We start from the raw sequence: 55699 nt of genomic DNA on the forward strand, positions 1-55699 counted from the left end.
CCCTTCCTCGTCGAGGGCCGTCGAATCCGGGGTGAGGCCCGGATCGCCGAGATGGGACTTGGAGACGATCACCATGGCGGAGAACACCAGCCAGTCCGGCACCGCCTCCTCGGCGCAATCCTTCGGCCAGTCGAGGCGCCCGCCGCCGAGACGCGCCCCGTCGAACCTCAGCTCATCCGGCCAGACCAGGGTGATGGGCATTTCCGGCGGCCCATGGGTGCCCACGGCATCGACGAGGGCGGCCATGCCGAGGAGAAACGCGCGCCGCGCCGAGGCAAGGGGCTCGCCCGGGGCCAGGATGACGGCGAGATCCAGGACATCCTCCCGCTCGACCACCACCAGGGTCCCGGCCGCGTCGCCGGCGCCTTCCTCGGCCAGGGCGCGGGCATGTGTGAAGGCATCGTCGGTCGCCGGCGCCCGAAGGCCGGTGAAGGCCGGCGGCAGCACGAGGGCGGCCGGATCGGTCGCTGAGAGGGAGGTCATGGCGCGCGGGGTGGCGTGAGCGGAAATGTTCGAGACCCTTCGCGGCGACACCCTTCGCGGGCGGTACGGAGCCCCCGGTGCGGTGAATTGGTCCGTTCGTAGTTTCGAACCGTTCGATTATATAACGGATGCGCGCGGCTCCGCGAAGGGGCCGCGCCCGCTCCCAATGCCTCAGGGTCAAACGTGTCCGATCGCATCGTGTTCGCCTGTTCCTGCGAGGGGACCATGCCCCTCGACGCAAGCGCCATCGCGCGTGGCTGCGGCGGAACCCTGAAGACCGCCGACCAGCTTTGCGGCCGCGAACTCGACCGTTTTCGCGAGGCCCTCGGCACGGGCGTGCCCATCACCGTGTCCTGCACGCTGCAAGCGCCCCTGTTCGACGAGGTCGCCGAGGAGATGGGCGCGGAGGACCGCGTCACCTATGCCAAGATCCGCGAGACCGCCGGCTGGTCCAGCGAGGCCGAAACGGCCGGCCCCAAGATGGCCGCTCTGCTCGCCGCCGCGGCCGAGCCCGTGCCCGATGCCGGCACCGTCTCCATCGAGAGCCACGGCGTCGCGCTGATCTATGGCCGGGACGCCGTCGCCATCGAAGCCGGGCGGCGGCTTTCGGACAGTCTCGACGTCACCGTCCTGCTGAGCCGGCCTGGCGCCGTCGAGCCGCCCCAGCGCAACAGCTTTCCCGTGCTCCAGGGTACGGTGGCGGGCGCCACCGGCCGGCTCGGGGCGTTCGAGCTGCGGATCGACGATTACGCCCTCCCCGCCCCCTCGTCGCGCACGCATCTCGTCTTCGGGCTGCCCCGCAACGGCGCCACCTCGACCTGCGACGTGGTCCTCGACCTCACCGGCGGGACGCCGCTGTTTCCCGCTCACGATCTGCGCAGCGGCTACCTGCGCGCCGACCCGCGCGATCCGGCGGCGGTGGAACGCGCCATCACGGCGGCGGCCGACCTCGTCGGGACCTTCGACAAGACGAAGTTCGTGAACTTCCACGCCGATCTCTGCGCGCATTCGCGCTCGCGCATCACCGGCTGCACCCGCTGCCTCGAGGTCTGCCCCACGGGCGCCATCGTGTCGGCGGGCGATACCGTCGCCATCGATCCGACCATCTGCGCCGGCTGCGGCAACTGCGCCGCCGTGTGCCCGACGGGGGCGGCGGCCTACGCCCTGCCGCCGGCCGATGCCCTGATGCGGCGCCTGCGCAGCCTGATGCTGGCCTACCGGGAATCCGGCGGCCAGGGCGCCACGATCCTGTTCCACGACGGCGATCACGGCGAGCCACTCATCGATGCGCTGGCCCGTCACGGCGACGGCCTGCCGGCCCATGTGCTGCCGGTGCGCCTCAACGAGATCACGCAGCTCGGCCCCGAGGCTATGGCGGCCCTGTTCGCCTATGGTGCCTCCGGCGTGCGCGTCCTCGCCCGGGCGCGGCCCCACCATGATCTCGACAGCCTCCACCGCACGGTGGCGCTCGCCGAGACCCTGGCGCACGCCCTCGGGTACGGTGGTGCGGCGCCCATCGTCGCGGTGATCGAGACCGACGATCCCGATGCCCTCGGGGCCGCCCTGGCGGAGGCCCTTCCCGGCGCCGCATCGTCCCGGCCGAGCCGGTTCATGCCCGTCGGCGGCAAGCGCGAGGTGCTGCGCTTCGCCTTCCGCGAGATGTACGAGGTGGCGCCCCGGCCCACGGCCTTCGTGCCGCTCGCGGCGGGGGCCCCCTTCGGCGGCCTCGATTTTCGCACGGACGATTGCACCCTCTGCCTCGCCTGCGTCGGCGCCTGCCCGACCCACGCCCTGTCGGACAGCGCCGAGCAGCCGCTGCTGGCCTTCGAGGAGAGCCTGTGCGTCCAGTGCGGCCTGTGCGCCGCCACCTGCCCGGAATCGGTCATCGACCTGAAGCCCGGCCTCGACTTCGAGGCCTGGACCGCGCCGCGCCGCGTCGTCAAGGAGGAGGAGCCGTTCTGCTGCATCGCGTGTGCGAAGCCCTTCGGCACCCGCAGCACCATCGAGCGGGTCGTCGAGAAGCTGCGCGAGCGCCACTGGATGTTCTCGGGGTCCGGCGGGCCCGAGCGGATCAACGCCCTGATGATGTGCGAGGATTGCCGCGTCGAAGCCGCCCTGAACCAGGGCTTCGATCCCCATGCCGGGCCGGAGCGGATGCGCACCCGCACGACGGAGGATTACCTTCGCGAGCGGACGGAGCGGGGCGAGGCGGTCTGAGCGGAGCCGATGGAGACCCTGCGCTGGCGCGCCATGGTTCCGGGCGATCTCCCCGCGGTCGTCGCCCTCGCCGATGCCCTGTTTTCGGACCATTACGAGGCGCCCGAGCGCTTCGCCGAACGGCTCCGGGCGAGCCCTTCCCTGTGTCGGGTGCTGGCGCGGGAAACGGGGGCGATCCGGGGTTATTGGATTGCCTACCCCTGGCCGCTCGGCCGCGTTCCGCCCCTGAACCGGCCCCTGCCGGAGCCCCTCGCGGATGCGGGAGCGCTCTATCTCCACGATCTCGGGCTGCATCCCGACGCCAGGGGCCACGGCCATGCCCGTCAGGCCGTCGCCGACCTCGCCGCTGGCGCGAACGCGGCTGCCATCGCCCTCGTCGCGGTGAACGGCTCGTCCGCTTTCTGGGCCGCGCAGGGGTTTTGTGAAGCGCCGTACGATTCCGTGGTGGCGGAAAAACTCGAGGGTTACGGCCCTGACGCCCGCTACATGATCCGGCGCCCCTGACGGGGCGCCTCACGGCAGGGCCGTCGCCTTCTCGAGGAAGCGCACGAGCGCCTCGCGGTCCTCGGCCGTGTTGATGGTCTGCTCGGGCATCCGCGTGCCCGGCGTGTAGCGGGCCGGACCGACCTCGAACAGGCGGGCGATGGTGGTCGCGTCCCAGACGAGGTCCATGGCTTTCAGCGCCTCGGAATAGCGGTAGCCGGGCTCGCTCGCGATGCGGCGTCCGATGATGCCGGCGAGATTCGGTCCGGCGCGCGGTCCGTCCTCCGGCTTGAGGGCGTGGCAGGCGACGCAGGCGCGGTAGACCTCCGCGCCGCGATCCCCGTGGAAGGCCGCCAGGGTGTCGGCGGGGCGCGGCAGGCTGAGCGCGCCGATGGGCTCGCCCGTGGCGGCGTTCCAGCGCCGGACCAGCCGGTCGCCGCCGCCGGTCACGAGTTCGTCGCCGCGCCAGGCCACGGACCAGACCGGCAGGCCCGGCCCAATGAGACGGCGGAGGATCGCACCCGTGCCGCGGTCGATGATCGCGACGGTGCCCCCCGCCGTGGCGGCGGCGAGGCGGGTCTCGTCGGGCGCGAGCGCGAGGGCGATCACCGGGTTCGGCCCGACCTCGATGGCGGCCCGTTCGCTGCCGTCCGGGCGCAGGAGGCGCACGATCGCGTCGCTACCCGCCACGGCGATCTCGCCGTCGCGGGTCACCGCGAGGGCGTTCAACGGCGTCGGCAGGGTGGTGACGCGGGGCGGCCCGCCTGCGACGGGCCAGATCCGCAGGGTGGCGTCGTAGCCCGCCGTGGCGATCCGGCCGTCGGGCAGGAAGGCAACGGCGTTGACGGGGCCCGCGTGTCCTTCGAGCGTCCGCGCCGGTCCACCGGCGAGGGGGCGGACCCGCACGGTCCCGTCCCAGGAGGCCGAGGCGAGGCTGAGTCCGTCCGGCGATACCGCCAGCCCGGCCACCGGTCCGGTATGCTCGGCGAAGATCCGCTCGGGCTCCGGCCGACCGATCCGCCACAGGGCGACGCGGCCATCCTCGGACGCCGTGGCGAATCCGCCATCGGGCAGGGTGGCGACGGCGTTCACCGCGCCCTCGTGGAAGCGCAGGACGCCGAGGGCGGTGCCGGTCGCGATCCCCCACACGATCACCGCTTGGTCGAACCCGCCCGAGATCGCGATGTCGCCGCCCGGCACCACCGCGAGCGCCCGCACCGGGCCGCCATGGCCGCGCATCTGCGCCAGGGCGGGCTGCGCCGTGAGCGAGATGGCCGGCAGGCCGAACAATCCGACGACGACTCCGATGACGAATCGTACGAAGCGCAGGCGTCGCATCGCTCTCCAGGTCCGGTCCCCCGGCCCGGCGCCGGTTCGGCCGGACCTTAGACGAGGCGCGCATGTCCTGTCCCGAGCCCTGCCCTGGGGCCCTGTGCCGCGCGCAGGCACGGCGGATGGGACGACCACCCGCGCTTGATCAACGCGGGCGGATGCCGCATGCGATGGCGCATGACGTTCCTCGCCCTGACGGAAGCCCGGATCGGCCGACGGCGCGCCTTCGCGAGAACGGCGTGACGCGGTTCGCTTCGGCCGCCCTGATGCCCCTGGCCGACGCGGTGCCGCGCCTGATCGCGGGCGTGGCGCCCGTGGCGGAGCGGGCCCTGCCCTCCCACGCGGCCCTCGGCTTCGCGGCCGCCCATGACGTGATCGCCGAACGCGGCTGGCCCGAACGCCCCACGGCCCTGCGCGACGGTTGGGCGGTGCAGGCCGATGCCGTCACCGGGGCCTCGGCCTATGCGCCGATCCCCTCGCTCGCTCCGCCGGTCTGGGTCGAAGCGGGAGAAATCCTTCCCGAAGGGGCCGATACGGTGCTGCCGCCCGAAGCCCTGGAGGGCCGGGCGATTGTCGCGGACGCACCCGTCGGCGACGGCGTGCGCCGATGGGGCGAGGATCTCGCGGCCGGCACCCGACTTCTCGCGGCCGGCACCCGCATCGCCCCGTGCCATCTCCTCACCCTGGGGGCGGCCGGCGACGGCTCCGTTGCGGTACGCATCCCGCGCCTCGCCCTCATTGCCGCCGCGACGCCTTTGGCCGACGCACTCTCGGCCCTGATCGCCCGCGAGGGCGTCGAACTGGGCGAGCGCATCGACGCGCCCAGGACCTGCGACGGCATCGCCGGTGCGATCCGCTCGGCGCGCGCCGACGCGGTGCTGGTCCTCGGCGGCACCGGTCCCGGGCGGACCGACCGCGCCGTCGCCGCCCTGGCGCTTGCCGGCGAAGTCCTGGCCCACGGCATCGCGCTCCGCCCGGGTGAGACCGCCGCCTTCGGCCGCGCCGGGGGGCGCCCCGTCCTGCTTCTGCCGGGCCGCCCGGAGGCCGCGCTCGCGGTGTTCCTCGCCCTCGGGCGCCCCTTGCTGGCGGCGTTGTCCGGCGTTCGCATGCCCGAGCCCGAGGCCGGGACGCTGCTGCGCAAGGTTGCCGCCACCATCGGGGTGAGCGACGTGGTGTTCGTGCGCCGCCGCGCCGATGGCCGAAGCATCGTTCCGCGAAGTGTCCCACGGTTCGCGGTCGAGAGTGATGCGTCGACACCCTGCTTGGAGCCCCTCGGCGGGGCGGACCTCGCCCTGTCGCACCTCGCCGAGGCGGACGGGGCCATCCTGGTGCCGCCGGAGCGGGAGGGCTTTCCTGAGGGCACCAGCGTCGGAATCCTGCCGCTGTGACGATGACGGAGCGCGATATTCCTTTCCGCGAACGCCTCGCGGCGGCGGCCCGGCAGGAGCAGTTCCTGACCGTGGTGAGCCGCGAGGAAGCGTCCGCGCGCTTCCGGGCGGCGGTGCCCCACACGGTTCTGCCGGCCGAGTCGGTCGCCCTGGCCGAGGCCCTGGGCCGTGTCCTGGCCGAGGATGTGGCCTCCCCCATCGACGTGCCGCCCTTCGACCGGGCCCTGGTGGACGGCTTCGCCGTACGGGCCACGGACACGCAGGGCTCGAGTTCCGCGAGCCCCCGGCGCCTGATCCTCAACCGCGAGATCCTTGCCTGCGGCGTCGCGCCAAGCCTCGCCGTGGCCGAGGGCACCGCCACCCCCATCGCCACCGGTGGCGTCATCCCGCGCGGCGCCGACGCCGTGGTGATGGTCGAACAGACCGGATTCCTCGACGAGGCCCTGGCCATCGATCTCGTCCAGGCGGCGCGGCCGGGCCAGTTCGTCGGCTATGCCGGTGGTGATATGGCCGCCGGTGAGACGGTCCTGCGCAAGGGCCTGCGGATCACCGCCCGCGAGGTGGGCATGCTGGCCGCCTGCGGCCTCGCCCGCGTTCCGGTGGTGCGCCGGCCCCGTGTGGCGGTCCTTTCGACCGGCGACGAACTCGTGGCCGTCGGCGCACCCCTTCCCCCCGGAGCGATCTACGATTCCAACGGGCCGATCGTCGTCGCCTCCATCACCGAGAACGGCGGCGCGGCCGTCCCCCTCGGTATCGTCCGGGACGACGCGGCGGCCCTGCGGACGGCCCTGCAAGCGGCCCTGGCGGAGACCGACATCGTCATCCTCTCGGGGGGCACCTCGAAGGGGGCGGGTGACGTCTCCCACCGCATCCTGAAGGATCTCGGGTCCCCCGGCATCCTCGTCCACGGCGTCGCCCTCAAGCCGGGCAAGCCCCTGTGCCTCGCCGTGGCGGAGGGCAAGCCCGTGATCGTGCTTCCGGGCTTCCCGACCTCGGCCATGTTCACGTTCCACGATTTCGTCGTTCCGCTCATCCGCGCCATGGCGGGCCTGCCGCCGCGGGAGGACGAGGCCGTCGCGGCCGTGCTGCCGCAGCGCGTGTCCTCCGAACTCGGGCGCACCGAGTTCGTGATGGCGTCGCTCGCCGAGACGTCCGACGGGATGGTCGCCTTGGCCCTGTCGAAGGGGTCGGGCTCCGTCACCGCCTTCTCGCAGGCCGACGGCTTCTTCTCCGTCCCCGCCGCCCGTTCGGGCCTCGAGGCCGGCGAGACCGTCTCCGTCACCCGGCTCGGGGCGGGCGTGCGGCCGCCCGACCTCACCCTGATCGGCAGCCACTGCGTCGGGCTCGACCGGGTGGTCGGCCTCCTCGCCGAGCGGGGTCTTCGTATCCGCACCCTCTGGGTCGGTTCCGCCGGGGGCCTCGCCGCCCTCCAGCGCGGCGAATGCGATCTTGCCGCCCTCCACCTCCTCGACCCCGAGACCGGGCTCTACAACAGCCCCTTGCTCGCCGAGGGGTTCCGCCTCGCGCCCGGGTGGGGACGCCTCCAGGGGGTGGTGTTCCGGCGTGGCGATCCGCTGTTCGAGGATCGTGAAGCCGGGGCGGCGGTGGCCGCCGCGCTCGCCACACCCGAGGCCGTGATGGTCAACCGCAATGTCGGCTCGGGCACCCGCGCGCTCGTCGACGGTCTCCTGAGGGGGAGCCGGCCCGCCGGGTTCTGGAACCAGCCGCGCTCGCACAACGCCGTGGCGGCGGCGGTGGCCCAGGGGCGGGCCGACTGGGGCGTCGCCATCTCCACCGTAGCCAGCGCCTACGGCCTCGGCTTCCTGCCGCTCACGGAGGAGCGCTACGACTTCGCCTACGCGGCGGACAAGCGCGCCACGCCGGCGCTCTCGGCCTTCCTCGACGTGCTCGCCGAGGAACGGACCCGCGCGGCGCTCCGCGATATCGGCTTCCGCGTCGGAGGGGCGCCATGACCGCGCCCCGGATCATCGGCCTCGCCGGCTGGAGCGGAGCGGGCAAGACCACCCTGCTGACGCGGCTGATTCCGGTTCTCGTCGCCCGTGGCCTGCGGGTGGCGACCCTCAAGCACGCCCATCACGAATTCGACGTGGACCAGCCGGGCAAGGATTCCCATCGTCACCGGCAGGCCGGAGCCAGCGAGGTCATCGTCTCGTCCGCCCGGCGCTGGGTCCAGATCCACGAGGTGGCGGACGAGGGCGAGGCCACGTTGGCCGATCTCCTGCGAAAGCTCTCGCCGTGCGATCTCGCCCTCGTCGAGGGCTTCAAGCGCGAGGCGCACGCCAAGCTCGAAGTTCACCGCGCCGCCAACGGCCGGCCGCCGCTCCATCCCGGCGACCCGCGCATCGTCGGCGTCGCGAGCGACACGGCCTTCCCGGAGGCGGGCGTGCCGGTGGTGGACCTCGACGGGATCGCGGCCATCGCCGACCTCGTCCTCGCCCGTGCCGAGCCCTTCGCTGCGACCCTGGACAGGCTCGGGAGGTGTCATGGCGCAGCTGAGTGACGATTGCTTCGCCTTCGGCGGAGCCCTGATGCGGATCGAGGATGCGGCGAGCCTCATCGCCGCCCGCCTTCCTGTCCTCGCCGGGACCGAGTGGGTGCCGCTCGCCCGGGCCGACGGGCGGGTTGCGGCCGAGGACGTGGTGGCCGGCCACGACGTTCCGCCTTTCGCGAACTCCGCCGTCGACGGCTACGCCGTGCGGTACGCCGATCTGGAGGCTAGTGGCGAGACCCGCCTGCCCGTACGGGGCCGGCTTCCGGCGGGCGCCGTGCCGGATGGCATCGATACCCCCGGCGGCGCCGTACGGATCTTCACCGGTGCCGCCCTGCCACCGGGCGCCGACACCGTGTTCATGCAGGAGGACGTGCGCCGCGAGGGCGACGCCGTCCTGCTGCCGCAGGGATTGAAGCGCGGGGCCAACGCGCGCGCGGCCGGCGAGGATGTCGCGGGCGGGGAGCGCATCATCGCCGTCGGCCGCCGGCTCGTGCCGCAGGACGTGGCGCTCGCCGCCGCCACCGGTCATGCGCGCCTGCGCGTCCGCACCCGCCTGCGGGTCGCCCTGTTCTCCACCGGGGATGAGCTGGCCGAGCCGGGCGCCCCCCTCGGGGCCGGCGCCATCCATGATTCCAACCGGGCGATGCTGGCCGCCCTCCTCGTCCGCCTCGGGGTCGAGGTGGACGATCTCGGCATCCTGCGCGACGAACCCGGGGCCTTGGCCGCACGCCTCGTGGACGCCGCCCGCGATCACGATCTCATCCTCACCTCGGGCGGCGTCTCGACGGGCGAGGAGGACCATGTCCGGACCGCCGTCGAGGCGGTCGGCCAACTCCTGTTCTGGCGCCTCGCCATCAAGCCCGGCCGCCCCGTCGCCATGGGCCTGGTGAACGGCACTCCGTTCGTCGGCCTGCCGGGCAATCCCGTCGCGGTCTACGTCACCCTGCTGTTCGTGGTGCGGCCCCTGCTCGCGCGCCTGAGCGGGGCGAGCGTCGTGCCGGTGGTTCCGCAGAGGGTCCGTGCCGCCTTCGCCTATCGCAAGAAGACGGGACGGCGGGAGTTCGTCCGCGTCATCCTGGCGCCCGGCCCCGATGGCGTGGTGGAAGCGCGGAACTTCCCCCGCGAGGGCGCCGGCCTCCTCACGTCGCTGACCGGGAGCGACGGCCTCGCCGAACTGCCGGACGAGGCCACCGGCGTCGCGGTCGGCGACACCCTGGCGTTCTATCCGCACGCCGCGCTCTGGTAGCCATGCTCCTTATCGACCGCCCTGGTCGAGCACATAGGAAGCGGACTGCCTATTGATCTTGTCCGGCCGGGCGTAGCATCGCAGCGGAACCCCCGCCGACGGCCCGCATGACTGAGACCCTGCACGAGACGTTCGCACGGCTGACCACCCTCGACCGCGACGTCGTCGCCATCGCGTGGCTGTCCCTGCGCGTCAGCCTGTCGGCCGTCGCCATCGGCCTGCTTCTAGGCATCCCCCTGGGCGCGTTCCTCGCCGTGGCGCGGTTCCGGGGACGGCCCGCGATCGTCGGTCTGCTCAATGCTTTCATGGGATTGCCGCCGGTCATCGTCGGGCTGGTGCTCTACCTCGTCCTGTCGCGCTCGGGCCCGTTCGGGCCGCTGGGCCTGCTGTTCACGCCCGGCGCCATGGTGGCGGCGCAGGCGATCCTGGCGACCCCCCTCGTGGCGGCCCTCACCCGGCAGGTGATCGCCGATGCCGACGATCATCTCGGCGAACAGCTGCGCTCCCTCGGGCTGTCGGCACCCCGCCGGGCGATGGTGCTGATCTACGACACCCGCTTCTCGCTGGTCACGGCGGCGCTGGCCGCGTTCGGGCGGGCGATCTCGGAGATCGGCGCCGTGCTGGTGGTGGGCGGCAACATCGACGGACACACCCGCACCATGACGACGGCGATCTCCCTCGAGACCCAGAAGGGCGACCTCAGCCTCGCCCTGGCGCTCGGGATCGTCCTCATCGCGCTCGTCATCACGGTGAATGCGGTGGCCGCCGTCCTGCGCGGCCATGCCGCCCGCGCCTACGGGTGAGCGGGATGGCGGGCATCACCCTCACGGACATTCGCCTGATTCTGAACGGGACCGCGATCCTGGATGGCCTGAGCCTCGCGATCCCGCCCGGCGGCATCACGGCCCTCGTCGGCCCCAACGGGGCGGGCAAGAGCGCGACCCTGCGGGTGATCGACGGCCTCCTCGTCCCGACGAGCGGCGGCCTACGGGTGCCGGGCGGCGCGCGGCGGGCCTTCGTGTTCCAGAAGCCGGCCCTCATCCGGGGGAGCGCCGCCGCCAACGTGGCGCTGGGCCTTGCCCCCCTGAAACGGCCCCGGGCCGAGCGCGTCGAGCGCACGCACGCGGCCCTCGCCCGGGTCGGCCTCGCACACCGGGCCGGCGACCCGGCCACGCGCTTCTCCGGCGGCGAGCAGCAGCGCCTCGCCCTCGCCCGCGCCTGGGCGGCCCGGCCCGATCTCCTGCTCCTCGACGAACCGACGGCGAACCTCGATCCCGGTGCGACCGAGCTCGTGGAAGCGCTCATCGCCGAGATGGCGGCGGAGGGCACCAAGGTGGTGCTCGTCTCCCACAACCTCGCGCAGGTCGCCCGGCTCGCCGCCGACGTGATCGTCCTCGCCCGGGGCCGCGCCGTCGAGCACGGTCCGACCCGCCCCACCCTCATGTCCCCGCGCACGCCCGAGGCGCGCGCCTATTTCGATGGAGAACTGCCTTGGTCGTCCCTCGCCGCGGCTTCCTGACCCTCGGTCTTCTCGCACTCGTGGGGGCTTCCCCCTTGAGTGCCGAGCCGGCCTCCATCGTCGTGGCCTCCACCACCTCGACGGAGCAGTCGGGCCTATTCAAGCACATCCTCCCCGCCTTCGCGGCGAAGGCCGGCATCGCCGTGAAGGTGGTGGCCCTCGGCACCGGCCAGGCCCTGGACGCGGCGCGCCGGGGGGACGCGGACGTGGTCCTCGTCCACGACCGGCCGGCCGAGGATGCCTTCGTCGCTCAAGGCTTCGCCAAGGCACGCTTCGACGTGATGTACAACGACTTCGTGCTGGTCGGCCCGAAGGGCGACCCGGCCGGCGCCAAGGGGAACGACATCACCGCAGCCCTTCGGAAGGTCGCGGCGACCAAGGCGCCGTTCGTGTCGCGCGGCGACCGCTCCGGCACCCACAGCGCCGAGCTGCGGGCCTGGAAGGAGGCCGGAATCGATCTGCCCGCCGTCAAGGGCGAGTGGTACCGCGATGTCGGCCAGGGCATGGGGCCGGCCCTGAACACGGCCTCCGCCCTCGACGCCTATATCCTGGCCGATCGGGGCACTTGGCTCGCGTTCAAGAACCGGGGTGACCTCGCGATCCTGGTCGAGGGCGACAAGCGCCTGTTCAATCCCTACGGCGTGATGCTGGTCGACCCGGACAAGCACCCCACCGTGAAGGTGAAGGAGGGGCAGGCCTTCATCGACTGGCTCGTCTCGCCGGAGGGGCAGGCCTCCATCGCGGCCTACAGGATCGGCGGCGAGCAGCTTTTCTTCCCGAGCGCCGGGGCCGTTCGCGCCCCGTGACCCTCTAGCGCTGCTTGCCGTCCTGGGCATCGAAACGGAAGGCGGGGGCGGCGGCAAGCTCCGCCTTCGTCAGCCGCAACTCGGCCCGGACGGCCGCGTTGCCCGAGGCGCCCGCGAGAACGGTCGCCCGTTCGCCCGTGGGCTTCTGCGCCTCCGTCGATCCCGTCGCGTCGGTGACCCGGCCACTGTGCTTGTCCTCGACGGCGCCGAGCACGTCGCGGGTGGTGTCGCTGCCCGGCATCGTCTGCGGTCCGGCTTTTGCCGCCTCCGCCGTCGTCGCGGCGTTCTGCGGGGTGGCGACGGAGGTCGGTCCCGCCGTCAGGGCCACGTCGCCGACGTTCCAGGCCAGCAGGTCGAAGGGGACCGCGACGTACTTCTCGCCGAGGCCCAGGAAGCCGCCGACGCCGATCACCACGGTCTCGATTCGGCCGTCGGCGCCGAGGAGAACGTCCTCGATGGTGCCGACGCGGACGTGATCCATGCCGACGACGCCGACCCCGATGACCTTCGAGACCCGCATGGTGCCCGGCGCCGGAGCGGTTCGGAACCGAGGCCCCTGGGTTGTCCCAGCGTCCTCCGCGGCCCGCGCCGATGCGTTCAGGGCCAGGGTACCCGGCCCGCACAGGAGGGCGGCCAGGAGCACGGCGCTCCACCGATTCGTTGTCATGTCCGACTCCAGAGGGCCTCGACACAGGCCCCGAAGTCCCAATGCTTCGGCGTGCGATCCGGTTCATCGGGGAGCCGTGTCGGTGTCTTCGGGGCGACAAACCGCGAAAATTCGTCCAGAGCACGCGGCCGGACCCCGCTTTCGAGGCCCCCGCCCCTGATGCCTGCCGAGCCTCTCCTCGTCGCGGCCGCGCTCCTGCCCTTCCTCGGCAGCGTGGCGGCGGCCCTGCTGCCCCGGGACGCGCGCAACGCCGCGGCCCTCCTCGCCGGTTTCGTCACGCTCGCGAGCCTCGCCTGCGTCGGCGCGCTCTATCCGCGGATCGGCGCCGCGCCGGTGATGCAGACCGTCGACTGGCTGCCCTCGCTGGGCGTCGCTTTTGCGCTCCGGCTCGATGGGCTGGCGTGGCTGTTCGCCGTCCTCGTGCTCGCCATCGGCGCCCTCGTGGTGCTCTACGCGCGCTACTACATGTCGGCGCAGGACCCCGTCCCACGCCTGTTCTCGTTCCTCCTCGCCTTCGTCGGGGCGATGCTCGGCATCGTGCTCGCGGGCAACCTGATCCAACTCGTCGTGTTCTGGGAGCTCACGAGCGTCTTCTCGTTCCTGCTCATCGGCTACTGGTACGACAACCGCGCGGCGCGGGACGGCGCGCGCATGGCGCTCACCATCACGGCTCTCGGCGGCCTCTGCCTCCTCGTCGGCATGGTGCTCGTCGGTCGCGTCGTCGGCAGCTACGACCTCGCCGTGGTGCTGGCGTCGGGCGACATGATCCGGTCGAGCCCGCTCTACCTGCCCGCCCTGGTCCTGATCCTGGCAGCGGCCCTAACCAAGTCGGCGCAGTTCCCGTTCCACATCTGGCTGCCCCGAGCCATGGCGGCGCCGACGCCGATCAGCGCCTACCTGCATTCCGCCACCATGGTGAAGGCCGGCATCTTCCTGATGATCCGCTTCTGGCCGGTGCTGGCCGAGACCGACGCCTGGTACTGGATCGTCGGCACTGCCGGCATGGCGACGATGCTGGTCGGCGCCTGGAGTGCCATCTTCCAGCACGACCTCAAGGGCCTGCTCGCCTATTCCACCATCAGCCACCTCGGGCTGATCACCCTCCTGCTCGGCCTCAACTCGCCGCTCGCCGTCGTCGCGGCGATCTTCCACACGGTGAACCACGCCACCTTCAAGGCGTCGCTGTTCATGGCCGCCGGCATCATCGACCACGAGACCGGCACCCGCGACATGCGCCGCCTGAGCGGCCTGTGGCGGGCCATGCCCTACACGGCGACGCTCGCCATGGTCGCCGCCGCCGCCATGGCCGGCGTACCCCTGCTCAACGGCTTTCTGTCGAAGGAGATGTTCCTGTCGGAGGCCGTCGACAATGCCGGCGACCACCCCCTTCACTTCGCCCTGCCGGTGCTGGCGACCGTGGCCTCCGCCTTCACCGTGCTCTACTCCCTGCGCTTCATCCGCCAGACCTTCTTCGGGCCGCCGCCCCACGATCTGCCGAAGGCGCCGCACGAGCCGGAACGCTGGATGCGCCTGCCCATCGAGATCCTGGTGCTGGTCTGCATCAGTGTCGGCCTCGTTCCGAATCTGACCATCGGACCGGCCCTGGAGACCGCCACCCGCGCGGTGTTCGGCGAGGCCGCGCCATCCTACGACCTCGCGATCTGGCACGGTTTCAACGCGGCGCTGGCCCTCAGCATGGCGGCGCTGGTCGGCGGCGTCGGCCTCTACGTCGCGTTCGGCCGGCGCATCAACACCAATCCCCGGGGCGGCCCCTGGCTGATGCACCGCCTCGACGGCGGCTGGATGTTCGAGCGCGCCATGACCGGCCTCGTCCACGCGGCGCGCTGGCTCGAACGCGTCCTCGGGGCGACGCGCGTTCAGGCGCAGTTGCGCGCCCTGTTCCTCGTCGCCCTCGTCGCGGGCCTGTCGGCCGTCTTCGCGCGCGGGCTTCCGTCGATGCCCGCGCCCGACCTCTCCGGGATCGATCCGGCCTTCGCGCTCCTGTGGCTCGTCGGCGGGGCCTGCGCCGTGGGGGCGGCCGAGCGCGCCAAGTACCACCGGCTCTCGGCCGTGATCCTCACGGGCGGGGCGGGCCTCGTCGGCAGCCTCACCTTCGTCTGGCTGTCGGCGCCCGATCTCGCCGTCACACAGCTCCTCGTCGAGATCGTCACCACGGTGCTCCTGCTGCTGGGCCTGCGCTGGCTGCCCAAGCGCGACGCGGCGATCCTCGCGCCGGCGGCCGAGAACCGTCGGGCGCGGCGCCGCCGCCTCACCGACCTCGTCGTCGCGGGGGCCGTCGGGACGGGCCTGGCCGCCCTCGCCTACGCGGTGATGACCCGGCCGGCGCCGGAGGGCATCGCCCGCTGGTTCATCGACGAGGCCTACCCGCAAGCCGGCGGGCGCAACGTCGTCAACGTCCTGCTCGTGGATTTCCGCGCCTTCGACACCATGGGCGAGATCTGCGTGCTCGGGATCGTCGGCCTCACGGTCTTCGCCCTCCTGCGCCGGTTCCGTCCGGCCGCCGACAGCCTGGAGCGTCCGAAGCAGCAGCTTCGGCAGGAAGCCGCCGACCGCGCCCACGAGCACCGCAGCGTCGGGGACACCGCCGCCGACGCCATGCTGATCCCCGCCGTGGTGATCACCTGGCTGTTCCCGTTCATCTGCGTGCTGGCCCTGCACCTCTTCCTGCGCGGGCACGATCTTCCGGGCGGGGGCTTCGCGGCCGGCATCGCGCTCACCATCGCCTTCGTGCTCCAGTACATGGCCCACGGCGCGCAATGGGTCGAAGAGCGCCTGCGCATCCGGCCGATCGCGTGGATCGGCGTCGGCCTCCTCGTCGCCGTCCTGGCGGGTGCGGTGCCCTGGCTGTTCGGCCGGCCGTTCCTCACCGCCGCCTTCCAGTACGCCGATGTGCCGATTCTCGGGAAAATCCCCCTGGCCAGCGCCGTGGCCTTCGATCTCGGTGTCGTCGTGCTCGTCGTCGGGGCCAGTGTGCTGATGCTCGTCGCCCTGGCGCGGCAATCCCTGCGCCGCGCCCGCGAGGCGGCGGCCGAGATGGAGACCGAATCCTGATGGAGATCGTCCTGTCCCTGGGCATCGGTCTGTTCGCCGCCTCGGGCGTCTGGCTGCTCCTGCGGCCGCGCACCTTTCAGGTCGTCCTCGGGCTGTCGCTGCTGACCTACGCGGTGAACCTGTTCATCTTCGCCATGGGCCGCCTGAGCGTGGACGCCCCGCCGGTTCTCGAGGCCGGCGCCGATGCGGCGCGGGTCGCCGACCCAGTGCCCCAGGCCCTGGTGCTCACCGCCCTCGTCATCAGCTTCGCCCTGACCGCCCTGTTCCTCGTCGTTCTCCTCGCCGCCCGGGGCATCACCGGCAGCGACCACGTCGATGGCCGCGAGCCCGGCGCATGAGTGTCTGGACCGACCACCTCGTCGTCCTGCCCGTGGTGCTGCCCATCGCCGCGTCGGGCCTGATGCTGCTCCTCGACGAGCGCCGCAGCCGCCTCAAGGCGGCGATCAGCCTCGCCACGACCACGATGTTGCTGGCCACCGCCCTCCTGCTGGCGCAGGGCGCGATGGAGGCCCCCCAGGTCTACCGCCTCGGAAACTGGGCCGCCCCCTACGGCATCGTCCTCGTCGCCGACCGGCTCTCGGCGATGATGCTGGTGCTGACGGGCGTTCTCGGCCTCGCCTCCCTGGTCTTCGCCGTCGCCCGCTGGGACCGGGCGGGGCCGCGCTTCCACGCCCTGTTCCTCCTCCTCTTGATGGGGGTGAACGGCGCCTTCCTCACCGGCGACCTCTTCAACCTGTTCGTGTTCTTCGAGGTGATGCTGGCGGCCTCCTACGGCCTCGTGCTGCACGGCTCGGGCGAGGCGCGGATCAGGGCCGGGCTCACCTACATCGCCGTGAACCTCATCGCGTCGCTGTTCTTCCTCGTCGGCGTCAGCCTGATCTACGGCACCATGGGCACCCTCAACATGGCCGATCTCGCCCGCCGCCTGTCCGGGCCGGCTGGCGCCGAGGCCGGCCTGTTCGAGGCTGGATGCGCCGTGCTCGGCATCGCCTTCCTCATCAAGTGCAGCGCCTGGCCCCTCGGCTTCTGGCTGCCCTCGACCTATTCCGCCGCGAGCGCGCCCGCCGCCGCCATCCTGGCGATCCTCAGCAAGGTCGGCATCTACGTCGTCGTGCGCCTGAGCCTGCTCCTGTTCGGCACCGGCGCCTCGGCGGGGTTCGGCCAGGGCTGGCTGCTCGCCGGCGGTCTCGCCACCGTGGCCTACGGCACCATCGGGATCCTCGCCGCGCGCGACCTCACGCGGGCGGCTTCCTACGCGGTGATGATCTCGTCCGGCACCGTGCTCGCCGCCCTCGGCACCGGCAGCCATGCCGCTCTGTCCGGCGCCCTGTTCTACCTCGTCGGTTCGACCCTGGCGGCGGGCGCGCTGTTCCTGCTGGGCGAGATCCTCCAGCGCGGCCGCGACCCGGCCACCGCCTCCCTCGCCGTGTTCGCCGACGAGTACCACGACCCCTTCGACGACGACGGCGCCACCGAGACGGGCCGCGCGATCCCGGCGGCGGTGGCGATCGTCGGCGGAGGATTTCTGCTCTGCACCCTGATGCTCGCCGGCCTGCCGCCGCTGGCCGGCTTCGTCGGCAAGCTCGCGATGTTCTCAGGCTTGGCCGCCGGGGCGATGACGCCCACGGCCTGGGGCTTCATCCTCGCCCTGACCCTGTCGAGCCTCGGCACGCTGATGCCCCTGGTTCGCCTCGGCACCCTCGCCTTCTGGGTCCCGCATGACGGGCCGGACCCGGTGATCGGCCGGCTGGAGTTCACTGCCCTTGCGGGTCTGCTTTCCGTCTGCCTCGGCCTCACCCTGTGGGGTGGGGCGGGGCTGGTCTACGCCGACCGTACGGTGGAGTGGCTGGTGAACTCCGCCGCCTACGTCCACCTCGTCCTCGATGGGGGCGCCCCATGAGCCGGTTCCTCCCCTACCCGCTGCTCTCCCTTGGTCTTTTCGCGACGTGGCTGCTGCTGAACGCGCCGGTCACTCCGGCGACGGCATTTCTGGCCGCGCTGGTCGGCTGGCTCGTGCCCTTCGTGATGCCGGCCCTGCGCCCCGAAACCGTGCGTGTCCGGGCGCCCGGCGTGATCCTCAGACTCGCGGGGCATGTCCTCGTCGATGTGGTGCAGTCCAACATCGACGTCGCGAAGGTGATCCTCGGCCTGCGCCGTGGAACGCGCCGCACCGGCTTCGTCTCGATCCCCCTCGACCTGCGCAGCCCCTACGGCCTCGCCGTGCTGTCGATCATCCTCACGGCGACGCCCGGCACCCTGTGGATCCAGTACGAGTCCAACTCCGGCCGCCTGCTCCTTCACGTCCTCGACCTGACCGACGGCGACGGGTGGGTCCGCCGGGTCAAGGATCGCTACGAGCGCCCGTTGATGGAGATCTTTTCGTGAGCGCCGCCTCTATCCTCACCTGGGGCCTCGGCCTCGCTCAGGGCATGCTGGTCCTCGCGATGGTGATCGCCGCCTGGCGCGTCCTGCGTGGGCCCCGCGCCCAGGACCGCGTGCTCGGCCTCGACACGGTCTACCTCAACGGCATGCTCGTCATCGTGGTGCACGGCCTGCGCACGGGCAGCGGCCTCTCCTTCGAGGCGGCCCTCGTCATCTGCCTCCTCGGCTTTGCCGCGACCCTGGCGCTGGCGAAGTTCCTGATGCAGGGCGAGGTGATCCAGTGACCGGCGTCGACCTGCCCGTGTGGGCCGCCTGGCTCGTGGTCGCCCTGGCGCTCAGCGGTGCCGGCTTCTCCCTCGTCGGCGCCATCGGACTCATCCGCCTGCGGACCTTCTACGAGCGCGTCCACGCCCCGACCCTCGGGGCGACGCTGGGCATGACCCTGATCGTAGCGGCCTCGATCCTGTACTTCTCGGTGGCGGAGGGCCGCCCGGTCCTGCGCGACCTCCTGATCGGCCTGTTCCTCACCGTGACCACGCCCGTCACCCTGATTCTGCTCGGCCGCGCCGCCACCTACCGCGACCGGGCCGAAGGCAACGCCGACGCGCCGCCCGACCCGTAGGACGCGTCCCTCACGCATCCTTCCGAAGCGAGGCGCCGACCCGCGTCAACAGCGAGGCGATGTGCCGACGAACGCCACAACGACGGCGAGGGGCTCGCCCCGTGCGGGATGAAGGCCGACAACCCGCCCCGCGGCATGGCCCCAAGTGCCCAGCACCTCCGCGACGTCGAGCCTCGCGAACACAACCTCATCGCCCTGAACCAGGGTGTCGTCTCCGTGAGTCGGACCCACGGGAGCGAAATCCGGACCGTGAGCAATTTCTTTCTTCCGAAGATCGTTTTGTAGTTATCCCTGATTCGATCCGGTCGTTTCGCGGTAAATAAAGTGTATTTTTCTCACTGTACGACAGCGTTCGATGTATTCCAGATTTTGGTATGATCGATTTCGCATGAAATGCCGGACCGGTCGGTGCCGGCCCGTCCAACCGCCTCGCGGGTAACCGGAAGCAACCGCGCGGACGAGGCATCAGATTTATGGGAATACGGCGCGATACGGACGAGTTGATCGAGTTGCTTCACGGGATGTCGAAGGATCCGCCCAATCGTACCGTATGACCGGGGACCATCGCACGACGAAAAACCTCGCCGCCCTCTTGGCTTTCGGCGGTCTCGTCGTGCTGATGGTCCAGGACAGACCGAACTGGAACGCAACCTGTCTGGCGATCCTATGTCTGATCGCCTTTGGTTGCCTCTGGCGACTGTCCCGGCGGCCCCCGGTTCGGCGGGCCCCGGCCCGACGAATTCATGTCGAGATCCTTCCGTCCGATGAATCCGGGGCGCGAAGGTTGAGGTTGCTCGAAGGTCATCCGGGCGAACTGGAATTCCTTTCCCCCGGACGGCCCGGCCCGGCCTCGGTTCAGCAGCGCCGCCTGTCGGCACCGCGAAAACAATAGGGGCATGACGAACAGGGTGGTGCGCCTCGCGACGGCCTGTGCGCATCCCGGTCGGGGTGGAACGGTCCCGACTCGGGGCTCCCTGGAGGCGCCACCAGGGCAGGCGTGGACCGAAGGTGGAGGAATGTTGCGACCATTCCGGCTCTCGTTCGTTGACCCGGCGAGCTGTCCCGACCGGCGCACCGCGCCGGGGGGCTTTTGAACCCGACATCACGGAGCCATCCATGAAGACCTTCATCGTTGCAGCCACCCTCGTCCTGTCGCCCTTGGCCCTGTCCGCGTCGGCCCAAGCTCAGGGCACCGTGCGGGGTGCGGAGCGGGGCGTCGAGGACGGGAACCGCGCGGCCGGACCCGTCGGCGGCATCGTCGGCGGTGCGGTCGGTGCCGCCACCGGAACGGTCGGCGGTGTGCTGGGCGTCGATCCGGACCGTCGCGAGGACCGTATGGAACGGCGCGAGGAGCGCATGGACCGTCGCGAGCGCCGCGACCGCTGAGCCATCCGCAGTCGGCCCCGGGGTATCCAGGGCCGAATTGTTGTTCTCCATCGCCCGGGCGGCATATTGCCGTCCGGGCGTTTTGCGCTTCTGACGCGTCGCCGCCGCCGGCGATCAGTCGATCACTTCGACGATCCGTCGGGTTGCCGGGTCGACGAGCACCGGCAGGTCGTTGACGATCGTGTAGTTGTAGCCTTTCAGGGCGAATTCGGGCGGTACGTCGTAGTAGACGACGCCGCCCTCCGGCAGCACGGTCCCGACCCGGACGCTCCCCGCGTAGGCGAAGGACGGGCGCCGCTCCCCACGCGTGTAGATGCGGAAACGCTCCCGCCGGTCGATCCCGAGAATCTCGTTGGCCGTTCCGACGGCGCCTCCGATGGCACTTCCCACGGCCGCACCCAGGGGGCCGGCGATGTTGCCGCCGCGCTCGGCGCCATCCTGCGCTCCGCGCGCGAGGCCCTGTGCCTGGGCCGTGGCGCCGAGGCCGCCGGCCCACAGGGCCAGGACGATCAGTGTGATCCGCATAGGTTTGGGCTTTCCGGGCATCATCGACGGGGCGTCTATTCCGTGAGGCGACCGTCTTACGCCCGGATGGACAGGGGCGCATCCCGCGGCGGATGCGCCCCTGTGGCAGGTCGGCTCGAATGGCCCGAGGCTCGGGCCCGGCAATCCCTTCGGCGTCAGGCGTTGGCGACCTCGTGATGGCCCATGATCTCCAGGGCCCGCACCAGCGCGGAATGGTCCTGGTCGCCCGCCCCGTTGGCGGCGCAGACGGAGAAGAGCTGCTGGGCCAGTGCCGTGCCCGGCAGGGCGAGGCCGAGGGATCTGGCCCCTTCGAGGGCGAGGTTGAGGTCCTTCTGATGGAGGGCGATGCGAAAGCCCGGGTCGAAGGTCCGCTTGATCATCCGTTCCCCGTGCAGTTCGAGGATGCGCGAGGTGGCGAGCCCCCCGGTGATGGCCTGCCGGACCTTCGCGGGGTCAGCGCCGGCTTTCGAGGCGAAGAGCAGGCCCTCGGCCACCGCCCCGATGGTCAGCGCCACGATGATCTGGTTGGCGACCTTGGCGACCTGACCGGCGCCCACCGCGCCCACATGGGTCACGGTCTTGCCCATGAGGTCGAACAGGGGCTTTGCCCGCTCGAACGCCTCGGCCTCTCCGCCGACCATGATCGAGAGCGCAGCGTTCTTCGCGCCGACCTCGCCGCCCGAGACCGGGGCGTCGAGGTACGCGGCGCCCCGCTCGGCGAGGCGGGCGGCGAAGTCGCGGGTGGCGATGGGCGAGATCGAGCTCATGTCCACCACGATCGCGCCGCTTCGGATACCCTGCGCCACCCCGTCCTCGCCGAACAGCACCGTCTCCACGTCCGGCGTGTCGGGCAGCATCAGGACGACGATGTCCGAGCGCTCGGCCACCTCGGCCGCATGGGCGCAGGCACGCCCACCCGCGTCGACGAGGGCCTGCGGCACCGCGCGCCGGGTCTTCAGGTGAAGGGTGTGGCCGCCCGCGATGAGGTGTCCGGCCATGGGCGCGCCCATGATGCCGAGGCCGACGAATCCGATATCCATGCGTCTCTCCAGAGCCAAGTGTGCGGGCGTCAGCGGAAGCGGGCGGCGAGCGCCTCGGAGGTCCGGGCCAACAGCCCCATATCCGAGCCGATGGCCGTGAACCGGGTTCCGGCCGCGATGTAGCGATGGGCCAGCTCCTCGTTCGCCGTGAGGATGCCGGCGTGCTTGCCCGAGCGGCGGATGCGGGCGATCGTCTCTTCCACGACCGTCACCACGTTGGCGTGGTTCTGCCGGCCGATGTAGCCGAGGCTGGTCGAGAGGTCGCCGGGCCCGATGAAGACGCCGTCGACGCCCTCGACGGCGGCGATCTCCTCAAGGTTGTCCAGAGCGCGCCGCGACTCGATCTGCACCGCCACGAAGATCTCGGCCTCGCAGCGCGCATGGTAGTCCAGGATGCGGCCGAAGCGGGCGGCACGGGGCGCCTGCGAGAAGCCGCGCACGCCGCGCGGGGCGTAGCGGGTGGCGGCGACGGCCCGGCGCGCCTGGTCGGCATCGTCGATGTTGGGGATCATCAGGGACTGCACGCCGGTGTCGAGGATGCGCTTGATGGTGATTGGCTCGTCGCTCGGCACCCGCACCATGGCGTGGGCCGGGCTCTCCATCATCGACTGCACCTGCGCATAGACATCGCGAAGGTCGTTGGCGGAATGCTCCATGTCGAGGAGCAGCCAGTCGAAGCCGGAGCCGGCCACCACCTCCGTGGAGATGGGGCTGGCAAGGCTGCACCACAGGCCGATCTGCTGGTGGCCGGCGTTGAGCGCCGCCTTGAAGCGGTTGGTGAGGATATCGGTCATCATCGCGTCTCCGTCAGCGCACGAGGCAAGATCAGCGCACGAGGCAAGATCAGCGCACAAGGCAAGGGCGCTTGTTGTCGAAGGTCCAGTCGGGGATCAGGAACTGCATGGCCGAGGCATCGTCCCGCGCCCCGAGGCCGTGGCGCCGGTAGAGCGCGTGGGCCGCCTCCACCTCGGCCCAGTCGAGCGCGATGCCGAGCCCGGGGCGCTCGGGCACCCGCACGAGGCCGCCGCGGATCTGCAGCGGCTCCTTCGTCAGGCGCTGGCCGTCCTGCCAGATCCAGTGGGTGTCGATGGCGGTGACGCGGCCCGGGGCGGCGGCGGCGACGTGGGTGAACATGGCGAGCGACACGTCGAAATGGTTGTTCGAGTGCGAGCCCCAGGTCAGGCCGTGGTCGCGGCAGAGCTGGGCCACCCGCACCGAGCCGGCCAGCGTCCAGAAATGCGGATCCGCGAGCGGGATGTCGACGGCGCCGAGCTGGATCGCGTGGTTCATCTGGCGCCAGTCGGTGGCGATCATGTTGGTGGCGGTGGGCAGGCCCGTGGCGCGGCGGAACTCGGCCATGATCTCGCGGCCGGAGAAGCCCTCTTCCGCCCCGCACGGGTCTTCGGCATAGGCGAGCACGTCGCCGCGGCCCTTGCACAGGCGGATCGCCTCCTGCAGCGACCACGCCCCGTTCGGATCGAGGGTGACCCGGGCCTGCGGGAAGCGCTTCGCGATGGCCGTCACCGCCGCGATCTCGTCCTCGCCCGACAGGACGCCGCCCTTCAGCTTGAAGTCGTTGAAGCCGTATCGCTCGTGGGTGGCCTCCGCCAGGCGCACGATGGCGTCGGGCGTGAGCGCCTCCTCGTCGCGCAGGCGGAGCCAGCCATCGCGCGCCTCCGGCTCCCGGTAGGGCAGATCGGTGCGGCGGCGGTCGCCGACATAGAACAGGTAACCGAGCATCTCGACGGCGTCGCGCTGCTGACCCTCGCCGAGGAGGGCCGCCACCGGAACGTCGAGGAACTGGCCGAGAAGATCGAGGAAGGCGGATTCGATGGCCGTGACCGCGTGGATCGTCACCCGCAGGTCGAAGGTCTGGAGGCCGCGCCCGCCGGCATCCCGGTCCGCGAACCGCGCGCGCATGGCGTTGAGCACCGCGTGGTGATCGCCGATGGGACGGCCGATGACGAGGTCTCCCGCCTCCTCCAGGGTCTGGCGGATGCGCTCGCCGCCCGGCACCTCGCCGAGGCCGGTGGCGCCGGTGGAGTCCGTGAGGACGACGAGGTTGCGGGTGAAGAAGGGGCCGTGGGCGCCGCTGAGATTGAGCAGCATGCTGTCGCGGCCCGCCACCGGCACGACCTGCAGGGCGGTGATGGTGGGGGTGCGCGACAAACCTTGGGTGTGGGTGGAGGCGACCGACATGAGCGTTCTCCCGAACTGGATGCCGCAGCGTCTTCGCGCCGTCTGGCCACCCTCACTCTAGGAAGGGTGGCGATACCGGTCCAAGCCAAAGGCTGGATCGATCGATGCACGCTCCGCATCGATCACGGGGGCGGTGTCTGCATGTCCCGGAGAAGCGTCCGCAGGGGCGCGAGGAGCGGCACGTCGCTTTCCTTGCGCCAAGCGAGATGGATCTCGGCCGGCTGCGGTTGCGCGAGGTGGAGCGGCCGGAACACGATGCCCTCGAAGCGCAGACGCTCGGCCGCCGCCGGCACCAGGGCGAGACCGAGGCCTGCTCGCACCAGGGCGAGGATCGAGTGGATCTGGGTCAGCTGCTGCAGGATGCGCGGCTGGATGCCGGCGCCGGCGAACAGGCTGACGAGGAGGTTGTGGAAGTAGCTCGCCTCGTGCGGCGCGTAGCCGATGAAGGGCTCGGCATGCAGGTCGGCCAGCGCCACGGCGTCCCGCACCGCCAAAGGGTGCTCGGCCGGAAGGGCCGCCACCAGGGGCTCGGCCAACGCCCGCTCGGCTTCGAGTTCGGGATGCAGGACCGGCGGGCGGATGAGCCCGGCATCGATCTGACCCGACAGGATGCCCTCGACCTGATCCTTGGTCACCATCTCGCGCAGGGACAGGGTGACGTCGGGCATCGCGGTCCGGCAGGCGATGACGAGGCGCGGCAGGAAATCGTAGGCCGAAGCCGCCGTGAAGCCGAGCTTCAGCACCCCCGCCCGCCCGGCGGCGACCTGGCGGGTGACGTAGGCCGCGGTCTCGGCGAGCCGCAGGATGCGCTGGGCCTCGGGGAGGAAGCTGCGTCCGGCCGCCGTCAGGCGGACGGAGCGGCTGGTGCGGTCGAGGAGCTGACAATCGAGGACGCGTTCCAGCACCTGGATCTGCCGTGAGAGCGGCGGCTGAGTCATGTTCAGGCGGGCGGCGGCGCGGCCGAAATGCAGCTCCTCCGCGACAACGGCAAAGCAGCGGAGCTGGGCAAAATCGAGCATGGCGCCTCGGGACGACGATGCGGCCGCGGGTCTCCCCACGGCCGCGCTTCCTCTTCATACCATTCGCATCGATCCCAACTCATGGTTGAGATCGATGCGGTTCGGTGGACGACCGCCGCCGCGCCGTCGCGCGGGCGGACCTCGATGAGTCGAGCTCATCAAGGTCCGGTATCAGGTGCAAAGTGGATCCGAGCGCTCAGCGCAGCTCCACCCGTTTGATCTCGCCGACGATAACGAGATAGCAGAACACTGCCACCAATGCGTTCAGGCCGACGAACACGAGGGCGCCGTTGAACGAGCCGGTCTGCTGGACGATGTAGCCGATGGCGATGGGGGTGGTGATGCCGGCGGTGTTGCCGAAGGTGTTGAACAGCCCACCGTTGAGGCCGCCGGTGGAGCGCGGCGAGGTGTCCGAGACCACGGCCCAGCCGAGCGCCCCGATGCCCTTGCCGAAGAAGGCGAGTGCCATCAGGCCGATCACGACGGCATCCGCCTGGACGTAGTTGCAGCCGATGATGCTCATGGAGAGCAGCATCCCGCCCACGATCGGGATCTTTCGCGATGCGGTGAGGGAGTAGCCGCGCCGGAGCAGCATGTCGGAGAGCCAGCCACCCAAAATGCCGCCGACGAAGCCGCAGAGCGCCGGCAGCACGGCGGCGAACCCCGCCTGGAGGATCGACAGCCCGCGCTCCTTGACGAGGTAGACCGGGAACCAGGTGAGGAAGAAGTACGTCAGCGTGGTGATGCAGTACTGGCCGATATAGATGCCGAGCAGCATCCGGTTGGAGAGCAGCTGCTTGATCGTGCTCCCGGCGTTGACCGGGGCGGCCGCGCCGCGCCCGTCCATGTCGAGGAGCGCGCCGCCCTCCTCGATGTATTCCCGCTCGGCCTCGTTGATGGAAGGGTGATCCTTCGGCCCGTACATCACCTGGGTCCACAGGATCGCGAACGCGATGCCGAGGGCCCCCATCAGGGTGAAGACGTGGTGCCAGCCGTAATGGTGCACGACGTAGCCCATGAGCGGCGTGAACAGGACGGTGGCGAAGTATTGCGAGGAATTGAAGAACGCCGAGGCCGTGCCGCGCTCGGCGGTCGGAAACCACGCCGCCGTGATGCGGGCATTGGCCGGGAAGACCGGCGCCTCGGCGAGGCCGACGCAGAGGCGCAGGGCGAACAGCACCATGACCGCCGTGAAGCCGGTGAAGAAGCCCACCGCCCCCTGCATCAGCGTGAAGGCCGACCACAGGAAGATCGCCCCGGCATAGACCCACTTGGCGCCGTAGCGGTCGAGAAGCCATCCGCCGGGCAGTTGCGCCAGGACGTAGGACCAGGCGAAGGCCGAGAAGACGTAGCCCATGGACACGGCGTCGAGGCCGAGGTCCTTGGCCAGCGACGGACCGGCGATGGAGAGTGTCGCCCGATCGGCGTAGTTGATGGTGGTGGCGATAAACAGCATCGTGACGATGAGGAGCCGCACGCGGCTCCGCTTCGCCGCGGTCATGACCAGACCGGCGCTCATGGCGTCTCTCCCTGAGATCGGGCCGCCCGGTCGTTACCGGAGCGGGCAGCGGTCGTTCTCTCAGGCTCCGGACGGAAACCTCGGCGACCATTTGCCGGATAAAGCTACGAGCCTGCAGGATGCTGCGTCCAACTCAAAGGCTGGATGGATCGATGCGCTCCGGGTATCGATGCGAAGGCGAAACCGGCATCCCAGCGCTGAAGCGGAAGTCCGGGCGGACGGCGAACGTGGTGGTCGCGGTCCTGGCGTCCGTCGCCCCGATGCGCAGGACCTGGCGTCGGGCGTGGCCGGTCAGATCTGGATGACGCGGATGTTGTTGGTGTTGCCGACCGTGTGGAACGGGATGCCCGCGGTGGTGACGATCATGTCGTTGGGCTTGGCGAAGCCCTCGTCCCGCGCGTGCTGCGCGGCCTTGGCCGTCATCTCCTCGTAGGAATCGACGTCGTCCGTGTGGACCGGATGGGTGCCCCAGAGCAGGCTCAGCCGCCGCGAGGTCGCGACGTTGGGCGTCAGGGCGAGGATCGGCACGGCCGGACGCTTGCGCGCCACCCGCGCGGCCGTCGTTCCGCTCGCCGTGTAGGTGACGATGGCGCTGGCATGGACGGCTTCGGCGAGCACCGCCGTCGCGGTGGCGACGGCGTGCGGCGGCGTCTCCTCCTCGCCCGGCTGCGAGGCGGCGACGATGGAGCGGTAGAGCTTGTGTCCCTCCACGCTGCGGATGATGCGATCCATCATCGAGACGGCCTCGACGGGATAGAGCCCCGTCGCGGACTCCGCCGACAGCATGACGGCATCCGCGCCGTCGTAGATCGCGGTGGCGACGTCGGAGGCCTCGGCGCGGGTGGGTGCGGGGGCGCCCACCATCGAGTCGAGCATCTGGGTCGCGACGATGACGGGCTTCACCGCGAGCCGGCAGGCGCGGATCAGCTCCTTCTGACGGCCGGGCACGTCCTCGTGCGGGATCTCGACGCCGAGGTCGCCGCGCGCCACCATCACGGCGTCGGAGAGCCGGATGATGTCGTCGATGCGCTCGAGGGCCTGGGGCTTCTCGATCTTCGACATGATGCCGGCCCGGTCGCCGATGAGGGCGCGGGCCTCGATCACGTCGGACGGCTTCTGGACGAAGGAGAGGGCCACCCAGTCGACGCCGAGGTCGAGGCCGAAGGCGAGGTCGGCGCGATCCTTCGGGGTGAGCGGCGACAGGTCGAGGAGGGTGCCCGGCAGGTTGACGCCCTTGCGGTTCGAGATCGGGCCGCCGTTGATGACCTCGGCCTCGATCGCGCCGGCTTCCAGGCCGACGACGCGAACCCGCACGCGGCCGTCGTCGATGAGCAGATCCTGGCCCGGCACGACGGCCGCGAAGATCTCGGGGTGGTGGAGGGGGATCGACCGGCGATCCCCGTCGCTGCCGTCGAGCACGAAGCGCACGGTCTCGCCGGTGACGAGGTCGAGGCGGCCACCTGTGAGCGTCCCGATGCGGATCTTGGGACCCTGGAGGTCCTGCAGGATGCCGATGGGGCGGCCGACCTCCCGTTCGAGGGCGCGGATCGCGGCGTGGACCTTCGCGTGATCGGCCTGGACGCCGTGGCTGAAGTTCAGGCGGAAGGTGTCGACACCGGCGAGAAACAGGGCCCGGAGTTTTTCAGGGGCCGAACTGGCGGGGCCGACGGTGGCGACGATCTTGGCGTGGCGATGACGGCGCATGACTGATTCGGCCTCGCGGCCGCCTCCTCGAGGGGATCGGACGTTCGGGGTCGCACGGACATCCGTCGGAGATCGGTCTTCGGTCCGATGAGGATTTCATCGTCCAGGGGTTTGGGCAAGGCATCGGCGACCCTTTGGGTCGCCGCACCTCTTACAGTAGGCACGGGCAGGAAAATCAGGCTCCCATCTGATCTGCGAGATCAATAAAGTCTTTCGGCATCAAATCAAAATAACTTTCGGGCGCCAGATCGACCTTGCCGCGGGGGCCGAACTCTAAAGGACGGGGCACGAAGGCAACTCGGAAGCCCAACGCTTTGGCCGCCTTTAAATCATATTTATGACAGGCTACCATGAGAATTTGGTCTGGCCGCACGGCGAAAGCGTTTTGTGCCAACGCATATACTTTTGGGTCTGGCTTGGAAGATTGAACAAGTTCGGCGGTCAGGATGCAGTCAAAGGGTAAGCGACCAAGTTTGGCGATACTTACGACTGAAGCCATGCTGCCGTTGGACAAAGTTGAAAGGGTGTACTTTTTGCTTAACCGTTCAAGCCCCGGTACGGAGTCCGGCCATGGTTCAAGCTGTGACCAAACTGCAGTAAGCTTGTCGCGTTCATCCGAATCAAGTTTTTGCCCCCAATCATGAGATTCAAGCAACGCATCGAGAGATTCACGAAAGATACGGTCGGTTGACCTCCATGGGCTCGTGCCAGCAATCACTTGATCAAGGCGTCGGCGGTACTCGGAACGCCACTGATCTACGATCGCAGTCCAATCGGCCTGGATCCCATGTGCGCTTGTAATACTCTCGCCCCGTCGAACTATCGTCGCGTAGAAATCAACCGTTGTGCCTTGAACATCGAACAGCAAAACTTTTATCGCACTAGGATCAAAGTTGGTCGCTCTTTCCAGCGGTTGCGCTGCGGTGCGGGAAACAGAGGCTGTCGTCCAAGCGCTGGCAGCGGCGGTAACAACGACCCCTTTCAACAAATTGCGGCGGCCAAGGCTCAGGTTCGCGGTCTCACGGTATTCCGTCATCGCTTATCCCTTCCAGATCATTGTTTGCTCCCCCAGTCTCGTAAGGCCCGAATGACACCGCCTTCGGGCCTTGCGTTTACTCGTTGTCGCCCTGGATCGCGGCGATGACCGCATCCGTCACCTGGCGGGTCGTCGCCGTGCCGCCGAGGTCGGGCGTGTGCAGGCTCGGATCGGCGGTGACGCGCTCCACGGCGCGCATGAGCCGGTCGGCCGCGGGCTTCTCGCCGAGGTGCTCCAGCATCTGGCAGGCGGTCCAGAAGGTGGCGACCGGATTGGCGATGCCCTTGCCGGTGATGTCGAAGGCCGAGCCGTGGATCGGCTCGAACATCGACGGGTAGGTCCGCTCCGGGTTGATGTTGGCGGTGGGCGCGATGCCCAGCGACCCGGCGAGGGCGGCGGCCAGATCCGAGAGGATGTCGGCGTGCAGGTTGGTCGCCACGATGGTGTCGAGGGTCTGCGGCTTCATCGTCATGCGCATGGTCATGGCGTCGACCAGCATCTTGTCCCAGGTCACGTCGGGGAAGTCGGCGGCGACTTCCGCCGCGATCTCGTCCCACATCACCATAGCGTGGCGCTGGGCGTTCGACTTCGTCACCACGGTGAGGAGCTTGCGCGGGCGGCTCTGCGCCAGCTTGAACGCGTAGCGGATGATGCGATCGACGCCCGAGCGGGTCATGATCGAGACGTCGGTGGCGACCTCGTTGGGATGGCCCTGGTGGACGCGCCCGCCGACGCCGGAATACTCGCCCTCGGAGTTCTCGCGCACGATCACCCAGTCGAGTTCCGGCCCGGAGACGTGGCGCAGCGGGCTGGTGATGCCGGGCAGGATGCGGGTCGGACGGACGTTGGCGTACTGGTCGAAGGGCTGGCAGATGGCGAGGCGCAGGCCCCACAGGGTGATATGATCGGGGACATCGGGGGCCCCGACGGCACCGAAGAAGATCGCGTCATGGTTGCGGATCTGGTCGCGCCCGTCGGCGGGCATCATGACGCCGTGCTTCTTGTAGTAGTCCGAGCCCCAGTCGAAGTGGTCGAATTGGAAGGCGAACGTGCCGGTCTTCTCGGCCAGGACATCGAGCACTTCGATACCGGCGGCGATGACTTCGATGCCGATACCGTCGGCGGGGATGGCGGCGATGGTGTAGGTCTTCGACATGACGGGTCTCCGTGAGAACGAGGGGGAGGTTTTCAGCGCGCGACGGCGCTCGCGGGCTCGGGCCGGCGCCCGGCGCGGGCGACGACGAGGGTGACGATGGCCGAGAGGACGAGGAGGGCGGCCACGAAGATCAGGCCGCCGGTGAAGCTGCCCGTCCGGTCCTTGATCCACCCGATCGCCCAGGGCCCGACGAAGCCGCCGAGGTTGCCGATGGAGTTGATGGTGGCGATGCCCACCGCCGCCGCCGAACCGGACAGGAACATCGTCGGCATGGCCCAGAGCGGGGGTTTCGCCGCGCTGATGCCGACGTTGACGAGGCTGAGGGCGGCGATGACCGCGACGGTCGAGGCCGCGCCGCCGGCCAGCATCAGGCCGATGGAGGCGACGAGGCAGGCGATGACCACGTGCCAGGTGCGCTCGCCCGTCCTGTCGGAGTGGCGCGCCCACAGGATCATGGCGATGATCGCGAGGGTCGGCGGCACGCCGTTGAGGAAGCCGACGGCCATCGTGGACAGGCCGAAGCTCTTGATGATCTGCGGCGCCCAGATGCCGAGGGTGTACAGACCGGCCGAGGTTCCGAAGTAGACGAGGGCGAGCGCCAGGACGCGGGGGTCGGCCATACCCGCCAGGATGCCGTGCTTGGCGGCCACCTGCTTGCGGGCATGCTCCGCGTTCATCTCCGCGACGAGCCACCCACGCTGGTCCTCGGGCAGCCACTTCGCTTTCTCGGGCCGGTCGGTCATGTAGAACAGCACGACCACGCCGAGGATGACGGCCGGAATGGCCTCGATGATGAACATCCACTGCCAGCCATGGAGGCCCAGAACGCCCTCCATCTCCAGGAGCGCGCTGGAGATCGGCGAGCCGAGCACCACCGAGACCGGTGCCGCCGCCATGAACAGCGAGACGACGCCCGCCCGGTAGCGGGCCGGAAACCAGTAGGTCAGATACAGGATGATGCCCGGGAAGAAGCCGGCCTCCGCCGCGCCGAGCAGGAAGCGCAGGACGTAGAAACTCGTCTCACCCTGCACGAAGGCGAAGGCGCCCGAGATCATGCCCCAGGTGATCATCACGCGGGCGATCCAGAGGCGTGCACCGACCTTGTCGAGGACGATGTTCGACGGCACCTCGAACAGGAAGTAGCCGAAGAAGAACACCCCCGCGCCGAAGCCGAAGACAGCGGACGAGAAGCCGAGATCCTTGTTCATCGTCAGGGCCGCGAAGCCGATGTTCACGCGGTCGATGAAGGCGATGAAGTAGAGAAGACAGATGAAGGGAACCAAGCGCCATGAGACCCGGCGCATGGTCGCCTTTTCGAGCGAAGCGTCCATCGTTTCCTCCTGGGGAAGCGCCTGCAATCGAATCGGTCTTGAGTGCCAACTTCCATGCAAGATGGAGTTAGGTATGATACTGCAGATCACGATGTCAAGCATGCGTTGCAACTTCCATGGAAGTTGGTAGGCATGCACGATAGGTGGAGGCATGGATGGCCCGGATGCGCGCTGCGAAGGACGAGGAGGCGGAACGGCGTCCGTCCCTCGTCGACGACGCCTACGCGGCGATGAAGGAGGAGATCCGGGAGTCGCGGTTCCCGCCCGGGTACCAGGCATCCGAGCAGGAGATCGCGCTGCGCCTCGGCATGAGCCGAACTCCCGTGCACGAGGCCGCCATCCGCCTGCAGGAGGACGGCCTTGTCCGGATCCTACCCCGCAAGGGCATCGTCATCTGCGCCCTGGCGCCCGCGGATGTGCGCGAGATCTACGATGTCGTCATCGCCATCGAAGGACGGGCGGCCGCCCTGTTGGCGGAGAAGCCCGCGGCCGAACGCGAGGCCGTGGCGGCGGAACTCGCCGCGCTGACGGGCGCCATGGCTGAGGCTCGGGAGGTGGGTGATCTCGCGGCATGGGGACATGCGGATGAGGGATTCCATCGCACCCTCGTCGAGCGTGCCGGCAACGGCCGCATGATCCGGATCAACCAGGCGATCACCGATCAGGCGCATCGCGCCCGCATGCTGACCCTCAAGCTCCGGCGTGAACTCGGCGCCTCCGTGGCCGAGCACGAGCGGATCGTCGAAGCGATCCGGATGGGGGATGCCGCCATGGCTCAGGAGCGGGCACATCGGCATCGCGCGCGCGCGCGCGACGAACTCCTTCCCCTGCTCGAGAGCTTCGGGCTGAGACACCTGTAGGAGCGCCGTCGGAAGGACGGCCGTCCTGGCGGTCCAGACCAACATCCGGATCGATCTGGAGGAGCGGCCGAGCGGTGGCGTCGTGGCCGGCGTCGAGGAGGGCGCGGCGGACCTCAACATCTGCGCCGGCGGCACCGACATCCGCTCGCGCGTCGCCTCTTCCCACCGCGGCGCCTCCCTCGTCCTCGTCGGGCCCGTTGGCCATCCGCCGGCCGGGACGCCGTCGCCCTGTCCGAGACCCTCGACCGCGACATGGCGACGATCCAGTCACCCCAGGGCAGGATCACCGCTGGCGCGACCGGGATGGGGGCCACGACCTCGGCACCGAAGGCAGGCATGGAGCGGGCACAGGCGAGCGCCAGCGCCGCGAGGAAGATGCGGGTCGTCGGATGTCCTTGGGTGGAGTTGGGAGGCTGCGCGGCGGATCCGGCCGGCTCGGGAGTTCGGTCAGGCCGCTCTGCGGATGGTCGGCGCGGCGTTGTCGTTCGTGGTCACCTTGGCGCCGTCGCCATAGGTGTCATCGATCCAGCGGAAGAACCGCATCAGCAGGTTCGGCCGCGCGGTGATGGTCGGCGCGATGGGGACGATGACGGGCGTCGCCACCGTCGGCGTCAGCACGGCGATGATGGGGGCCGCCACGGCGACGGGCTTCTGCGCGGTCGTCGCGCGCGGCATCACGGAGGCGTAGGCGGTGACGAACTGCTTGGGCCTCGGCCTGACGACGGGTGAGGATGGCCGCCGGCTTCTTCCACATCAGGATCGCATCGTAGGCCCCGGCCATGTCCCCGGCATTGATCCGCCTGAGGAAGGTCGAGCCCGCGAACGCGCCGGGGCCGATGTTGTAGCAATTGCTGACCAGGGCATCGAACGCGTTCTGTGAAACTGCCACCTCCAGTCCGAGACGGCCCGCCGCCACGTACTTGGCGATGTCGCGTTCGAAAATGGCGTCGCACTGCGCCGAGGTGATCGTCAGGCCCGACGTGACCAGCGGCGCGCCGGCCGCGCTCGTGTGGCCGATGCCGATGGTCCAGACCCCGACGGAATCGCGGTAAGCCTTGAGCCGGCGGCCCTCGCGGGGGATGAGCACGGCTTCGCCAATGGCGCTCAGGTCCATGATCTCTCTCCGATAGTTCAGAAGCAGCAGGAGGCCGGCGGGTCAGCCTGGGGGGAACGAAACCGCGCTGGCCCGAATATTGATGAGGGCACGAGTGGAGGGCGCGCGGATGCTTGCGAAACTGTTGGGGGCCATCGCCGGCGGCATGGGCGAAAAGGTTCTGGCCGAACAGCAGCCTGCGGACTTGCCGCCCGAGGCGCTTCAGTTCGAGTCGATGGTGCCGCTACGGCCGCCGCCGGCTCAGAACGACGATGGGATGCAGCGAGTCCGCGAAGCGGTGGAGAAGGCGCTGCGGGAGGCCGGGCACCTCCAGTAAGCCCTGGATGCGCAGCGCGAAGGCCGACCCGAAAAGAGCGAAACATGCGAAATGTTCGCCTCCGGCGGCCTGTGGATTAACGTTCCGTCAAAACCGAAGCGGGCATTTTCGGAGTCCTCGATGGGGAGGGTTCAATGCTGGTCGGTAATCACGGTGGGCTTCTTGAGGCTCAGGACTTGGCCAGAGATGGCGACACCGGCCTGCGCCGCGTTGTCGTTCGATTCTTTGCGCTTCAGATCGTGGCTTCACTCGGCCTCGGCGTCTGCGTTGCCTACGCCTACGGGCCAACCGGGCCCGTGCCCTACGCGGATCGGGTCGACTTCGCTCTTCGCTTGGGCGACGAAATCGGAGCGCTTCCGGATCGTGCGATGGAAGGCCTTCGACTGCGGTTTGGGCCGGCAGACTGACCTATCCTCGGTGCTGCTTGGCCAGCACCGGAGGTTTGGTGCAAGGTCGAAGGGGCCCAGGTTCGGGCTGACCCTGCAAGGATGAAGCGTCCATGAAAGTCGCACTGGCGCTCGCCGCCCTGGTCGCCACAAGCTTGCCGGCGGCGGCGATCGAGGGGCGCTACAAGATCGAAGGACGAAACCCCGGCCAGTCACAGGTCTACCGGGGCGAGGCTGCCGTGAAGAAGTCGGGGGAGACCTACAGCATCGTTTGGCAGATCGGGTCCTCGCGTCAGATCGGAACCGGCATCCTCTCCGGCTCCGTACTGTCGGTCGTTTTCCAGGCCGCCGGTGCTCCAGGGTCTGGGGGCGTCGCCAGCTTCCAGGTGAGCGACAACAAGATCACCTCGGGCCAGTGGGCGGTCACCGGCGGACAGATGATCGGAACGGAGCAGTGGGCGTTCGAGGCCGGGCTCTGATATCTCGGCGCGATGGAAGCTCGGTCGCTCTCCTGATCAGAACGCCGACCCCCGCTTCCCGACGAGGTTGCCAGCGATGAGCGTGTGGTGCCTATGACCGCCGACATGCCTCGCCCTCGACCGCCCCATCTGGTCCGAGAGACCAACCGCCACGGCACCGTGGTCTGGTACGTCCGGGTCGGCCAAGGACCGCGGACCCGGATGCGCGAGGCCTATGGCAGCCCGGAGTTCTGGCGCGACTATCGCCTCGCTGTGGAGGGCAAGCCGCTGGCGCCGGCCGCCGGCCCGAAGCCCGGCACGCTGTCGTGGCTGATCGCGAAGTACGTTGCGTCGGCCGAGTGGTCCGAACTCAAGCCAGCCACCCGCAAGCAGCGACACGGGTTCTACCGCGCCATCGAGAAAACGGCGGGCGACGAACTGCTGTCGGCGATCGATCGCCGTGCGATCCTCGCCGGCCGGGACCGCCGCCGCGACACCCCCTATGCCGCCAACGATTTCCTGAAGTTCCTGCGCGGGCTGTTCCGCTGGGCCCTGGACGCCGACGACGTCAAGGTCGACCCGACGACCGGCATCGAGCTCCTGGCCGGCAACAACGATGACGGGTTTCATGCGTGGACCGAGGAAGAACTGGAGCGGTTCGAGGCGAAGTGGCCTGTCGGCACCCGCCAGCGGCTCGCGTTCGACCTGCTGCTCTTCACCGGGTTGCGTCGCGGCGACGTGATGCGCCTCGGCAGGCCCCACGTCCGCAACGGCGAGTTCACGATCCGCCCCGAGAAGACCGGGATGGTGGTGATCGCGCCGATCCTCCTGCCCCTCGCCGCTTCGATCGCTGCTGCGCCGACGGGCGAGCTCACGTTCATCGCGACGGATCGCGGACGTCCCTTCGCCAAGGAGTCGTTCGGAAGGTGGTTCGGGAAGGTGTGCCGGAAGGCGAACTGCCCGGGTTCCGCGCACGGGCTTCGGAAGGCCGGCGCGCGCCGTGCCGTCGAAGAGGGCGCGACGGAATCCCAGCTCAACGCGCTGTTCGGATGGGCCGACGGAAGTTGGGAAAGCGCGACCGACACACGCACCGCAAACCGGGCCAAGCTTGCCCGGGAAGCGAGGTCGGCTCCCGCACCCTCGTCCCCGGTGCGGGATCGAAGGCGGAAAGTCTTTCTAAAACAAGGACTTAAAAACCCGATGGTGGGCCCGGCAGGACTCGAACCTGCAACCAGACCGTTATGAGCGGTCGGCTCTAACCATTGAGCTACAGGCCCGGCGCACAGGAAGGCGCAAGGGAGACATATCCGGCCGGACCGGCCCCGTCACCTCCGGATTGTCCGAGGGTTCGTTCGGCTGTCGCCCCCCCCGACGGTTGCCGTGGTCAGGCCGGCTGCTCGAACAGGAAGCCGTCGATGGCCGGGATCGTCACGGCGAGGCTGGCGCCGTAGCTCGCCTTCGTGACGCGCCAGGGGCGCTCGGGCCGGGCGCGGATCGCCTCGGAGGGACGCAAGCGCCGGGGCGCGCCGTCCGCGTCGATCTCCTCGATGGTCAGGAAACCGTAGACCTGCAGGCGGGCGGCGATGAGCTTGGTCTCGCGGTCGCCGGCGGCCACCGCCAGGGTGCCGGTGGCGTAGACCGCATCCATCACCGCGCGCTGGTCGCCGCGGCGCATGGCGTTGGTCGCCCGGCGCGGGGGGCTCGCCCCACGGGGCTGGGCCGGGGGCGGGGCCGCCCGTCGGAACGGCACGACATTGTCCATCCTTGCCGGAACGCTATCCATCACGCCGTCACCCTCGTCTCACGCAACGCAGGCCGGGGAACGATCGGTCCACGGCCTGCGCTGACACTTCGACGGTTCGACTTAACGGCCGCTTAGCCATGCCGGCGCCGGACCCGGCCCCGGCGTCCCGAAACGAGGCGGATCAGGCCAGTCGCGTGGTGAAGGCGCCCTGGGTCTTGGCGCGGATCTCGTCCTCGGTGACGCCCTCGGCGAGTTCGACGAGGGTCATGCCGCCGTTCCCCTTCTTGTCGATGGTGAAGACGCCGAGATCCGTGATGACCATGTCGACCACGTGGGTGCCGGTGAGCGGCAGATCGCATTCCGCCAGGAGCTTCGGCGCCTCCGAGCCGTCCTTGCCCTTGGCGACGTGCTCCATCACCACCACGACGCGCTTGACGCCCGCCACGAGGTCCATGGCCCCACCCATGCCCTTCACCATCTTGCCCGGGATCATCCAGTTGGCGAGGTCGCCGTTCTCGGCGACCTGCATCGCGCCGAGGATCGACAGGTTGATGTGTCCGCCCCGGACCATCCCGAAGGAATCCGACGAGGAGAAGTAGCTCGTGGTCGGCAGTTCCGTGATGGTCTGTTTGCCGGCGTTGATGAGGTCGGGGTCCTCCTCGCCCTCGAACGGGAACGGGCCCATGCCGAGCATGCCGTTCTCCGATTGCAACTGCACCGACATCCCCTCGGGGATGTAGTTCGAGACCAGGGTCGGGATGCCGATGCCGAGGTTCACGTAGAAGCCGTCGCGCAGTTCCTTGGCGGCGCGCTCCGCCATCTGTTCGCGGGTCCAGGCCATGGGGTGTGTCTCCTGCGTTCTCGTCAGACGGCGGCGGGGGGGATGGCGGGCTCGCCGCGCTTGCGCGTCGTGCGCTGCTCGATGCGCTTCTCGCGGATCGCCACGTGGATCATCCGCTTGATGAAGATGCCCGGCGTGTGGATCGCGTCGCCGTCGATCTCGCCGGGCTGCACGAGGTGCTCGACCTGGGCGACGGTGACCTTGGCGGCGGTGGCCATCATCGGATTGAAGTTGCGTGCCGTCTTCCGGTAGACGAGGTTGCCTTCCGTATCGCCGGTCCAGGCATGGACGATGGCGAGATCGGCGAACAGCCCGCGCTCCATCACGTAGCTCTCGCCGTCGAACTCGCGAACCTCCTTGCCCTCGGCGATGAGGGTGCCCACACCCGTCTTGGTGAAGAAGGCCGGGATGCCGGCGCCGCCCGCGCGGATGCGCTCGGCGAGCGTCCCCTGCGGATTGAACTCGATGGCGAGTTCGCCGCCGAGATACTGCCGGGCGAACTCCTTGTTCTCGCCGACATAGGACGAGATCATCTTGGCGACCTGGCGGGTCTCCAGGAGCTTGCCGAGGCCGACGCCGTCGATGCCGGCATTGTTCGAGATCACGGTGAGGTCCTTGACCCCCGATTCGCGGATCGCGTCGATGAGTTCGTCGGGGATGCCGCACAGGCCGAAGCCCCCGGCCATCACCGTCATCCCATCCTTGAGGAGACCGGCCAGGGCCTCCGTCGCATCGTTGCGTACTTTCTTCATGAACGCCCTCCCCCCAAAGATCTCCGGCAGCAGGTCTCGGCCTGCCGTCAGCATCGCGCTTCGTTGCGGTTACGCCAAGCAATTCATGTTGACCAGCGGGGGGTTACGGTGTGCCTCGACAGGTCCGCGCGGGTGTCACTCGATTCCGATGCCAACCCTGGCCCCGCCATCGGCCGGTGCACGGCCGTCTGCCCCGGGAGACAAACCGCTCCGGAGCGGGTAGGGGTTCGGATCGCATCAGCGTTCGTCGCCGGGTGGGGGCGCCCGCGACGAACATCGGCTGGACGCGCCGGAAGGGTCCGGCCCGCGTTCCTCCGCACGGAGTGCCCTGTCGCTGCGACGTCTCGTTCCCCTTCTCGGCCTCGGTGCCGTCGCCGCCGGCTTCGTGGGGGCCTGCCTGCCATGGACGGTACCGACGCAGCGTGCCGTCACCTTCGTCGGTGGTCCGCTGGCCCAGAGCTACGGTATCGCCCTGACGGCCTCCGGCCCGGCGGAGGTGGCGCTCCTGCCCCTGCCCCGCCTCAGCCTCGGCGGCGTACGTCTCGCCGCGACCACGGACGACGCGCCCCTGGCCGAGGGCGGTGCCCTCAAGCTCCAGCTCAACCTGTTCGCCCTCCTCGCCGGGCGGATCGAGGTCAACACCGCCTCCCTCGAGGGCGGGACCGTGAGCCTGCCCACCCGCGACGACGATACGCGTTGGGCCGGTCCGAGAGCGCGGGCCGCGCGGCTCGTCGAGCCGGGCTCCGCCCATCCCCGCCGCCTCACCCTGAGCCAGGTCACGGTGACGGGGCGCGACCCGCGCGACGGCCAAGTGCAGACCGCCCGGGACGTCGATCTCACGGTGTCCTGGCCCAGCTGGAGCGCACAGGTCGATGTGGCCGGCGCATTCCGGTGGAACGCGGTTCCGGCCCGCTTCACCCTCACCGGCCTGCGGATCGCCGACCTCGCCACGGGCGCGCGCAGCCCGTTCGTCGCGACGGCCGACTGGCCGGCGGGCAGTCTCTCCGTGGAGGGCGAAGGCTCCCTCGACAAGGGTCTCCTCGACGGAGGATTGGCGCTCACCGGCAGCGCCAGCCTGCGGACCCGATCCCTGCCCGAGACCCTGGGCTGGATGGGCGGCGACGTGGCTTTGTCGCCGATGATTGAGGCTTTCGCTCTCGCGGGCGCCTTCGAGATTCGGGACCGGGCCCTGCTCCTGCCGAGCGTGCGTCTCGAAGTCGGCGACAATCGCTTCGAGGGCGCCGGCGCGGTCTCCCTGACGGGCGGACGTCCGGCCATCCAGGCGACCCTGGCGGCCGACAGCCTGAACCTCGCGCCCCTCCTCGCCGAGACCCTGCGCCTGTTCGGGCGCGACGACGCCGAGTCACCGGGCTGGAGCGGACGCAGCCTCGCCCTGCATCCGCTCATGGGGGGCGACCTCGACCTGCGGGTCTCGGCGGGAGGCGCCCGCATGGGCCCGCTGCTTTTCGAGGACGTGGCCGCCAGCGTCCTGGTACGCCGGGGCGGCATCGAGGCGGCCCTGAGCCGCGCGACCCTGCAGGGCGGCCTCGTGAAGGGGCGTCTCGGCCTCACCCCCGCGGCGGACGAACCGAACAAGACCGAATTCAGGCTCCAGGGCGCCTTCGACCACCTCGACCTCGGTGCCGTTCTGGTCGATCTCGGTCAGGACCGCTCGGTGTTCGGGGCCGCACGCGGGCAGGTCGTCATGGAGGGCACGGGCGCGATGCCGGACACGCTCATGCGCCATCTCGACGGACGGGCGACACTCTCCATCGACGGGGGCGCCCTGGCGGGAATCGATCTCGTCGACGTCGTCCATCGCAACGGGACCGTCGCGACCGGAGCCTTGGCCCGCCGCAACGGCCGGACGGCCTTCGAGCATGCCAGCCTGACCCTGCGCATCGTCGATGGCGTCGGGGAGATCGTCGATGGCGTCCTGCGGACGCCCGCGCTGACCGGGACCCTGAGCGGCGCCGTGGTCCTGCCCGAGCGCCGCTTCGAGGCCCGGGCGCAGCTCCGGCCGCGCGCGGCCGCCGACGGCACCGCACGCCCGGGACCGACCTATGCCATCGTCGGGCCCTGGGACGCCATCGTGGTCCGCAAGGCTGCCCCCGAGGATGGCGGCGGCCTGACATCCACCGGCGCCCTGCGCGCGCCGCCGGCGGGCGGCAAGCCGGACCTGCCGGCGGCGGCGCGCGCCTACGCGCCCTGAGACCGTCTCTTCGCTCGATCGAAGCGGTGCCGGTTGTCAGGCAGCCCGCGCGGCGCCTGGAATTGACCGACTTCCTCCCGCCATCGCGCAGAGATCAACCGGTGCCCACATCGGACCGGATGCCACCGCATGCCGACAGCCAGGAGGCGCCCAGGACGATGAGGGTCACGCCGCCCACCAGCAACGTCGAGGCGGCGTTGATCTCCGGGTTCACCCCGAGACGGACTTGGCTGTAGAGCCGCATGGGCAAGGTTGTGGCCCCGGGCCCGGCGGCGAAGCTCGCGATGACGAGATCGTCGAGGGACAGGGTGAAGGCGAGGAGGAAGCCCGCCGCCACCGCCGGGGCGATGAGCGGCAGGGTCACTGTGGCGAACACCCGCAGCGGGCCCGCGCCGAGGTCGGCGGCGGCCTCTTCCAGGGTGTGGTCGAGCCCCTTGAGCCGGGCGCCGACGATCACCGCGATGAAGCCGAGGCCGAGGGTGGCGTGCGCCACCACGAGGGTGACGAGCCCGCGCTCGAGGCCGGTGCCCACGAACAGGAGCAGGAGGGCGAGGCCGGTGATCACTTCGGGCATCACCATGGGGACGTAGAGGAGGCCGGCGAAGGCGGAGCGGCCGGGAAAGCGTCCGCCACGGTCCAGCGCCAGGGCCGCCAGGGTGCCGAACAGGGTGGCGAGCGCCGCCGCCGCGAGGGCGACCCGCAGGGAGACGAGGGCGGCGGCCAGGAGCGCGCCGTCGGCGAACAGCACCCCGTACCAGCGGGTCGAGAATCCGCCCCAGACCGTGACGAGGGCCGAGGCGTTGAACGAGAACGCCACGAGGACGAGGATCGGTCCGTACAGGAAGGCGAGTCCGAGGCCGAGGGTGATGCGACCGAAATGGCTCACCGGACCGTATCCCGGTCCGACGTGCCGGATTCGCGCAGGAGGACGAGGGGCACGACGACGAGGGCGAGCATGAGGATCGCCACCGCCGAGGCGAGGGGCCAGTCGCGGTTGGAGAAGAACTCGCTCCACAGCACGCGCCCGAGCATCAGGGTGTCGGAGCCGCCCAGCAGATCCGGGATGATGAACTCGCCGACCATCGGCACGAAGCACAGGAGCGCCCCCGCGGCGAGGCCCGGCCGGGCCAGCGGCAGGGTCACGCTCCAGAACACCCGGATGGGCGACGCGCCGAGATCGGCGGCGGCTTCGCGCAGGCTCGGGTCGAGGCGGACCATCACGGCGTAGAGCGGCAGCACCATGAACGGCAGGTAGGCGTAGGTCAGCCCGACAAGGACCGCGGCCTGCGTACCGAGGATCTCGAGGGGGCGATCGATGAGACCGAGGCGCAGAAGGACGGCGCTCAGGAGCCCCTCCGGCTTCAGGATCGCGATCCAGGCGTAGGTGCGGATGAGGAAGCTCGTCCAGAACGGCACGATCACGAGGGCGACGAGGAGCGGCTGCCATCGCTTGGGCGACCGCGCCATGGCGTGCGCCAGGGGCGTGCCGATGAGCGCCAGGATCAGGGTGGCGAGGCCGGCGAGCCACAGGGATTGCAGGGCGGCGTCCCGGTAGAGGGCGTCGCCCAGCAGGGTCTCGAAATTGGTGAAGTCGAGGGCTTCGAGGAAGCTGCTCCAGCCCACCGGCCCGGCGCTCCAGTCGAGGACAGGCAGATAGGGCGGTTGCGCGGTGGCCGCCGCGGACAGGCTGATCTTGAGGACGATCAGAGCGGGCACGAGGACGAAGGCGGCGAGCCACAGGGCCGGGACGACGGCGAGGAGGCGGGCGGGTCGCTTCATGCCGGTAGAAGCCGACAGGCTTCCGGATCGAGGTCGAGGCGGATCGCGGCGCCCACCCCATGCGGGTCCGGTGCCTGGGCGACCGCCGGCATGCTCGCCCGCAGGAGGGTGCCGTCCTCCATGCGGATCCGGCGGCGGATGCGCTCGCCGAGGAAAGTCACCTCCGTGACCGTCCCGGCCGGTCCCGTCCCGGCGCCGAGGCCGACGCGTTCCGGACGGATGGCCAGGGTGGCCGCCTCCCCCTCCCCCGGCATGGTCCCGGGCGCGCGGGCGCGCAGTGGCCCGAACCCCGTCTGGACCACGGCCCAGTCGCCGTCCCGCCCGGCAACCCGGCCCGGGATCAGGTTCACGTCGCCGAGGAGGCTGGCGACGAAGCGGGTCGCGGGGCGCTCGTAGAGGGTGGCGGCGTCGCCCACCTGCACGAGCCGGCCCCGATCCATCACGCCGATGCGATCGGCCAGCGCCATCGCCTCGCCGGGATCGTGTGTGACCATCACGAAGGTGATCCCGAGGCGGCGCTGGAGGGCGCGCAACTCGCCTTGCGTCTCCTCGCGCAGGCCCCGGTCGAGGGCGCCGAGGGGCTCGTCGAGGAGGAGAACGCCGGGCTCGCGGGCGAGCGCCCGGGCCAGCGCCACCCGCTGGCGCTGGCCGCCCGACAGGGTCTCGATCCGACGGTTCTCGAAGTTCTCCAGGCGCACGCGGGCCAACAGGTCCCTCACCCGGCCGGTCCGGTCCGCCCGTCCCAGATCCGGGAGGCCATACGCGATGTTCCCGGCGACATCCTTGTGCGGGAACAGGGCGTAGGACTGGAACATTATGTTCACCGGCCGCCGGTGCGGCGGCAGGCCGGCCATGTCCTGCCCATCGACCCGGATGACACCGAGGTTCGGCGCCTCGAATCCCGCCACGAGGCGCAGGAGGGTGCTCTTGCCGCAGCCCGATGGCCCGAGCAGGCAGAAGAACTCGCCCGCCGCCAGGGCGAGGGAGACGTCCGCCACGGCAACACTGTCACCGAACCGCTTCGTGACTCCCGTGAGATCGAGGCGCGGCGTCGAACCCGTCCCGCCCAAGACTCAGCTGTCCTCCCGCAGGGCCTCGGCGACGCGGGCCTCCAGGAGGTCGGGCCGGCGGATCACGAGGGCGCCACGGGTGCGGTCGATGAGGCCGTCCGCCGCCATGACGGTGAATTCGCGGGTCACCTGCTCGCGGCGGCAGCCGATGCGGGCGGCGAGCACGTGGTGGTAGGGCGGCGGGGTGACGACGCGCGCACCGTCCCCGCCCGTGCGCGGCACCGAGAGGCGCAGCAACTCGGCGTAGAGGCGGTGGCGCAGGTCGAGGAGCGCGTGCTCCATGATGCGGGTGTTGAGTTCGCGCACGCGCTTGGCGAGCAGGCGGAACAGCCGGTCGGCGATGGCCTCCGAGGCGAAGATCATCTGGCGGAAGATCGGGGCCGGCACGACGCAGACCTCGCCCCGCGTCAGCGCGGTGACGTTGGCCGAGCGGCCGATGCCGTCGAGGGCCGCGAGTTCGCCGAAGAACGCGCCGCCGCGCATCTCGCCGAGGATCACCTCCTTGCCCGATTGCGACCGGTTGAGGATGCGGACCTCGCCGGAGGCCAGGAAATACACGTCGGTGGAGACGTCGTCGTAATCGACCAGGACTTCGTTCTCGTCGAACCGGCGCCAGTGGCAACGCGTCTCGTAGGACGACAACTCGATTCCCGGTTCCTTGAAGAACGGGATTGTCGCCAGCCGACTCATCGAAAAACTCCTGGTGGCGCCCTGCGCCCGATCCTGACCTCGAGGGGATCGCTGCCGATCCGGCGCGCCAACCCAGGCCGTGGCCGGCCCATGCTTCCGGTGTTCGTCGGATACCCGATGATCCCGAACCGCGATCGTGACGACCGGGTACGGGCCGGTCAAGCCGCCGTCCGCGCGATGGGGGTGGATAGGCTCGTGCCGCGCCGGGTGTTGCTTCAGCGTCCCAGTTTTCGTGCAAGGTGGCGCACAACGGGGATGGAGGCCGCGCACCCGCTTGCCAAGTTCAAGATGGATTGGTAGCCGAATTTTTCCCCGTTGAGCACTTGTCGCGTCGGTTCGGGGGCGGAATTTCGCGATGCTCGGCCAATCCTCCGTCCGCCTTAGACTGTCTAGCCCGGCGGAGGATATTGTCCCTTTCGAGCCGATTTGGGTGCAGACCCCGTCGGCCGGCCCGGTTCAGGCCCTCGCTGTCCAGGCCACCCTCGGCGCGGCCTTCACCCTGTCCGGGCGCGGACTCCATACGGGCCGCAAGGCGACGGTCCGGGTCTCGCCCGCCGAGGCCGAAACCGGGATCGTCTTCCGGCGATCCCTCATGGGGCGATGGGCGTGCGTGCCCGCCCTCTGGCACCTGCGCGAGGCGCAGCCGCTCTGCACCGCCCTACGTGGGCCGGACGGGACCCTGGTGCGGACGGTCGAGCACCTCATGGCGTCCCTCAGCGCCTTCGGCATCGACAACGCCACCGTCGATCTCGACGCCGAGGAACTCCCGATCTTCGACGGCAGCGCCCTGCCCTGGTGCGCGGCCATCGCGCAGGCGGGACGGCAGACCCTCGCCGCGCCGCGTCGCCAGCTCCGGGTGCGCCGGACTGTGGAGGTGCGCGACGGGGAGCGCAGTCTGCGCATCGAGCCCTCGGACGGGTTCAGCATCACGGGCGAACTCGCGCTCGCGAAGTTCGGTGTCATGCGCTGGCAGGGCACGGTCACGCAGGCCAGCTTCGTGGAATCCCTCGCCCCCTCGCGCAGCTTCGGCCGGCTGAAATGGGCCGTGCCCCTCAAGCTCTACGCCTACGCCACCGGGCGGTCCGTGCTGCGGGGGGCCAATGTCCGCAGCACGGCGGCGATCTTCGGAAACCGCATCATCGGCGGCATGCGGGGGGCCGACGAGCCCGTGCGTCACCGCCTCCTCGACCTCGTCGGCGATCTCGCCCTCATCGGCCATCCCGTTCTGGGCCACGTCACCGCCCGGCATACGGGCCACAACCTCAACCACGCCCTCGTGGCGGCGCTCCTCGCCGACCCCGCCGCCTGGGAACTCGTCTGATCCGCGCGGCCCAGGAGGCCGCACGCTCCAGGAAACCGCCGCGCGCCGCTTGCCACGGCCGGGGCGCGGCGCCAGAACCCCGTCCATGCTGCGCGTCAACGACCTCACCTACCGCATCGGCGAACGCCTGATCCTCGACGGAGCCACCTTCGTCATTCCGGATCGGGCCCGGGTCGGGCTCGTGGGCCGCAACGGGGCGGGCAAGACCACCCTGTTCCGGGCGATCCTCGGCGAATTGCCGACGGAGGGCGGCACCGTGTCGATGCCCAAGGGCATGCGCATCGGCGCCGTGGCGCAGGAGGCACCGGCCGGCCCCGAGACCCTGCACGCCGTGGTGCTGGCCGCCGACACCGAGCGCGCGCGCCTGATGGCGGAGGCCGAGACCGCCGACGGCCTGCGCCGGGCCGAGATCGAGACCCGGCTCGTGGACATCGAGGCGCATTCGGCCCCGGCGCGCGCGGCGGCCATCCTGCACGGCCTCGGGTTCGATGCCGAGGCACAGGGCCGCCCGTGCTCCGACTTCTCGGGCGGCTGGCGCATGCGTGTGGCTCTGGCCGCCGTGCTGTTCTCCGAGCCCGACCTGCTGCTTCTGGATGAGCCGACCAACTACCTCGACATCGAGGGCACCATCTGGCTCTACGACTATCTCGAACGCTATCCGCGCACGGCGGTGATCATCAGCCACGACCGCGACCTGCTCGACGAGTGCGTCGATCACATCCTCCACCTCGACCGGGGCAAGCTCGCCATCTACCGGGGCGGCTACACCTCGTTCGCCCGTCAGGTGGCCGAGAAGCGCACGCTCCAGGCCAAGGCCAAGGTGAAGCAGGACGCCGAGCGCGCCCATCTCCAGAGCTTCGTCGACCGGTTCAAGGCGAAGGCCACGAAGGCGCGCCAGGCCCAGTCCCGCGTCAAGCGGCTCGCCAAGATGGAGATCATCGCCTCGGTGATCGAGGACGACGTGCCGAAGTTCCGCCTGCCGAGCCCGGAGCGTCCGCTGTCGCCGCCCATCGTCGCCATGGAGCGGGTCCAGGCGGGGTATCCCGACCGGATCGTCCTGTCGGGCCTCAACCTCAGCCTCGCCCCCGACGATCGGGTGGCGCTGCTCGGCGCCAACGGCAACGGCAAGTCGACCTTCTGCAAGCTCATCGGCGGGCGCCTGCCGCCCTTGAGCGGTGAGATGCGGCGCTCCGGCAAGATGGAGGTCGCCTACTTCGCCCAGCACCAGCTCGACGAGCTGCGCCCGGCCGAGAGTGCCTACGCCCATGTCCGCGACCTGATGCCGGACGTGCCGGAATCGAAGGCGCGGGCGGCGGCCGCGCGGCTGGGCTTCTCCGGCACCAAGTCCGAGACGCCGGTCTCGCAGCTCTCCGGCGGCGAGAAGGCCCGGCTGCTCATGGGGCTCGCCGCCTTCAACGGCCCGCATCTGCTCATCCTCGACGAGCCGACGAACCACCTCGACATCGAGAGCCGGCAGGCCCTGGTGGAGGCGATCAACGATTACGAGGGCGCCGTCATCCTCGTCTCCCACGACCGTTTCCTGGTCGAGGCCTGCGCCGACCGACTCTGGCTGGTCGCCAATGGCAGCGTGAAGGCCTTCGACGGGGATATGGACGATTACCGCCGCCTCGTGCTCGCCGGCCCTGAGCGGCCGGCGGAGAAGGAAGCGGTCGAGACCGCCGGCGGGGTCAAGGCGGTGGAGCGGCGCTCCAACGCCGAGCGCCGGGTGGCCCTCGCCCCCTTGCGCAAGAAGATCGAGGCGGTGGAGGCGCGGATGAAGAAGCTCGCCGAGGCCATGGCCAAGATCGACGCGGCCCTCGCCGACGGCACCGCCTTCCAGGCCAACGCCGCCAAGGCGGGGGAACTCGCGAAAATGCGCTCGGACGCCGCCGGCGCCCTCGAATCGGCCGAGGAGGAATGGCTCGACCTCAGCGGCGCCATCGAAGCGGCGGAAGCCTGAACCGGCCCTCCGACTGCGGCCCTCGCACCACAGTGCCTTGCCGTTGCGACCCCGGGACAGCCCCTGCGGACGGTTGCGCGGGACGGGCCATACGTTCGCCACATGGGCACGCTTGAGGGGCAGGAACGGTGCGGGTCTTAAGCGCGCGTTCACCGCGATACGCGACCGTTCCGGCACGGGCTCGCGGATCGGGGCGGTCCGGGTTCGGGCACAGGTTTATGGGCGGGGCCGTGCCATGCGCGGACGCCCCGGGGGGAGCGGGTTCATGACGGTTCTGACGCTGCGGGCATCGAAGGCGGGGCTGATCGGGGCCGCCCTCGTGGCGGCCGCGCTCGGTGGGTGCGAGACCTACGGCAATGCCGGTGCGCCGAAGCAGTTCGCCGTGCTCGAGACCGACACGACGGGCGCCACCAACGTGAACATCGCCTCGCTCAGCGAAGTGATCCAGCGCAACCCCAACGATGCCGCCGCCTACGTGACGCGCGGCGCCGCCTACGCCCGTTCGGGCCAGTTCAACGACGCCATCGGCGATTTCACCAAGGCGGTGCAGATCGATCCGAACTCGGCCTCGGCCTACAACAACCGGGCGCTCGCCAACCGCCAAATCGGCCGCAACGACGCGGCTTTGGGCGATTTCTCCAAGGCCATCGCGGCGGACCCGAACTACGGTCCGGCCTATATCGGCCGCGCCAATGTCCTGCGTGCCCAGGGCGACCTCGACGGCGCCGGCAGCGACCTCAACCAGGCGATCCGCCTGACGCCGGAATCGGCCGAAGCCTATCACGCCCGCGGCCTCGTGCGGCAGAAGCAGAACCAGAACACCCAGGCCATCGCCGATTTCGACGCCGCCATCGATCGCAACCCGTTCGTGGCCGCGCCCTACGCCGCCCGCGGCCAGAGCCTCATCGCCACCAACCAGTTCGACAAGGCCATCGAGGACTACAACGCGGCGCTCAACGTCAACAACAAGGACGCCACGTCCTGGGCCTATCGCGGCGTGGCCTACGAGAAGTCCAACCGCCGCAAGGAAGCGATGGAGAGCTACCAGCGCGCCGCGCAGCTCGATCCCTCCAACCCCATCGCCAAGCAGGGCCTCGGCCGCGTGCAGGGCGGCGTCGGTTCGCTGTTCAACTGACGCGGCGCCCGCCGTCCGACGGCGGGCTTCTCTCGAGAAGGCCCGCCGGATACCCTTGCGGCAGCTCTGAAACACGCCAGGATCGCGCCTCCCCGGGAGTCCCCTGATGCGCCGCCTCGCCCTCGCCTGCCTCTTGATCCTGCCCGCCGCGCCGGCGCTGGCCGCTTTCCCGTGCGGTGAACTCTGGGGCGAGCGCAACGCCGTCTATGCCGAGGCCGGCTATTGTTTTCGCACGGCCCGCGCCATCAAGGCCTTCGGCAACGCCAATTGCCCCTACGACAGCATCCGCGATGTGCCGCTCTCCGCCCGCGACCGGGCCAAGGTTGCCGACATCGTGCGCGAGGAGCAACGGAACGCCTGCCGGGATTGATCCCCGGCCCCGCCTCCTTCATCCCTCCAAGGGCTGCATCCGCCGGTGCTCGCCGATGATGCGCCGAACGGTGCCGGTGGCCGAGCGGTAGACCACCGTCTCGGTCTCGACGTGGCCTTGCTTGAACCGCACGCCCTTCAGGAGCGCCCCGTCGGTCACGCCGGTGGCCGCCACGATGACGTCGCCGCGGGCCATGTCGTGGAGCTCGTACTTCCGGTTGGGATCGCTGATGCCCATCCGCGCCGCGCGCTCGCGCTTCTCGTGACTGTCGAGGATGAGCCGGCCCTGCATGTGGCCGCCGATGCACCGGAGCACACCGGCGGCGATGACGCCCTCGGGGGCGGCACCGATGCCGAGGTAGATGTCGGCGCCGGTCTCGTCCGGGCTCGTCGTGTGGATGATGGCGGCGATGTCGCCATCCGAGATCAGACGGATGCCGGCCCCCGTCGCCCGCACGGCGGCGACCAGGGCCATGTGGCGTGGCCGGTCGAGGATGATCGCGGTGATCTGGGCCGGGTCGATGCCCTTGTGACGGGCCAGTGCCGCGATGTTGTCGGCGGGGCTTGCGTCGAGGTCGACCAGCCCCGCCGGATAGCCGGGGCCGATGGCGATCTTCTGCATGTAGACGTCGGGGGCGGCCAGCAGGGAGCCGGCCTCGGCGAGCGCCATCACCGCGATGGCGCCGGGCATGTCCTTGGCGCACAGGGTGGTGCCCTCGAGGGGGTCGACGGCGATGTCGACTTTCGGCCCCGCGCCGGTGCCGAGGCGCTCGCCGATGTAGAGCATCGGTGCCTCGTCGCGCTCGCCCTCGCCGATCACGACGGTGCCGTCGATGGGCAGTGTGTTCAGCTCGGCCCGCATGGCATCGACGGCGGCCTGATCGGCTTCCCGCTCCTTGCCCTGGCCACGCAGGTGGGCCGCCGCGATCGCGGCGCGCTCGGTGACCCGAGCCAGTTCAAGGGCCAGGGTGCGACCGACCGTACTGCCGGGTGTCGTCTTGCCGTACGCCATGGACCTGTCCGCGCCTTTCGCCGTTCGTGTGATCTCTATGAACTAAAGTTCGAGAAACACTATCGTCGGGCCCGCCTTCTGCACGGGTTCCTGGCAAAATTTTGCGTCATCGACATGGGGGCGAGTCTCCGTGCGCAGCGGCTTATTCCCGCTCGATGCGGATGAGCTGCGGCGCCTCGGCGAGGAGCCCATCGGCCGCGATGGCGTCGAGGGCGGCCCGGATGGTTCCTTCCGTCGCCGCATAGGTGATCAACACCAGGGGAACGGGCTGGCCGGAGCGGCCGTGCGGGTCCTTCGAGGCGGCGCTCTCCGAGCGGCGCTGGAGGATGCTCTCGATGGAGATGTCGCGCTCGGCCATGCGCGTGGCGACACCGGCGGCGACGCCCGGCCGGTCGTGGACCGTGAGGCGGATGTAGTAGCCCCCCTCGTGGCGCTGCATGGCGACGCGCTGCGACGGGCCGAGGGCCGCGTGCGGGCGCCCGAAGGTCGGACGATTCACGCCCGCCGCGATGTCGGTGATGTCGGAGACCACCGCCGAGGCCGTGGCCTCGCCGCCGGCCCCGGGCCCGATGAGGGTGAGTTCGCCCACCGCGTCGGCGTCGATGGTGACCGCGTTGGTGACGCCCATCACTTGGGCAATGGCGGAGGATTTCGGCACCATGGTCGGGTGGACGCGCTGCTCGATGCCGCCCTCGGCCACCTGGGCGACGCCGAGGAGCTTGATCCGGTAGCCGAGCTCCTCCGCCATGGTGAGGTCGAGGGGCTGGATCGCCGAGATACCCTCCACGGACACGCCCTCGGCGTCGATCTCGACCCCGAAGGCGAGGCTCGTCAGGATGGCGAGCTTGTGGGCGGTGTCGAAGCCCTCGACATCGAAGGTCGGGTCGGCCTCGGCGTAGCCGAGGGCCTGCGCGTCCTTGAGGCAGGCCTCGAAGGTCAGGCCTTCTCGCTCCATCCGGGTGAGGATGTAGTTGCAGGTGCCGTTCATGATTCCGTAGACGCGCGATATGGCGTTGCCCGTGAGGCCCTCGCGCAGGGCCTTGATCACCGGGATGCCGCCGGCCACGGACGCCTCGTAGGCGAGGCTGACCCCCTTCGTCTCCGCCGCCCGGGCCAGGGCGGCGCCGTGCTTGGCCAGCAGCGCCTTGTTGGCGGTGACCACGTGCTTGCCCGCCGCGATGGCCGCTTCCACGGTGGCCTTGGCCGGGCCCTCGGCACCACCGATGAGTTCGACCACGCAGTCGATGTCCGGGCTGGCGGCGAGCGCCACGGGATCGTCGAACCAGGTGACGCCGGCGAGATCGAGGCCCCGGTCGCGGCCCCGGTCACGGGACGACACGGCGGTGATGCGGACCTCGCGGCCGCTGGCGGCCGCGAGGGCGTCGGCCCGGCGGGCGACCATGCGGACCACGGCGGCACCGACGGTGCCGAGGCCGGCGACGCCGAGGCGGAGGCTCTGTTTCATGGCGCGCGATCCGTCATCTTCCATGGGCCGTCCGGGGCATGCCCGGTACGGGGCGACCGTCCACGGGTCGTTCCGTTCGCTCCGGTCGGGGAGCGGCGCGCTCTTCTGCAACGAATCCCAGGGGGGTGCAACAAATCCGCCGGCGGGGTTCAGCCTCGACGCGACCGGTAGCGGAGCGCCGTGACGAGGAGGGCCGAGAGCACCCCGGCGTTGAGGATGTGCCAGAGGAAGTGCGTGCCCAGGGGCAGGCTCGCACACAGGCTCCGGTCGAGGGTGCGGAACGCGAGCGACAGGGCGAACAGGCCCGCGATGGCGAGCAGACCGGTGCCGGCGGCGTACCGGGCGGGGTCGCGCCCGCCCCGCTGTGGCACGAGAAGGCCGGCTCCGACGCCGACGAGGGCCAGGATCGCCGGAACGTAAGCGATGGAGCCGTTGGTGGCGGCCGCGAGCGCGGGGCCGAGGAGGATGTCCAAGGCCGGCTCCAGGCCGAAGCCGAAGGCCGCGAACAGCAGGGTCGCGGCAAGCGCCGGTCCGGGCCCGAACGCGAAGAAGCGCCGCATCGCCAGGAAGAAGTAGGCATGGATGAACGCTGCGATGGGGATGACGTCGGCCAGGAGCGACCAGCGCACGGCAAGGGTGTGGAACAGGAACGAGCCGAGGCCGATCACGGCGACGAGGCCTGCGAGCACCAGAATGACAGGATCGGGCCGCGCGCCCCGCCGCTCCCGCCAGGCGACCGCCCCGGCGGCGATCAGGAAGGCGACGTTCGACAGCGCGTTGACGGGTTCGGCCCAGAAGCTGCCATCGGCCCGCTCGCAATAGGCGCAGACGGGTGCGAACCACGTCTCATCCATGTTGGTCCCACCCCGCGAAGAACCCATCCCGCTTGCCACCGACCCGCGAAGCCACGATGACGGGCATGCCGAGAGTTCAGGACACCCAGTCTCCATGCGGATCGCCACCTGGAACGTGAATTCCATCAAGCAGCGGGTCGGCCATCTCGTGGGGTTCCTCGACGGGGCCAAGCCCGACGTGGTCTGCCTGCAGGAGCTGAAGTGCCAGGACGATGCGTTTCCCCGCGCCGAGATCGAGGCGGCGGGCTATGTCGTCGAGACCCTCGGCCAGAAGGCCTATAACGGCGTCGCCCTGCTGGTGCGCACCCCCCTCACCCTCCGTGAGGTCCGGCGCGGCCTGCCCGGTGACGAGACCGACGAGCAGTCCCGCTACATCGAAGGCCTCGTCTCCGGCGCGGAGACGGCGCCCGTGCGCGTCGCCTCGATCTATCTGCCCAACGGTAATCCCGTCGACAGCCCGAAATACCCCTACAAGCTCGCCTTCCTGGAGCGCCTGCGCCGGCACGCCCGCACACTCCTGGACCGCGAAGAGGCCGTGGTCCTCGCCGGCGACTACAACGTGATCCCCGAGCCCGAGGATGCGTCCGATCCGGCAGCCTGGGTGAACGACGCCCTGTTCCTGCCCCAGACCCGCGCGGCCTTCCGCGCTCTCCTGGCGGAAGGCTTCACCGAGGCCCTGCGCGCCTGCGATCCGAAGCCCGGCCTCTACACCTTCTGGGACTATCAGGCCGGTGCCTGGAACCGGAATGCCGGCATCCGCATCGACCACCTCCTGCTCTCACCCCAGGCCGCCGACCGCCTCGTGTCGGCCTCGGTGCAGAAGCACTTGCGCGGTCAGGAGAAGCCGTCCGACCACGTGGCGGTGACGGTCGAACTCGCCTGATGCGGGGCGGACCCTCCTGAACCAACCGGCCCGTGGCGGGTTGGCACGCCGTCCCCCCGGCAAAAAGGAGCCCTCCCGCGTGAAACTTTACGGTACCGGCTACTCCCCTTACGTCCGCAAGGTCCTCGTGGCCCTCGCCGAGAAGGGGGTGAGCGCCGAGCACATCCCGCTGTTCTTCCACGATCCCGACGCCGCGTTCCAGGCCGCGAGTCCGCTGGGAAAGATCCCGGCCATCGACGACGACGGTTTCCTCCTCGCCGATTCATCCGCGATCCTGTTCTACATCGAGGCGAAACACCCGAGCCCGGCTCTGCTGCCGACGGAGGCCAAGGCCCGCGGCCGGGCGATCTGGTTCGACAAGTTCGGGGATACCGAGATGTTTCCGGTGATCATCACCCCGTTCGCCAACCGGATCGTGAAGCCGAAGCTCCTGGGCCAGCCGGGCGACGAGGCCGCCGTGACGAAGGCGCTGACGCAGGATCTGCCCAAGATCTACGATTATCTCGAGACGCAGATCGACGGACCGTACCTCGTCGGCGACGCCTTCAGCATCGCCGACATCTCGGTGGCGACGGGCTTCCACAACCTTCATCTGGCCGACGAGACGGTCGATGCCGGCCGCTGGCCCAAGCTCTCACGTTACGTCGCCGCGACCCTGGAGCGGCCGTCCTTCGTCACGGCGCTCGCCGCGCGCACGAACCCGTAAGATCGATCGGCCGACGCTGCGGCGGAGCACTCAGCGTCGGCGTCGCGCCGAACCCGTCACCTGGGTCTGGGCCTGGGAGGCCTGGGCCTGCGCGGTCTGGCGGTCGTCCTCGCTCGCCGCCGTCCAGGCCTTGTCGTAGAGGGCGACGATCCAGTCGTCCTTGCGGCCCTGCGCCGCCTCGCGGGCCAGCGACAGCCACATCAGACCACGAGCGCGCTGCTTCGGCACGCCCTGGCCGTTGATGAGTAGTTCACCGAGCAGCGCCTGCGCCGGAGCGTGACCCTTCTCCGCCGCGAGGTTGAACCAGCGCGCCGCCTGGCGCGGATCGGCCTCGACGCCGGTGCCGTCGAGGTAGAGCCGGGCTAGGTTGTACTGGGCGTTCGGGTCGCCGAAATACGACGCCGCGTAGTTGAACATGTCGTAGGCGCGCTCGGGGTTCGGACGCACGTAGGTGCCCTTGATCCCGTCGAGGAAGTAGGCGCCCAAAGCCGTGAAGGCGCTGGCCATGACGCCCGAGTTCTGGGCATCCGGGCCGTCGTCGGTTGTGTCGTCGGCGATGCGGGAGAAGAACTCGAACGCCTTGAGGTCGTCGTGGGGCACCCCGTCGCCCTCGGCGTACATCCGGCCGAGCTTCCACAGGGCGAGGGCGTGGCCCTGACCGGCGGCGTATTCGAGGGCGCGCGCGGCCCCTTCCTTGTCGCCGGCATTGTAGTCGCGAACCCCGGAGCGCAGGGCCTCGCGGGCCGTGCGATAGCCCGCCGGGGGCACGGGCGTGCGCGCAGTGGCGTCGAGGGCCTCTACGGGAATCCCACACAGAAGCAGGAGCCCGGCCGCCATGGCGAAGCGCAGCCGTCCGCGCGCGGGCCGATCCGGAGCGGCCCGGACCGGCCGCGCGGGGCGGCCGAGGGCGGTCCTAGATGTCGGCATAGGTGTGCGTCTCCTCGGCGCCGCCCGGATGGGTCACCGCGCCGTCCACGGCGGGACCGACGGTCTGCATGTACTTCCACAGGTAGCCGGAGGTCGCCGAGTTGGTGCGCGGCGTCCAAGCGGCTCGGCGCGTGGCGAATTCCGCGTCGCTCACGGCGACGTCGAGGGTGCCCTTGATGGCGTCGAGGGTGATGATGTCGCCATCCTTCAGGAGGCCGATGGGGCCGCCGATGGCGGCTTCCGGCCCGACATGGCCGACGCAGAAGCCGCGCGTCGCGCCCGAGAACCGCCCATCGGTGATGAGCGCGACCTTGTCGCCCATGCCCTGGCCGTAGAGGGCGGCGGTGGTGGAGAGCATCTCGCGCATGCCGGGGCCGCCCTTCGGGCCCTCGTAGCGGATGACCAGGACCTCGCCCTCCTTGTAGGTACGCTTCTGGACCGCCTCGAAGCAGGCCTCCTCGCCGTCGAACACCCGGGCCGGGCCGGTGAAGACCTGCTTTTCGGCCGGCATGCCGGCGACCTTCACGATGGCGCCCTCGGGAGCGAGGTTGCCGCGCAGACCGACGACACCGCCGGTGGGGGTGATCGGCGCGTTGGCGGCGCGCACCACGTCCTGGTCGGGGTTCCAGTGCACCCGCTCCATGTTCTCCGCCATGGTGCGGCCGGTCACCGTCATGCAGTCGCCGTGCATGAAGCCGTGATCGAGCAGCGTCTTCATGAGGAGCGGGATGCCTCCGACCTCGAACATGTCCTTGGCCACGTAACGTCCGCCCGGCTTCAGGTCAGCGATGTAGGGCGTGCGCTTGAAGATCTCGGCGACGTCAAACAGGTCGAACTTGATGCCGCATTCGTGCGCGATGGCGGGCAGGTGCAGGGCCGCGTTGGTGGAACCGCCGGACGCCGCGACGGCGGCCGCCGCGTTCTCCAGGCTCTTGCGGGTGACGATGTCGCGCGGGCGGATGTTCCGGGCGATGAGCTCCATCACCTTCTCGCCCGCCGTCATGCAGAACTTGTCGCGGATCTCGTAGGGCGCCGGGGCGCCGGCCGAATACGGCAGCGCAAGGCCCATGGCCTCCGAGACGGTGGCCATGGTGTTGGCGGTGAACTGCGCGCCGCACGCCCCGGCCGACGGGCAGGCGACCTGCTCCAGCTCGTCGAGGTCGTCGAGGCTCATGTCGCCGACAGCGACCTTGCCCACCGC

Annotated in this window: 54 protein-coding genes and 1 tRNA gene (1 of these 55 cut by a window edge); 27 read left to right on the plus strand and 28 right to left on the minus strand. The window is 70.2% G+C overall.

Annotated features, from left to right (window positions below; all coding sequences use genetic code 11):
- On the minus strand, nucleotides 1-483 hold a 483-nt coding region (locus MKK49_RS06535), incomplete at its 3' end, for a biotin/lipoate--protein ligase family protein (protein ID WP_244027238.1).
- Between the two features lie 225 nt (nucleotides 484-708).
- Between MKK49_RS06535 and MKK49_RS06540 the strand changes: the two genes are divergently transcribed.
- Both MKK49_RS06540 and MKK49_RS06545 read left to right on the plus strand, forming a co-directional pair.
- A complete protein-coding gene (locus MKK49_RS06540) occupies nucleotides 709-2700 on the plus strand; it encodes a 4Fe-4S binding protein (RefSeq protein ID WP_244027239.1) in 1992 nt (663 codons plus the stop codon).
- 9 nt (nucleotides 2701-2709) lie between these two features.
- Nucleotides 2710-3204 (plus strand): GNAT family N-acetyltransferase, encoded by a 495-nt coding sequence (locus MKK49_RS06545; RefSeq protein ID WP_244027240.1) that lies wholly within the window; start codon nucleotides 2710-2712, stop codon nucleotides 3202-3204.
- 9 nt (nucleotides 3205-3213) lie between these two features.
- On the opposite strand, the gene MKK49_RS06550 is transcribed toward MKK49_RS06545, so the two are convergent.
- The gene (locus MKK49_RS06550) at nucleotides 3214-4521 is read right to left on the minus strand and encodes a c-type cytochrome (RefSeq protein ID WP_244027241.1); all 1308 of its coding nucleotides are present in this window, start codon (nucleotides 4519-4521) and stop codon (nucleotides 3214-3216) included.
- Between the two features lie 233 nt (nucleotides 4522-4754).
- On the opposite strand from MKK49_RS06550, the gene MKK49_RS06555 reads away from it, so the two are divergent.
- From MKK49_RS06555 to MKK49_RS06585, 7 genes are all read left to right on the plus strand, one after another.
- Nucleotides 4755-5903, plus strand: coding sequence for a molybdopterin-binding protein (locus MKK49_RS06555; protein ID WP_244027242.1), 1149 nt, complete (start codon nucleotides 4755-4757; stop codon nucleotides 5901-5903).
- Between the two features lie 2 nt (nucleotides 5904-5905).
- A complete protein-coding gene (locus MKK49_RS06560; RefSeq protein WP_244027243.1) occupies nucleotides 5906-7876 on the plus strand; it encodes a molybdopterin biosynthesis protein in 1971 nt (656 codons plus the stop codon).
- Complete coding sequence (mobB, locus tag MKK49_RS06565) at nucleotides 7873-8424, plus strand: molybdopterin-guanine dinucleotide biosynthesis protein B (protein WP_244027244.1); 552 nt, start codon at nucleotides 7873-7875, stop codon at nucleotides 8422-8424. The genes MKK49_RS06560 and mobB overlap by 4 nt, the downstream gene beginning before the upstream one ends.
- Nucleotides 8408-9661 (plus strand): gephyrin-like molybdotransferase Glp, encoded by a 1254-nt coding sequence (gene glp, locus MKK49_RS06570; RefSeq protein ID WP_244027245.1) that lies wholly within the window; start codon nucleotides 8408-8410, stop codon nucleotides 9659-9661. The genes mobB and glp overlap by 17 nt, the downstream gene beginning before the upstream one ends.
- A 107-nt stretch (nucleotides 9662-9768) precedes the next feature.
- Nucleotides 9769-10464: an ABC transporter permease gene (locus MKK49_RS06575; protein WP_244027246.1), complete on the plus strand. Its 696-nt coding sequence runs from the start codon at nucleotides 9769-9771 to the stop codon at nucleotides 10462-10464.
- A 5-nt stretch (nucleotides 10465-10469) separates the two neighbouring features.
- Nucleotides 10470-11180 carry an ATP-binding cassette domain-containing protein gene (locus tag MKK49_RS06580; protein WP_244027247.1) on the plus strand — a complete coding sequence of 237 codons (711 nt, stop codon included), beginning with the start codon at nucleotides 10470-10472 and terminating at the stop codon, nucleotides 11178-11180.
- Entirely contained in the window at nucleotides 11153-11986 is an 834-nt protein-coding gene (locus tag MKK49_RS06585) for an extracellular solute-binding protein (protein WP_244027248.1), read from the plus strand. Before MKK49_RS06580 ends, MKK49_RS06585 begins: the two co-directional genes overlap by 28 nt.
- 4 nt (nucleotides 11987-11990) lie before the next feature.
- Here the strand turns inward: MKK49_RS06585 and MKK49_RS06590 are convergent, their stop codons facing one another.
- Nucleotides 11991-12653, minus strand: a complete 663-nt coding sequence (locus MKK49_RS06590; RefSeq protein WP_244027249.1) for a PRC-barrel domain-containing protein — start codon at nucleotides 12651-12653, stop codon at nucleotides 11991-11993.
- A 159-nt stretch (nucleotides 12654-12812) separates the two neighbouring features.
- Between MKK49_RS06590 and MKK49_RS06595 the strand changes: the two genes are divergently transcribed.
- The 7 genes from MKK49_RS06595 to MKK49_RS06625 all read left to right on the plus strand — a co-directional run bounded on the left by MKK49_RS06595 (nucleotide 12813) and on the right by MKK49_RS06625 (nucleotide 20115).
- Nucleotides 12813-15725 (plus strand): monovalent cation/H+ antiporter subunit A, encoded by a 2913-nt coding sequence (locus tag MKK49_RS06595; RefSeq protein WP_244027250.1) that lies wholly within the window; start codon nucleotides 12813-12815, stop codon nucleotides 15723-15725.
- Nucleotides 15725-16063, plus strand: coding sequence for a Na+/H+ antiporter subunit C (locus MKK49_RS06600; protein WP_244027251.1), 339 nt, complete (start codon nucleotides 15725-15727; stop codon nucleotides 16061-16063). Before MKK49_RS06595 ends, MKK49_RS06600 begins: the two co-directional genes overlap by 1 nt.
- Nucleotides 16060-17625 carry a monovalent cation/H+ antiporter subunit D gene (locus tag MKK49_RS06605; RefSeq protein ID WP_244027252.1) on the plus strand — a complete coding sequence of 522 codons (1566 nt, stop codon included), beginning with the start codon at nucleotides 16060-16062 and terminating at the stop codon, nucleotides 17623-17625. Before MKK49_RS06600 ends, MKK49_RS06605 begins: the two co-directional genes overlap by 4 nt.
- The gene (locus MKK49_RS06610) at nucleotides 17622-18110 is read left to right on the plus strand and encodes a Na+/H+ antiporter subunit E (protein WP_244027253.1); all 489 of its coding nucleotides are present in this window, start codon (nucleotides 17622-17624) and stop codon (nucleotides 18108-18110) included. Before MKK49_RS06605 ends, MKK49_RS06610 begins: the two co-directional genes overlap by 4 nt.
- A complete protein-coding gene (locus MKK49_RS06615) occupies nucleotides 18107-18391 on the plus strand; it encodes a K+/H+ antiporter subunit F (RefSeq protein WP_244027254.1) in 285 nt (94 codons plus the stop codon). The genes MKK49_RS06610 and MKK49_RS06615 overlap by 4 nt, the downstream gene beginning before the upstream one ends.
- Nucleotides 18388-18729 carry a monovalent cation/H(+) antiporter subunit G gene (mnhG, locus tag MKK49_RS06620; RefSeq protein WP_244027255.1) on the plus strand — a complete coding sequence of 114 codons (342 nt, stop codon included), beginning with the start codon at nucleotides 18388-18390 and terminating at the stop codon, nucleotides 18727-18729. The genes MKK49_RS06615 and mnhG overlap by 4 nt, the downstream gene beginning before the upstream one ends.
- A gap of 1116 nt (nucleotides 18730-19845) precedes the next feature.
- The gene (locus MKK49_RS06625) at nucleotides 19846-20115 is read left to right on the plus strand and encodes a hypothetical protein (protein WP_244027256.1); all 270 of its coding nucleotides are present in this window, start codon (nucleotides 19846-19848) and stop codon (nucleotides 20113-20115) included.
- A 114-nt stretch (nucleotides 20116-20229) separates the two neighbouring features.
- Here the strand turns inward: MKK49_RS06625 and MKK49_RS06630 are convergent, their stop codons facing one another.
- The 10 genes from MKK49_RS06630 to MKK49_RS06675 all read right to left on the minus strand — a co-directional run bounded on the left by MKK49_RS06630 (nucleotide 20230) and on the right by MKK49_RS06675 (nucleotide 31644).
- On the minus strand, nucleotides 20230-20640 hold the full coding sequence (locus MKK49_RS06630; protein WP_244027257.1) for a DUF1236 domain-containing protein: 411 nt from the start codon (nucleotides 20638-20640) through the stop codon (nucleotides 20230-20232).
- 155 nt (nucleotides 20641-20795) lie between these two features.
- Complete coding sequence (locus MKK49_RS06635) at nucleotides 20796-21680, minus strand: 2-hydroxy-3-oxopropionate reductase (RefSeq protein WP_244027258.1); 885 nt, start codon at nucleotides 21678-21680, stop codon at nucleotides 20796-20798.
- A gap of 29 nt (nucleotides 21681-21709) precedes the next feature.
- A complete protein-coding gene (locus tag MKK49_RS06640; RefSeq protein WP_244027314.1) occupies nucleotides 21710-22474 on the minus strand; it encodes an HpcH/HpaI aldolase family protein in 765 nt (254 codons plus the stop codon).
- Between the two features lie 49 nt (nucleotides 22475-22523).
- Complete coding sequence (gene gudD / locus MKK49_RS06645; RefSeq protein WP_244027259.1) at nucleotides 22524-23879, minus strand: glucarate dehydratase; 1356 nt, start codon at nucleotides 23877-23879, stop codon at nucleotides 22524-22526.
- A 122-nt stretch (nucleotides 23880-24001) separates the two neighbouring features.
- Nucleotides 24002-24898 carry a LysR substrate-binding domain-containing protein gene (locus MKK49_RS06650; protein ID WP_244027260.1) on the minus strand — a complete coding sequence of 299 codons (897 nt, stop codon included), beginning with the start codon at nucleotides 24896-24898 and terminating at the stop codon, nucleotides 24002-24004.
- A 196-nt stretch (nucleotides 24899-25094) separates the two neighbouring features.
- A complete protein-coding gene (locus tag MKK49_RS06655) occupies nucleotides 25095-26417 on the minus strand; it encodes an MFS transporter (protein ID WP_244027261.1) in 1323 nt (440 codons plus the stop codon).
- A 291-nt stretch (nucleotides 26418-26708) separates the two neighbouring features.
- On the minus strand, nucleotides 26709-28121 hold the full coding sequence (gene pyk / locus MKK49_RS06660) for a pyruvate kinase (RefSeq protein WP_244027262.1): 1413 nt from the start codon (nucleotides 28119-28121) through the stop codon (nucleotides 26709-26711).
- A gap of 175 nt (nucleotides 28122-28296) precedes the next feature.
- On the minus strand, nucleotides 28297-29157 hold the full coding sequence (locus MKK49_RS06665) for a haloacid dehalogenase type II (RefSeq protein WP_244027263.1): 861 nt from the start codon (nucleotides 29155-29157) through the stop codon (nucleotides 28297-28299).
- Nucleotides 29158-29233: 76 nt separating this feature from the next.
- Complete coding sequence (locus MKK49_RS06670) at nucleotides 29234-30313, minus strand: tartrate dehydrogenase (RefSeq protein ID WP_244027264.1); 1080 nt, start codon at nucleotides 30311-30313, stop codon at nucleotides 29234-29236.
- Between the two features lie 32 nt (nucleotides 30314-30345).
- Nucleotides 30346-31644: an MFS transporter gene (locus MKK49_RS06675; protein ID WP_244027265.1), complete on the minus strand. Its 1299-nt coding sequence runs from the start codon at nucleotides 31642-31644 to the stop codon at nucleotides 30346-30348.
- A gap of 155 nt (nucleotides 31645-31799) precedes the next feature.
- Here MKK49_RS06675 and MKK49_RS06680 point away from each other — a divergent pair, with 155 nt between their 5' ends.
- Nucleotides 31800-32504, plus strand: a complete 705-nt coding sequence (locus MKK49_RS06680; RefSeq protein WP_244027266.1) for a GntR family transcriptional regulator — start codon at nucleotides 31800-31802, stop codon at nucleotides 32502-32504.
- 517 nt (nucleotides 32505-33021) lie between these two features.
- Here the strand turns inward: MKK49_RS06680 and MKK49_RS06685 are convergent.
- The gene (locus MKK49_RS06685; RefSeq protein ID WP_244027267.1) at nucleotides 33022-33618 is read right to left on the minus strand and encodes a lysozyme; all 597 of its coding nucleotides are present in this window, start codon (nucleotides 33616-33618) and stop codon (nucleotides 33022-33024) included.
- A 109-nt stretch (nucleotides 33619-33727) separates the two neighbouring features.
- On the opposite strand from MKK49_RS06685, the gene MKK49_RS06690 reads away from it, so the two are divergent.
- On the plus strand, nucleotides 33728-33934 hold the full coding sequence (locus MKK49_RS06690) for a hypothetical protein (protein ID WP_244027268.1): 207 nt from the start codon (nucleotides 33728-33730) through the stop codon (nucleotides 33932-33934).
- A gap of 499 nt (nucleotides 33935-34433) precedes the next feature.
- The gene (locus MKK49_RS06695) at nucleotides 34434-34799 is read left to right on the plus strand and encodes a hypothetical protein (protein ID WP_244027269.1); all 366 of its coding nucleotides are present in this window, start codon (nucleotides 34434-34436) and stop codon (nucleotides 34797-34799) included.
- Between the two features lie 36 nt (nucleotides 34800-34835).
- On the opposite strand, the gene MKK49_RS06700 is transcribed toward MKK49_RS06695, so the two are convergent.
- Complete coding sequence (locus MKK49_RS06700) at nucleotides 34836-35408, minus strand: hypothetical protein (protein ID WP_244027270.1); 573 nt, start codon at nucleotides 35406-35408, stop codon at nucleotides 34836-34838.
- Nucleotides 35409-35426: 18 nt separating this feature from the next.
- Between MKK49_RS06700 and MKK49_RS06705 the strand changes: the two genes are divergently transcribed.
- Nucleotides 35427-36023, plus strand: a complete 597-nt coding sequence (locus tag MKK49_RS06705) for a tyrosine-type recombinase/integrase (protein WP_279595370.1) — start codon at nucleotides 35427-35429, stop codon at nucleotides 36021-36023.
- Here MKK49_RS06705 and MKK49_RS06710 read toward each other — a convergent pair.
- The 4 genes from MKK49_RS06710 to MKK49_RS06725 all read right to left on the minus strand — a co-directional run bounded on the left by MKK49_RS06710 (nucleotide 35980) and on the right by MKK49_RS06725 (nucleotide 38115).
- Nucleotides 35980-36055, minus strand: a tRNA-Ile gene (locus MKK49_RS06710). The two genes, MKK49_RS06705 and MKK49_RS06710, sit on opposite strands and share 44 nt — an antisense overlap.
- Before the next feature lie 107 nt (nucleotides 36056-36162).
- On the minus strand, nucleotides 36163-36561 hold the full coding sequence (locus MKK49_RS06715; protein ID WP_244027271.1) for a hypothetical protein: 399 nt from the start codon (nucleotides 36559-36561) through the stop codon (nucleotides 36163-36165).
- Between the two features lie 142 nt (nucleotides 36562-36703).
- Nucleotides 36704-37363, minus strand: a complete 660-nt coding sequence (locus MKK49_RS06720; RefSeq protein WP_147709474.1) for a 3-oxoacid CoA-transferase subunit B — start codon at nucleotides 37361-37363, stop codon at nucleotides 36704-36706.
- A gap of 23 nt (nucleotides 37364-37386) precedes the next feature.
- Complete coding sequence (locus MKK49_RS06725; protein ID WP_244027272.1) at nucleotides 37387-38115, minus strand: CoA transferase subunit A; 729 nt, start codon at nucleotides 38113-38115, stop codon at nucleotides 37387-37389.
- A gap of 385 nt (nucleotides 38116-38500) precedes the next feature.
- Between MKK49_RS06725 and MKK49_RS06730 the strand changes: the two genes are divergently transcribed.
- Nucleotides 38501-40327, plus strand: a complete 1827-nt coding sequence (locus MKK49_RS06730) for an AsmA-like C-terminal region-containing protein (RefSeq protein ID WP_244027273.1) — start codon at nucleotides 38501-38503, stop codon at nucleotides 40325-40327.
- A 94-nt stretch (nucleotides 40328-40421) separates the two neighbouring features.
- Here MKK49_RS06730 and MKK49_RS06735 read toward each other — a convergent pair whose 3' ends face one another.
- From MKK49_RS06735 to MKK49_RS06750, 4 genes are read right to left on the minus strand one after another with little or no spacing between them, the layout of a single operon-like run.
- Entirely contained in the window at nucleotides 40422-41213 is a 792-nt protein-coding gene (locus MKK49_RS06735) for an ABC transporter permease subunit (RefSeq protein ID WP_244027274.1), read from the minus strand.
- The gene (locus tag MKK49_RS06740) at nucleotides 41210-42106 is read right to left on the minus strand and encodes an ABC transporter permease (protein WP_244027275.1); all 897 of its coding nucleotides are present in this window, start codon (nucleotides 42104-42106) and stop codon (nucleotides 41210-41212) included. Before MKK49_RS06740 ends, MKK49_RS06735 begins: the two co-directional genes overlap by 4 nt.
- Nucleotides 42103-43176, minus strand: coding sequence for an ABC transporter ATP-binding protein (locus tag MKK49_RS06745; RefSeq protein WP_244027276.1), 1074 nt, complete (start codon nucleotides 43174-43176; stop codon nucleotides 42103-42105). Before MKK49_RS06745 ends, MKK49_RS06740 begins: the two co-directional genes overlap by 4 nt.
- 3 nt (nucleotides 43177-43179) lie before the next feature.
- Complete coding sequence (locus MKK49_RS06750) at nucleotides 43180-43866, minus strand: Crp/Fnr family transcriptional regulator (protein WP_056092281.1); 687 nt, start codon at nucleotides 43864-43866, stop codon at nucleotides 43180-43182.
- 430 nt (nucleotides 43867-44296) lie between these two features.
- Here MKK49_RS06750 and lpxC point away from each other — a divergent pair, with 430 nt between their 5' ends.
- The 4 genes from lpxC to MKK49_RS06770 all read left to right on the plus strand — a co-directional run bounded on the left by lpxC (nucleotide 44297) and on the right by MKK49_RS06770 (nucleotide 48652).
- Entirely contained in the window at nucleotides 44297-45187 is an 891-nt protein-coding gene (gene lpxC, locus MKK49_RS06755; RefSeq protein ID WP_244027277.1) for a UDP-3-O-acyl-N-acetylglucosamine deacetylase, read from the plus strand.
- 85 nt (nucleotides 45188-45272) lie between these two features.
- A complete protein-coding gene (locus MKK49_RS06760) occupies nucleotides 45273-47147 on the plus strand; it encodes an ABC-F family ATP-binding cassette domain-containing protein (RefSeq protein ID WP_244027278.1) in 1875 nt (624 codons plus the stop codon).
- Between the two features lie 265 nt (nucleotides 47148-47412).
- The gene (locus tag MKK49_RS06765; RefSeq protein WP_244027279.1) at nucleotides 47413-48282 is read left to right on the plus strand and encodes a tetratricopeptide repeat protein; all 870 of its coding nucleotides are present in this window, start codon (nucleotides 47413-47415) and stop codon (nucleotides 48280-48282) included.
- A gap of 106 nt (nucleotides 48283-48388) precedes the next feature.
- Nucleotides 48389-48652 (plus strand): YARHG domain-containing protein, encoded by a 264-nt coding sequence (locus tag MKK49_RS06770; RefSeq protein ID WP_244027280.1) that lies wholly within the window; start codon nucleotides 48389-48391, stop codon nucleotides 48650-48652.
- 18 nt (nucleotides 48653-48670) lie between these two features.
- Here MKK49_RS06770 and glpX read toward each other — a convergent pair whose 3' ends face one another.
- The 3 genes from glpX to MKK49_RS06785 form a co-directional block, all read right to left on the minus strand.
- On the minus strand, nucleotides 48671-49663 hold the full coding sequence (gene glpX, locus MKK49_RS06775; RefSeq protein WP_244027281.1) for a class II fructose-bisphosphatase: 993 nt from the start codon (nucleotides 49661-49663) through the stop codon (nucleotides 48671-48673).
- A gap of 142 nt (nucleotides 49664-49805) precedes the next feature.
- Nucleotides 49806-51128: a homoserine dehydrogenase gene (locus MKK49_RS06780; protein ID WP_244027282.1), complete on the minus strand. Its 1323-nt coding sequence runs from the start codon at nucleotides 51126-51128 to the stop codon at nucleotides 49806-49808.
- Nucleotides 51129-51277: 149 nt separating this feature from the next.
- Nucleotides 51278-51982: a ceramidase domain-containing protein gene (locus tag MKK49_RS06785; protein WP_244027283.1), complete on the minus strand. Its 705-nt coding sequence runs from the start codon at nucleotides 51980-51982 to the stop codon at nucleotides 51278-51280.
- 94 nt (nucleotides 51983-52076) lie between these two features.
- Here MKK49_RS06785 and xth point away from each other — a divergent pair, with 94 nt between their 5' ends.
- Nucleotides 52077-52865: an exodeoxyribonuclease III gene (gene xth / locus MKK49_RS06790; protein WP_244027284.1), complete on the plus strand. Its 789-nt coding sequence runs from the start codon at nucleotides 52077-52079 to the stop codon at nucleotides 52863-52865.
- Nucleotides 52866-52944: 79 nt separating this feature from the next.
- Nucleotides 52945-53571 (plus strand): glutathione S-transferase family protein, encoded by a 627-nt coding sequence (locus tag MKK49_RS06795; protein ID WP_244027285.1) that lies wholly within the window; start codon nucleotides 52945-52947, stop codon nucleotides 53569-53571.
- 30 nt (nucleotides 53572-53601) lie between these two features.
- On the opposite strand, the gene MKK49_RS06800 is transcribed toward MKK49_RS06795, so the two are convergent.
- Both MKK49_RS06800 and ilvD read right to left on the minus strand, forming a co-directional pair.
- On the minus strand, nucleotides 53602-54408 hold the full coding sequence (locus MKK49_RS06800) for a tetratricopeptide repeat protein (RefSeq protein WP_409565026.1): 807 nt from the start codon (nucleotides 54406-54408) through the stop codon (nucleotides 53602-53604).
- A gap of 76 nt (nucleotides 54409-54484) precedes the next feature.
- On the minus strand, nucleotides 54485-55699 hold the 3' portion of the coding sequence (gene ilvD, locus MKK49_RS06805; RefSeq protein WP_244027287.1) for a dihydroxy-acid dehydratase. 516 nt of this gene lie beyond the right edge of the window; only the last 1215 of its 1731 coding nucleotides appear in the window; its start codon lies beyond the right edge, outside the window; the stop codon is at nucleotides 54485-54487.

Source organism: Methylobacterium sp. J-090 (assembly GCF_022829345.1).
Classification (GTDB): Bacteria; Pseudomonadota; Alphaproteobacteria; order Rhizobiales; family Beijerinckiaceae; genus Methylobacterium.

Coding starts and splice junctions, on each gene's coding strand:
- MKK49_RS06640 (WP_244027314.1), bottom strand. CDS start 22,474: ATGACCGATATCCTCACCAACCGCTTCAAGGCGGCGCTCAACGCCGGC.
- mobB (WP_244027244.1), top strand. CDS start 7,873: ATGACCGCGCCCCGGATCATCGGCCTCGCCGGCTGGAGCGGAGCGGGC.
- MKK49_RS06690 (WP_244027268.1), top strand. CDS start 33,728: ATGCTTGCGAAACTGTTGGGGGCCATCGCCGGCGGCATGGGCGAAAAG.
- MKK49_RS06770 (WP_244027280.1), top strand. CDS start 48,389: ATGCGCCGCCTCGCCCTCGCCTGCCTCTTGATCCTGCCCGCCGCGCCG.
- MKK49_RS06630 (WP_244027257.1), bottom strand. CDS start 20,640: ATGCGGATCACACTGATCGTCCTGGCCCTGTGGGCCGGCGGCCTCGGC.
- MKK49_RS06625 (WP_244027256.1), top strand. CDS start 19,846: ATGAAGACCTTCATCGTTGCAGCCACCCTCGTCCTGTCGCCCTTGGCC.
- pyk (WP_244027262.1), bottom strand. CDS start 28,121: ATGCGCCGTCATCGCCACGCCAAGATCGTCGCCACCGTCGGCCCCGCC.
- MKK49_RS06550 (WP_244027241.1), bottom strand. CDS start 4,521: ATGCGACGCCTGCGCTTCGTACGATTCGTCATCGGAGTCGTCGTCGGA.
- MKK49_RS06595 (WP_244027250.1), top strand. CDS start 12,813: ATGCCTGCCGAGCCTCTCCTCGTCGCGGCCGCGCTCCTGCCCTTCCTC.
- MKK49_RS06695 (WP_244027269.1), top strand. CDS start 34,434: ATGAAAGTCGCACTGGCGCTCGCCGCCCTGGTCGCCACAAGCTTGCCG.
- MKK49_RS06635 (WP_244027258.1), bottom strand. CDS start 21,680: ATGGATATCGGATTCGTCGGCCTCGGCATCATGGGCGCGCCCATGGCC.
- MKK49_RS06650 (WP_244027260.1), bottom strand. CDS start 24,898: ATGCTCGATTTTGCCCAGCTCCGCTGCTTTGCCGTTGTCGCGGAGGAG.
- glp (WP_244027245.1), top strand. CDS start 8,408: ATGGCGCAGCTGAGTGACGATTGCTTCGCCTTCGGCGGAGCCCTGATG.
- MKK49_RS06760 (WP_244027278.1), top strand. CDS start 45,273: ATGCTGCGCGTCAACGACCTCACCTACCGCATCGGCGAACGCCTGATC.
- MKK49_RS06545 (WP_244027240.1), top strand. CDS start 2,710: ATGGAGACCCTGCGCTGGCGCGCCATGGTTCCGGGCGATCTCCCCGCG.
- MKK49_RS06685 (WP_244027267.1), bottom strand. CDS start 33,618: ATGGACCTGAGCGCCATTGGCGAAGCCGTGCTCATCCCCCGCGAGGGC.
- MKK49_RS06670 (WP_244027264.1), bottom strand. CDS start 30,313: ATGTCGAAGACCTACACCATCGCCGCCATCCCCGCCGACGGTATCGGC.
- glpX (WP_244027281.1), bottom strand. CDS start 49,663: ATGGCGTACGGCAAGACGACACCCGGCAGTACGGTCGGTCGCACCCTG.
- MKK49_RS06590 (WP_244027249.1), bottom strand. CDS start 12,653: ATGACAACGAATCGGTGGAGCGCCGTGCTCCTGGCCGCCCTCCTGTGC.
- MKK49_RS06540 (WP_244027239.1), top strand. CDS start 709: ATGCCCCTCGACGCAAGCGCCATCGCGCGTGGCTGCGGCGGAACCCTG.
- xth (WP_244027284.1), top strand. CDS start 52,077: ATGCGGATCGCCACCTGGAACGTGAATTCCATCAAGCAGCGGGTCGGC.
- MKK49_RS06740 (WP_244027275.1), bottom strand. CDS start 42,106: ATGAAGCGACCCGCCCGCCTCCTCGCCGTCGTCCCGGCCCTGTGGCTC.
- MKK49_RS06605 (WP_244027252.1), top strand. CDS start 16,060: ATGAGTGTCTGGACCGACCACCTCGTCGTCCTGCCCGTGGTGCTGCCC.
- MKK49_RS06720 (WP_147709474.1), bottom strand. CDS start 37,363: ATGGCCTGGACCCGCGAACAGATGGCGGAGCGCGCCGCCAAGGAACTG.
- MKK49_RS06600 (WP_244027251.1), top strand. CDS start 15,725: ATGGAGATCGTCCTGTCCCTGGGCATCGGTCTGTTCGCCGCCTCGGGC.
- MKK49_RS06680 (WP_244027266.1), top strand. CDS start 31,800: ATGGCCCGGATGCGCGCTGCGAAGGACGAGGAGGCGGAACGGCGTCCG.
- MKK49_RS06655 (WP_244027261.1), bottom strand. CDS start 26,417: ATGAGCGCCGGTCTGGTCATGACCGCGGCGAAGCGGAGCCGCGTGCGG.
- MKK49_RS06715 (WP_244027271.1), bottom strand. CDS start 36,561: ATGGATAGCGTTCCGGCAAGGATGGACAATGTCGTGCCGTTCCGACGG.
- MKK49_RS06575 (WP_244027246.1), top strand. CDS start 9,769: ATGACTGAGACCCTGCACGAGACGTTCGCACGGCTGACCACCCTCGAC.
- MKK49_RS06560 (WP_244027243.1), top strand. CDS start 5,906: ATGACGGAGCGCGATATTCCTTTCCGCGAACGCCTCGCGGCGGCGGCC.
- MKK49_RS06665 (WP_244027263.1), bottom strand. CDS start 29,157: ATGACGGAATACCGTGAGACCGCGAACCTGAGCCTTGGCCGCCGCAAT.
- MKK49_RS06800 (WP_409565026.1), bottom strand. CDS start 54,408: ATGGCGGCCGGGCTCCTGCTTCTGTGTGGGATTCCCGTAGAGGCCCTC.
- MKK49_RS06675 (WP_244027265.1), bottom strand. CDS start 31,644: ATGGACGCTTCGCTCGAAAAGGCGACCATGCGCCGGGTCTCATGGCGC.
- MKK49_RS06610 (WP_244027253.1), top strand. CDS start 17,622: ATGAGCCGGTTCCTCCCCTACCCGCTGCTCTCCCTTGGTCTTTTCGCG.
- MKK49_RS06580 (WP_244027247.1), top strand. CDS start 10,470: ATGGCGGGCATCACCCTCACGGACATTCGCCTGATTCTGAACGGGACC.
- gudD (WP_244027259.1), bottom strand. CDS start 23,879: ATGTCGGTCGCCTCCACCCACACCCAAGGTTTGTCGCGCACCCCCACC.
- MKK49_RS06725 (WP_244027272.1), bottom strand. CDS start 38,115: ATGAAGAAAGTACGCAACGATGCGACGGAGGCCCTGGCCGGTCTCCTC.
- MKK49_RS06785 (WP_244027283.1), bottom strand. CDS start 51,982: ATGGATGAGACGTGGTTCGCACCCGTCTGCGCCTATTGCGAGCGGGCC.
- MKK49_RS06700 (WP_244027270.1), bottom strand. CDS start 35,408: ATGAAACCCGTCATCGTTGTTGCCGGCCAGGAGCTCGATGCCGGTCGT.
- MKK49_RS06750 (WP_056092281.1), bottom strand. CDS start 43,866: ATGAGTCGGCTGGCGACAATCCCGTTCTTCAAGGAACCGGGAATCGAG.
- MKK49_RS06765 (WP_244027279.1), top strand. CDS start 47,413: ATGACGGTTCTGACGCTGCGGGCATCGAAGGCGGGGCTGATCGGGGCC.
- MKK49_RS06780 (WP_244027282.1), bottom strand. CDS start 51,128: ATGAAACAGAGCCTCCGCCTCGGCGTCGCCGGCCTCGGCACCGTCGGT.